Origin of the sequence: Acidovorax sp. 22279, from assembly GCF_052045435.1 — a bacterium.
Taxonomy (GTDB): Bacteria; Pseudomonadota; Gammaproteobacteria; order Burkholderiales; family Burkholderiaceae_C; genus Acidovorax; species Acidovorax delafieldii.
The window spans coordinates 221,962-262,500 of record NZ_JBQEOV010000006.1; the positions used below are offsets into that span (position 1 = coordinate 221,962).

General features: G+C 66.0%; 39 protein-coding genes (1 of these 39 only partly in view). 26 read left to right on the forward strand and 13 right to left on the reverse strand.

The annotated features are described in order from the left end of the window. Positions 1–8 precede the first annotated feature (8 nt). From corA to ACTJKQ_RS10425, 5 genes are all read right to left on the reverse strand, one after another. On the reverse strand, positions 9–995 hold the full coding sequence (gene corA / locus ACTJKQ_RS10405) for a magnesium/cobalt transporter CorA (RefSeq protein ID WP_015016148.1): 987 nt from the start codon (positions 993–995) through the stop codon (positions 9–11). Between the two features lie 222 nt (positions 996–1,217). Next, positions 1,218–2,000, reverse strand: coding sequence for a uracil-DNA glycosylase family protein (locus tag ACTJKQ_RS10410; protein ID WP_440596777.1), 783 nt, complete (start codon positions 1,998–2,000; stop codon positions 1,218–1,220). 54 nt (positions 2,001–2,054) lie between these two features. After that, the gene (rimI, locus tag ACTJKQ_RS10415) at positions 2,055–2,555 is read right to left on the reverse strand and encodes a ribosomal protein S18-alanine N-acetyltransferase (protein WP_056068154.1); all 501 of its coding nucleotides are present in this window, start codon (positions 2,553–2,555) and stop codon (positions 2,055–2,057) included. 22 nt (positions 2,556–2,577) lie between these two features. Continuing rightward, entirely contained in the window at positions 2,578–3,291 is a 714-nt protein-coding gene (tsaB, locus tag ACTJKQ_RS10420) for a tRNA (adenosine(37)-N6)-threonylcarbamoyltransferase complex dimerization subunit type 1 TsaB (RefSeq protein WP_440596778.1), read from the reverse strand. A gap of 46 nt (positions 3,292–3,337) precedes the next feature. Continuing rightward, positions 3,338–4,318, reverse strand: coding sequence for a DMT family transporter (locus ACTJKQ_RS10425; protein ID WP_440596779.1), 981 nt, complete (start codon positions 4,316–4,318; stop codon positions 3,338–3,340). 78 nt (positions 4,319–4,396) lie between these two features. On the opposite strand from ACTJKQ_RS10425, the gene dacB reads away from it, so the two are divergent. The 5 genes from dacB (at position 4,397) to ACTJKQ_RS10450 (ending at position 9,625) form a co-directional block, all read left to right on the forward strand. Beyond that, a complete protein-coding gene (gene dacB / locus ACTJKQ_RS10430; protein WP_440596780.1) occupies positions 4,397–5,872 on the forward strand; it encodes a D-alanyl-D-alanine carboxypeptidase/D-alanyl-D-alanine endopeptidase in 1,476 nt (491 codons plus the stop codon). Positions 5,873–5,903: 31 nt separating this feature from the next. After that, the gene (locus ACTJKQ_RS10435; RefSeq protein WP_015016142.1) at positions 5,904–6,173 is read left to right on the forward strand and encodes a SemiSWEET transporter; all 270 of its coding nucleotides are present in this window, start codon (positions 5,904–5,906) and stop codon (positions 6,171–6,173) included. A 133-nt stretch (positions 6,174–6,306) separates the two neighbouring features. Then, positions 6,307–7,605: a lipase family protein gene (locus ACTJKQ_RS10440; RefSeq protein WP_440596781.1), complete on the forward strand. Its 1,299-nt coding sequence runs from the start codon at positions 6,307–6,309 to the stop codon at positions 7,603–7,605. A gap of 165 nt (positions 7,606–7,770) precedes the next feature. Next, positions 7,771–8,913, forward strand: coding sequence for an SGNH/GDSL hydrolase family protein (locus ACTJKQ_RS10445; protein WP_440596782.1), 1,143 nt, complete (start codon positions 7,771–7,773; stop codon positions 8,911–8,913). 25 nt (positions 8,914–8,938) lie between these two features. Further along, positions 8,939–9,625, forward strand: a complete 687-nt coding sequence (locus ACTJKQ_RS10450) for an OmpW/AlkL family protein (RefSeq protein ID WP_056068053.1) — start codon at positions 8,939–8,941, stop codon at positions 9,623–9,625. Positions 9,626–9,713: 88 nt separating this feature from the next. On the opposite strand, the gene ACTJKQ_RS10455 is transcribed toward ACTJKQ_RS10450, so the two are convergent. The 4 genes from ACTJKQ_RS10455 to purE form a co-directional block, all read right to left on the reverse strand. After that, positions 9,714–10,667: an SGNH/GDSL hydrolase family protein gene (locus ACTJKQ_RS10455; RefSeq protein ID WP_192419010.1), complete on the reverse strand. Its 954-nt coding sequence runs from the start codon at positions 10,665–10,667 to the stop codon at positions 9,714–9,716. Between the two features lie 75 nt (positions 10,668–10,742). After that, positions 10,743–11,759: an L-threonylcarbamoyladenylate synthase gene (locus tag ACTJKQ_RS10460; protein WP_440596783.1), complete on the reverse strand. Its 1,017-nt coding sequence runs from the start codon at positions 11,757–11,759 to the stop codon at positions 10,743–10,745. 14 nt (positions 11,760–11,773) lie between these two features. Further along, positions 11,774–12,943, reverse strand: a complete 1,170-nt coding sequence (locus ACTJKQ_RS10465) for a 5-(carboxyamino)imidazole ribonucleotide synthase (protein ID WP_440596784.1) — start codon at positions 12,941–12,943, stop codon at positions 11,774–11,776. Continuing rightward, a complete protein-coding gene (purE, locus tag ACTJKQ_RS10470; RefSeq protein ID WP_440596785.1) occupies positions 12,940–13,434 on the reverse strand; it encodes a 5-(carboxyamino)imidazole ribonucleotide mutase in 495 nt (164 codons plus the stop codon). Before purE ends, ACTJKQ_RS10465 begins: the two co-directional genes overlap by 4 nt. Before the next feature lie 156 nt (positions 13,435–13,590). Between purE and trxA the strand changes: the two genes are divergently transcribed. Together trxA and ACTJKQ_RS10480 are read left to right on the forward strand one after the other, a co-directional pair. Continuing rightward, entirely contained in the window at positions 13,591–14,499 is a 909-nt protein-coding gene (gene trxA / locus ACTJKQ_RS10475) for a thioredoxin (RefSeq protein ID WP_440596786.1), read from the forward strand. 173 nt (positions 14,500–14,672) lie between these two features. Then, positions 14,673–15,383 (forward strand): META domain-containing protein, encoded by a 711-nt coding sequence (locus tag ACTJKQ_RS10480; RefSeq protein ID WP_440596806.1) that lies wholly within the window; start codon positions 14,673–14,675, stop codon positions 15,381–15,383. Between the two features lie 42 nt (positions 15,384–15,425). On the opposite strand, the gene ACTJKQ_RS10485 is transcribed toward ACTJKQ_RS10480, so the two are convergent. Next, positions 15,426–16,349: a phosphoribosylaminoimidazolesuccinocarboxamide synthase gene (locus ACTJKQ_RS10485; protein WP_440596787.1), complete on the reverse strand. Its 924-nt coding sequence runs from the start codon at positions 16,347–16,349 to the stop codon at positions 15,426–15,428. A gap of 220 nt (positions 16,350–16,569) precedes the next feature. Between ACTJKQ_RS10485 and ACTJKQ_RS10490 the strand changes: the two genes are divergently transcribed. The 4 genes from ACTJKQ_RS10490 (at position 16,570) to hprK (ending at position 19,960) form a co-directional block, all read left to right on the forward strand. Beyond that, positions 16,570–17,799, forward strand: coding sequence for an MFS transporter (locus ACTJKQ_RS10490; RefSeq protein ID WP_440596788.1), 1,230 nt, complete (start codon positions 16,570–16,572; stop codon positions 17,797–17,799). A 243-nt stretch (positions 17,800–18,042) separates the two neighbouring features. Continuing rightward, complete coding sequence (gene hpf / locus ACTJKQ_RS10495) at positions 18,043–18,378, forward strand: ribosome hibernation-promoting factor, HPF/YfiA family (protein WP_015016131.1); 336 nt, start codon at positions 18,043–18,045, stop codon at positions 18,376–18,378. Positions 18,379–18,491: 113 nt separating this feature from the next. Continuing rightward, positions 18,492–18,959, forward strand: a complete 468-nt coding sequence (locus ACTJKQ_RS10500) for a PTS sugar transporter subunit IIA (protein WP_056068066.1) — start codon at positions 18,492–18,494, stop codon at positions 18,957–18,959. Between the two features lie 44 nt (positions 18,960–19,003). Beyond that, complete coding sequence (hprK, locus tag ACTJKQ_RS10505; RefSeq protein WP_056068067.1) at positions 19,004–19,960, forward strand: HPr(Ser) kinase/phosphatase; 957 nt, start codon at positions 19,004–19,006, stop codon at positions 19,958–19,960. A gap of 114 nt (positions 19,961–20,074) precedes the next feature. Here hprK and fur read toward each other — a convergent pair whose 3' ends face one another. Continuing rightward, positions 20,075–20,491, reverse strand: coding sequence for a ferric iron uptake transcriptional regulator (gene fur, locus ACTJKQ_RS10510; protein WP_056068069.1), 417 nt, complete (start codon positions 20,489–20,491; stop codon positions 20,075–20,077). 89 nt (positions 20,492–20,580) lie between these two features. On the opposite strand from fur, the gene ACTJKQ_RS10515 reads away from it, so the two are divergent. The 6 genes from ACTJKQ_RS10515 to ACTJKQ_RS10540 all read left to right on the forward strand — a co-directional run bounded on the left by ACTJKQ_RS10515 (position 20,581) and on the right by ACTJKQ_RS10540 (position 26,679). Beyond that, a complete protein-coding gene (locus ACTJKQ_RS10515) occupies positions 20,581–21,144 on the forward strand; it encodes an outer membrane protein assembly factor BamE (RefSeq protein ID WP_260668820.1) in 564 nt (187 codons plus the stop codon). A 63-nt stretch (positions 21,145–21,207) separates the two neighbouring features. Continuing rightward, entirely contained in the window at positions 21,208–22,047 is an 840-nt protein-coding gene (dapB, locus tag ACTJKQ_RS10520) for a 4-hydroxy-tetrahydrodipicolinate reductase (protein ID WP_440596789.1), read from the forward strand. Between the two features lie 13 nt (positions 22,048–22,060). Next, the gene (locus ACTJKQ_RS10525; protein ID WP_440596790.1) at positions 22,061–22,849 is read left to right on the forward strand and encodes a MotA/TolQ/ExbB proton channel family protein; all 789 of its coding nucleotides are present in this window, start codon (positions 22,061–22,063) and stop codon (positions 22,847–22,849) included. 82 nt (positions 22,850–22,931) lie between these two features. Further along, positions 22,932–23,384, forward strand: coding sequence for an ExbD/TolR family protein (locus ACTJKQ_RS10530; RefSeq protein ID WP_440596791.1), 453 nt, complete (start codon positions 22,932–22,934; stop codon positions 23,382–23,384). A gap of 99 nt (positions 23,385–23,483) precedes the next feature. Beyond that, on the forward strand, positions 23,484–26,177 hold the full coding sequence (gene leuS / locus ACTJKQ_RS10535; RefSeq protein ID WP_440596792.1) for a leucine--tRNA ligase: 2,694 nt from the start codon (positions 23,484–23,486) through the stop codon (positions 26,175–26,177). A gap of 4 nt (positions 26,178–26,181) precedes the next feature. Further along, entirely contained in the window at positions 26,182–26,679 is a 498-nt protein-coding gene (locus ACTJKQ_RS10540; RefSeq protein ID WP_056068079.1) for an LPS-assembly lipoprotein LptE, read from the forward strand. A gap of 135 nt (positions 26,680–26,814) precedes the next feature. Here the strand turns inward: ACTJKQ_RS10540 and rocF are convergent, their stop codons facing one another. Further along, the gene (gene rocF, locus ACTJKQ_RS10545) at positions 26,815–27,792 is read right to left on the reverse strand and encodes an arginase (RefSeq protein WP_440596793.1); all 978 of its coding nucleotides are present in this window, start codon (positions 27,790–27,792) and stop codon (positions 26,815–26,817) included. Between the two features lie 188 nt (positions 27,793–27,980). Between rocF and holA the strand changes: the two genes are divergently transcribed. Further along, entirely contained in the window at positions 27,981–29,036 is a 1,056-nt protein-coding gene (gene holA, locus ACTJKQ_RS10550; RefSeq protein WP_440596794.1) for a DNA polymerase III subunit delta, read from the forward strand. Next, complete coding sequence (locus tag ACTJKQ_RS10555) at positions 29,009–30,403, forward strand: NAD(P)/FAD-dependent oxidoreductase (protein ID WP_440596795.1); 1,395 nt, start codon at positions 29,009–29,011, stop codon at positions 30,401–30,403. Before holA ends, ACTJKQ_RS10555 begins: the two co-directional genes overlap by 28 nt. Positions 30,404–30,741: 338 nt before the next feature. Here the strand turns inward: ACTJKQ_RS10555 and ACTJKQ_RS10560 are convergent, their stop codons facing one another. Next, positions 30,742–31,080 (reverse strand): hypothetical protein, encoded by a 339-nt coding sequence (locus ACTJKQ_RS10560; RefSeq protein WP_440596796.1) that lies wholly within the window; start codon positions 31,078–31,080, stop codon positions 30,742–30,744. Between the two features lie 46 nt (positions 31,081–31,126). On the opposite strand from ACTJKQ_RS10560, the gene ACTJKQ_RS10565 reads away from it, so the two are divergent. From ACTJKQ_RS10565 to gshB, 7 genes are all read left to right on the forward strand, one after another. Continuing rightward, positions 31,127–32,407 carry a glutamate-5-semialdehyde dehydrogenase gene (locus ACTJKQ_RS10565; protein WP_440596797.1) on the forward strand — a complete coding sequence of 427 codons (1,281 nt, stop codon included), beginning with the start codon at positions 31,127–31,129 and terminating at the stop codon, positions 32,405–32,407. A gap of 60 nt (positions 32,408–32,467) precedes the next feature. Further along, entirely contained in the window at positions 32,468–33,931 is a 1,464-nt protein-coding gene (gene trkA, locus ACTJKQ_RS10570) for a Trk system potassium transporter TrkA (RefSeq protein WP_056068090.1), read from the forward strand. A 27-nt stretch (positions 33,932–33,958) separates the two neighbouring features. Beyond that, positions 33,959–35,425 carry a TrkH family potassium uptake protein gene (locus tag ACTJKQ_RS10575; protein WP_099731896.1) on the forward strand — a complete coding sequence of 489 codons (1,467 nt, stop codon included), beginning with the start codon at positions 33,959–33,961 and terminating at the stop codon, positions 35,423–35,425. Between the two features lie 96 nt (positions 35,426–35,521). Beyond that, the gene (gshA, locus tag ACTJKQ_RS10580; protein WP_015016114.1) at positions 35,522–36,817 is read left to right on the forward strand and encodes a glutamate--cysteine ligase; all 1,296 of its coding nucleotides are present in this window, start codon (positions 35,522–35,524) and stop codon (positions 36,815–36,817) included. A 258-nt stretch (positions 36,818–37,075) separates the two neighbouring features. Beyond that, positions 37,076–38,944 (forward strand): potassium transporter Kup, encoded by a 1,869-nt coding sequence (locus ACTJKQ_RS10585; protein ID WP_056068096.1) that lies wholly within the window; start codon positions 37,076–37,078, stop codon positions 38,942–38,944. Between the two features lie 172 nt (positions 38,945–39,116). Next, entirely contained in the window at positions 39,117–40,304 is a 1,188-nt protein-coding gene (locus tag ACTJKQ_RS10590) for a benzoate/H(+) symporter BenE family transporter (protein WP_440596798.1), read from the forward strand. A gap of 52 nt (positions 40,305–40,356) precedes the next feature. Next, positions 40,357–40,539, forward strand: partial view of a glutathione synthase gene (gshB, locus tag ACTJKQ_RS10595; protein WP_440596799.1) — the start only. The gene runs 774 nt beyond the window's last position; 183 of the gene's 957 nt are visible here — the first part of the coding sequence; the start codon lies at positions 40,357–40,359; its stop codon lies off the right edge, out of view.

The window sequence follows — 40,539 nt, forward strand, 5'->3', positions numbered from 1 at the left end:
CAGGGGGGCTACTTCAGCCAGCCCCGTTTGCGGAAGTACCACATGGGCCCGAGCGCGCTCGCCAGCATCAGTCCCAGCGCATACGGGTAGCCCAGCGACCAGTCCAGTTCGGGCATGAACTTGAAGTTCATGCCGTACACGCTGGCGATCAGCGTGGGCGGCAGCAAGGCAACGCTGGCCACCGAGAAGATCTTGATGATCTTGTTCTGGTTGATGTTGATGAAACCGACCGTGGCGTCCATCAAGAAGTTGATCTTGTCGAACAGGAACGCCGTGTGGTTGTCCAGCGACTCGATGTCGCGCAGGATCTGGCGGGCTTCCTCGAACTGCTCGGAGTTGAGCATCTTGGAGCGCATCATGAAGCTCACGGCGCGGCGGGTGTCCATCACGTTGCGGCGGATGCGGCCGTTCAAGTCTTCCTGGCGCGCGATGGCGGCCAGCACCTCGCCGGCGCGGGTGTCGGTCACGTCGCCCGCCAGCACCTGTTTGCTCACGGCCTCCAGCTCGTCGTAGATGTTCTCCAGCGTGTCGGCCGAATATTCGGCGTCGGCGTCGAACAGCTTGAGCAGCACTTCCTTGGCATCTTCGATGAGGCCGGGCGCGCGGCGTGCGCGCATGCGCAGCAGGCGGAACACGGGCACGTCTTCATCGTGGATGGAGAACAGCACGCCCCGGCTTTTCAGGTTGGTGTTGTGCTGGTTCAGGATGAAGGCCACGCGCACCGAACGGGGGTCTTCGTCGTCATCGATCAAGAAGTCGCTGCGGATGTGCAGCTCGCCGTTGTCTTCCTCGTAGAAGCGGGCGGATTCCTCGATGTCCTCGTCCATCGCATCCTCGGGGATGGACAGGCCGTAGTGCTGCTTGATCCAACGCTTCTCTTCGAGCGTGGGGGCTTCCAGGTCCACCCAGATCGGCTGGAACTTGGTCAGCTCTTCCAGGGACTCGATTTCTTCCTGGAACAGCCGGCCATTGGCGAGCGTAAAGATGTTGAGCATGGGCTCACTCCCTTGTTTTTTGGCGTCTGCGGTGTGGGGGTAGGGGTGCTTTCAACCCCACAGCAGTCAAATGCGCCGGGAGCTGAAAGCTACCAACTCGGGTAGGTTTCCAAGGAGCTGTCTCCGTAAAAATTAGGCAAGCGGCGGATTATGGCACCGGGCGATGATCTCGCCGGTCCGGCGGGGGGCATGGAAGGGGGCTGGGGCCCTGCCAACAGGCTCTCAGCCCTCGGCCTCGGCACTGCGCACCATGGCCAGCGCCCGGCACAGGTCGGCCCAGGCGGCGGCCTTGTTGTCCTGCGAGCGCAGCAAAAAGGCGGGGTCGTAGGTCACCACCGCCGGGCACCCGGCCAGCACATGCGGACCTGCGCGCAGGCGGCCCAGGGGCTCGGTGCGGCCCAGCGCCGCGCGTGCCGCCACATGGCCCAGCACCAGCACCATGGCGGGCTGCAGGTGGGCCACGGTGTCGGCAAGGGTGGCCGGGATATCGGCGCTGGCTTCCGTGCCGGGCGCAGACCGTTCCAGCACGGCCAGGAACACGCGCGGGTGCCGGTGCAATTGCATGGCCCGCAGCATGTTGTCGAGCAGGCGGCCCGCATCGCCACCCAGGGGCTCGGCGGGCGTCATGCTCTCGGCCACGATGAGCCAGCCCCGGCCCAGCCCGGCGGGCGTGTGTGCCGGGTCGGCGGTGGGGTAGAGCGCCTGTGCCGGGTGCAGGCGCAGGGCGGGCGTGGCCGTGCCTGTGGTGGCCGGTGCAGGAGCGGGCGGTGCGCTGCGGCTGGTGGTGTGGGCTGGGGGCGCTGGGGGGCGCTCGGCGAGCGCAGGGGACGGTGTCTGTGTTTGTGCGCGCGGCGGCGCCATGGCAGGTGCTGCCACGGCCGCAGGAGCCGCAGAGGCGGTTGCCGGGGGCTGGGCGATGGCCTCCTGGGCGGGGGATGGGCCCCACACGGTGACGCCCATTTCTTGCAGCATGGCGCGCTGGCGCGCATCGAGGTGGAGGCTCATACGGAAAGAAAACAGGCCATCGGTGTTTCAGCAGGTACGGGGTGCGGTGCGGGGTCAGAGCGCCAGGCTCATGACCACGGCATCTTCGCGCTGTCCGTGTGCTGCGGGGTAGTAACGCTTGCGGTCGCCCACGCGGCGGAATCCGTGGGTCTGGTAGATCTGCTGGGCGCGTAGGTTGCTCGCCCGCACCTCCAACCACAGCCATTGTGCACCGCGCCCGCGTGACCACAAGGCCAGGGCGTCCAGCAGCACGCGGGCCCAGCCCTGGCGCTGGTATTCGGGGGTGACGGTGATGTTGAGCAGGTGCACCTCATCCACCCCCATCATGGCCACAAAGTAGCCCAGCAGATGGTCGTCTGCCATCAGGAGCTGCGTCTCGTAGCCAGACGCCATGGCGTCCGTGAAGTTGCCACGTGTCCAGGGGTGCGAATAGGCGCGCTGCTCCACGGCCAGCACGGCATCGAGCCGGGCCAGGGTCAGGGCCTCAAAGCGCGCCTCGGGGCGGTTTTGGCTGGCATCGGACGGCGATGTGGAGGAGGTAGGCAGTGCGCTCATGCTGGATTCGTTCACCCTTTTTTCAGGGCGCCACAGCCGCCTGGGCGGCGCGCAGTGCGGCGCGTTCAGCGGTGGTTTGCGCCACTTTATCGCGGATATAGCGCGGCAGGGCGTCACCAGCGGCCACGGCATGGCCCGCGGCAATCAGCGCGGGCGCCAGGCGCAGCAGGGCCGTGGCGGTGGGTAAAGCAGTGATGTGCGTGGCGGTCGGTGCCAGCCGGTCGCCATAGGCTGCGCGGGCATTGCCGGCTACCGTCCAGCCATCGGGCGGCTGCACCGACTCGGGCGCCCCCAGGCCAAAGTCTTCGTCTGCCTGCCAGCGGGCTTCGGCGGGCAACCATTCGCAACGCGCGTGGTAGACCTCGTCCATGCGGGCATCCAGCACCGCCACCACGTGGGTACAGCCGTGTTGCTGGCGTGCTTCCTCCGCCACGGCCAGCAGGGTGTCCACGGGCAATACCGGCACGCCCTGACCGCCCTTGGCGCCAAAGGCCAGCCCCTGGGCCACGGCGCAGGCGGTGCGCAGTCCGGTGAAAGAGCCGGGGCCGCGCCCGAACACCACCGCATCCAGCATGTCGAAAGTCAGGCCCGCCTGCGCCATCAGCGCACGCACGGCGGGGATCAGCGCCGCCGAGGCCTGTGCGCCCCCCGGCCCCTGGTGCTGCCAGACCCCATCGCCATGCTGCACGGCGATGGAGAGGGTGTCGGTGCTGGTGTCAAAGGCGAGCAGATTCATGGGCAGGGTCGGAAGATCTTGGGTGGCGCGGTCGGCGAGCAGGCGCTCAGGAGGTGGCTGTGGCTGGGGTGGACGGGGCCTGGCTTTTGCGCAGCACGCCCAGGAGGATACCGGCGGTGACCAGCAGCAGGCCGGCCACCAGATTCCAGTGCATCGGCTCGTCCAGGAAAATCACCGCCCCCATGGCGGACAGACCGGGCACCAGCGCCGTGATCATGGTCGAGCGCACGGGGCCGTAGTGCTGGATCATGCGCGTGAAGCCAATGCCGGAGACCACCACGGAGCCACCACCCTGGAACAGCATCTGGAACGCAATCTCGCTCCATGGCGCCTGGGCCAGGTGGCTGGTGACCGCGCCCAGCCAGACCAGCAGCGCATAGCTGGGCAGGTACACCACGCAGGCAAACGCGGTGATGGCGATGGTGGCCTGCACCGCATCGACCGCGTGGCGCCGCGCCAGCACGCTGTAGGTGGCCCAGGACGACGCTGCCAGCATGAACAGCAGGTCGCCCTTCCAGACGTCCCCGCCCGAAAACGCCGCCAGCAGGCTGCGCCCACCCACCAGCAGGTCGCCCGCCACGATCAGCGCCAGGCCTGCAGCGCGCAGCGGCGTGATGTGGTCGCGCAGCAACCAGGCGGCCAGCAGCGCCGTCCACAGCGGCAAGCTGCCCGGCATGAGCACCGCCGCATGGGTGGCCGGTGCATGGAAGAACCCTGAATAGGCCAGCAGTGCGTACAGCAGCCCGCCAAAGCTGCCCAGCAGCGCCGTGGTGCGCAAGGGCAAGGGGGAGATACCCGCCAGGCTGCACGGCGGTGCCGAGGCCCCCAATGCCGTCTGGCGCCGTCGCACCATCCACCAGCCCCAGGGCAGCAGCACCAGGCTGGCGCCCACGATGCGCAGCAGTGCGATGTCGAACGGGGTGAGCGTGCGCTGGGCCGAGGCGCGGGCGATGATGATGAAGCCCGTCCAGATGGTGACGGTGACCACGGCCGCCAGCAGGCCGATGGTGCGGGGAGAAAAACGCATCGCGCGATTATCGGCGCCCGCCGCATGCCTTGCTGGCGCGGGGCCTGGTGCGGGTGCGCGGGCGATAGACTCCCCGCCATGTTGTCTGTTTCTGCTCTTTGGCGCCGCCGTGTGCTGCGTGGTGTGGTGGGTTGTGCGGCTGCGTGGCTAGTGGCTGCAGGCGGGGCGGGCCTGGCGGGGGCGCAGACGGGCGGGCCGCCTGCTGGCTCGCTGCCGCCCGAGGTGGAGGCCGCCCTGGCGCGCGCCAAGCTGCCGCGCGAGTCCTTGTCGGTGGTGGTGGTGGACGCGCAAGCTGCCGGCAAGGCCAGCCCGCGCCTTGCACACCGTGCCCAGGTGCCTGTGAACCCCGCGTCGGTGATGAAGCTGGTGACCACCTATGCAGCGCTGGAGCAGCTGGGCCCTGCCTATGTATGGAACACGCCGGTGTATGTGCAAGGCACGGTGCAGGACGGCAGCCTGCGGGGCAATGTCTACATCCAGGGCCAGGGCGACCCCAAGCTGGTCATGGAGCGGTTGTGGCTGCTGATGCGGCGGCTGCAGGGCCAGGGCATCCAGGTCATCGTGGGCGATATCGTGCTGGACCGCACGGCGTTCGACGTGCCGGACCAGGACCCGGCACGGTTTGATGGCGAGCCGCTGCGGCCCTACAACGCCTCACCGGACGCCCTGCTGCTCAACTACAAATCGTCGGTGATGACCTTTGTGCCCGATGCGGCCGCCGGCCTGGCGCGCGTCCAGTACGACCCGCCCCTGGCCGGGATGCAGCGCCAGCCCACCGTGGCGCTGGCGGCGCCGGGCGCCGACTGTGGCGACTGGCGCACTGCGTTGCGGGCGGAGCTGTCGGACCCCTCCAAGGTGTCTTTTCAGGGCGTGTACCCCGCTGCGTGTGGCGAGCGCGTGTGGCCGGTGGCTGCGGCCGACCCGCGCGGCTTTGCGGCGCGGGCGGTGGAGGGCATGTGGCGCGAACTGGGCGGCAAGCTCACGGGCAGCGTGCGCGACGGCAAGGTGCCCCCGGGCCTCAAGCCCGCGTTTGTGGTCCCGTCCCCTGCACTGGCCGAGGTAGTGCGCGACGTGAACAAGTACAGCAACAACGTGATGGCGCAGCAGGTCTTTCTGACCCTGGCGCTGCAAAAAAATGGCGTGGCCACATTCGACGGCGCCCGCGAGGTGCTGCGCCAGTGGTGGCAGGCCCGCATGGGCGATGCCGACCTGCCGCAGGTGGACAACGGCGCCGGGCTCAGCCGCGACGCACGCCTGACCGCACAGGCCCTGGCCCGCATGCTGCAGGTGGCCTGGGTATCGCCCATGATGCCCGAGCTGGTGGCGTCGCTGCCGATCACGGGCGTGGACGGCACGCTGCGCCGCAGCCAGAGCCGTGCTGGCACCGCCCACCTCAAGACGGGCAGCCTGCGCGACGTGATGGCCGTTGCAGGCTATGTGCATGCCGCCAGCGGGCGCCGCTATGTGCTGGTGGCGGTGGTCAACCACGCCAATGCAGGGGCAGCGCGGCCCGTGCTCGACAGCCTCATCGACTGGACGGCGCGCGAGCAGTGAATAATCGCTGCTGCCCTGCGTTTTCCCCACCATGCAACTCCATGAACTGATCGGCTACCTGGCCGCCTGCCTGACCACCTGCAGCTTTGTGCCGCAGGCCCTGCACACCTTTCGCACGCGGGACGTGAGCGGTATCTCGCTGGGCATGTACAGCGTCTTTACCGTGGGGGTCGCGCTGTGGCTGGCCTACGGCCTGGCGCTGGCGGCCTGGCCCATCGTGGTGGCCAATGCCATCACCCTAGCCCTCGCGGGCACCATCCTGGGCATGAAGGTTTTGTACGGCGTACGCCGTCCTGACTGACTGGTCTAACAGGCCTGCTCGCGCTGTCGCCTAGGTGTCTGGCGGCGCCCGTCCTCCCGCGTTATCCCCTATGGATGCTGCAGCGCAGGTGCGCGCACGATGCGTCGTTCTTCACTGACCGAGGTATCCATCCATGACCTATTTCCGCCTTACCTGTGTGGCCGCTGCAACGGTCCTGCTTGTCGCCTGCGGTGGCTCTGACGACCCGGCGCGCGGCGCACTGATTGACCCCCCCGCCACGCTCACGACGCTCACCGTGGCGCAGATCGACGCGGCCACGGCCAGCAGCGGCCTGCAGGCGATCAGCGGCAAGGCCAAGTGCGATGTGAAGGTGGTGTCGCTGAACTATGCGACCGTGGGTGCCAAGAGCGGCGAAAACACCAACGCCTCGGGCGTGATGCTGGTGCCGGCCGGCGCCTGCACCACCGCAGCGCCGCTGGTGGCCTATGCCAAGGGCACCGATGTGCAAAAGCCCCGCACCCTGGCCAACCCGCAGGACAGCGAAACCTTCCTGCTGGCCGCCATGTACGCTGCGCAGGGCTATGCCGTGGTAGCCACCGACTACCTGGGCTTTGCCAAGTCGGGCTACAGCTATCACCCCTACCTGCATGCGGATTCAGAAGCCACCTCGGTCATCGACTCGGTGCGTGCTGCACGCAATGCGGCAGGCACGGTGGGTGCCACGCTGTCGGGCAAGGTGATGTTCACCGGGTACTCGCAGGGCGGCCACTCGTCCATGGCGGCGCAGCGCGCAGCCGAGCGGGACTACGGCAACGAATTCAATGTGGTCGCAGGCGCGCACCTGGCAGGCCCCTACAACCTGTCGGGCTCGCTGCGCATTCCGGACGCGATCGCGGGCGTGCAGTTCTTTGTGCCCTACCTTGTCACGGCCTGGCAGAAGGTCTATGGCAACGTCTATACCGACGTGAAGGATGTGTTCAAGGCGCCGTACTCCGGCTACATCGAGAACCTGCTGCCCAACCCCACGCTCAACTACACCACCCTGGTGACCACGGGCACGCTGCCCTCGGGCACGCCCAACCAGGCGCGTGACGCGCTGTTCCAGTCGGCGTTCATCACCGGCTCCCAGACCAGCACCACCCACCCGCTGTACCTGGCCGCCAAAAAGAACGACCTGCTGGGCTGGACCCCCAAGGCGCGTGTGATGCTGTGTGGCGGTGCTGGCGACCCCACGGTACCCCCAGCCGTCCACATGGCCGTCATGAAAGCCGACTTTGACAGCCGGGGTGTGACGAACGTCAACACAGTCGATGTGGACGCTGCCATCCAGGCCACCTACGGCCCTGGCGGCAAGGCGCCCACCGACCCTAACTCGGCAGCCTTTGCCACCTACTACGGCAGCTACCACGGCACCTACGAGCCGCCGTTCTGCCATGCGCAGGCCAAGGCCGTGTTCGACACCGTCAAATGACAGCCGTGATGCCTATGTGAAGCGCTGAACGGGCCCCACAGACTTTTAGAACCCGCCACCTAAGCCCCACCGGTGTTTACCCGGTGGGGCTTTTTTTTGTTGGCGAATATGATTTGCGAGGAATAGCACGGTCGTTCTATTTTTACGATAACAGGAGTGATACCGATGGTTTTTCAGCGCAAGGCTTTGTGGGTTTCTCTGGCGGCAGCATCGCTGCTGGTGGCGTGTGGGGGCGGCGGTGCCGACACCTCGCCAGTGGCGCCCATCAAGACGGTCAAGGTCATGGGTGACAGCATTGCCGACAGCGGCACGTTTGGCTTCAAGTTCACGGTGCAGGGCAGTGCGCCCACAGGCCCAGCGTCCACACCCATCTGGCCCGAACTGGTGGCCAGCAGCTACGCAAACACGCTCTGTCCCCGCTATGTATCCACCGGCAGCGCTTTCAACAGCGCGGCGGGTTGTACTAACTACGCCATTGGCGGCGGGCGCATCAACAACTTCACGGCGCCTGCGTCGCCTGTCTCCATCGTCAAGCAACTGACCGATGCAGGGGCTGACGGCTTCAGCGCGGGGGACCTGTTGCTGATCGACGGTGGCGGCAACGACGCTGCGGACCTCATCGGTGCCTACCTGTCGGCCTCCAAGGATGGCGGCAAGGCCTTCGGTGCCCTCCTATCCACCTTGCTGCCTGCGGCCACGGTGAACGCCGGCCTGGCGGGCGGTGCCACGGGCCAGGCCCAGGTGGGCGGCGCCTACATGGTGGCGCTGGCCGACAAGTTCCACGACGCGATCGAAGCCAATGCCTTGAGCAAGGGCGCGCAGCGTGTGGCGGTGCTCAACATGCCCGCCATCGACAAGACGCCGCGTCTGCAACAGGTGCTCGGCGGCATCACGGCGTCGGCCGGCGCCGCCGCCAGCGCGCAAGTGCAGGGGCTGCTCAAGGCCTGGCTTGAAGCCTTCAACGCCCAACTGGCCAAACGTTTTGCGGGCAACAGCAAGGTGGTGGTGGTGGACTTCTACACCTCGTTCAACGACCAGGTGGCCAACCCCGCGCAGTTCGGGCTGACCAATGCCAAGAACACCGCGTGCCCCATCACCGGCCAAGGTGCTGACGGCCTGCCCACCTATACCTTCCCCACGTGCACAGCGGCAGCTTTGTCGGCACAGACGCCGCCCGCAGGCGCCACGGGCGGCGCGGACTGGTGGAAGACCTATGCGTTCTCCGACAGCTTCCACCCCACGCCGTATGGCCACCAGCTGGTCAGCCAGTTGGTCTCGCGTTCGCTGGCCCGTGCGGGTTGGCTGTAATCGGCTGTTGAAGGGTTCAAACACCATGCAAAACAAAACCATCACCCCTTCCCTGGCTGGCGTTGTGGCCGCACTGGCGCTCACCCTGTCCGGCGGTGCCCAGGCGCAAACCGCAGGCAGCTGGCTGGTGCGCGCGGGCGCCACGCAAATCGCGCCCCAGGTCACCAGTGGCGACCTGTCGGCGCCCAGCTTCACGGGCACCAAGGTGGACGTGCATGCCGACACGCAGTTGGCTGGCGGTATCACCTACATGCTCACCGACCACTGGGCGGTGGACGTGCCCCTGGCACTGCCTTTCAAGCACAACATCATGGGCGCCGGAGCCATCGGCGGCGTGGGCAAGATTGGCGAGGTCAAGGTGCTGCCCATGACCGTGTTCGCGCAGTACCGCTTTCTGGAGGCCAATGCGCGGGTGCGCCCCTACGTGGGCCTGGGCGTGACCTACGCCAAGTTCTTCAAGGAGCGGGGGACCGCCGCGCTGACCGGTCTGACCGGTGGCAGTCCCTCCCGTCCCACTACGCTGAGCGCTGAATCGCGGTTTGGCCTCACGCCTCAGGTGGGGGTGAGCATTGCGCTCAACGACCAGTGGTCGCTGGACGTGGCGTACTACAAGACTTTTGTGAAGACCCGCAACACCCTGTCCACAGGACAGACCATTGACGTCAAGCTCAACCCCAACGTGGTGGCATTGGGCGTGGTGTATCGGTTCTGATCCGCACAAGGTGGCAGACCAGCCGCCCACAAAAAAAGGCCGCCCTTGGGGCGGCCTTCTTGTTTCGGGGCGCCTGCAGCGCTCCGTCTTACCAGCGCGCGCGCAGGCGGTCGTAGGCGTAGGTGCCAAACTGGCGCTGGGCCGACGGCGTGAGGTACACGGTGTCAGCAAACACGAACGAGGTGGCATTGGCACCCGACAGCAGCGTGGACGACGTGCACAGGGCCGAGTTGACCTGGCCTGCGCCAATGCCAATGCCGTTGGTCGCGTCCACCGACGTACACACTGCCGCCGTGGAGTTGTTGAAACCATAGTTGCCAGGCACGCTGGTGTACAGGTTCACGTAATAGGCAGAGTCCACGTACAGCACGTTGGCGCCCAGGTCCACGATGCCCACCAGCAGGCCTTCGTTGAAGCGGCTGCTGGCGTTGCTCAGCAGGGCTTCGCGGCCAATGGTCTTGGCCCAGGGGGTCTTGCTCAGGTCGTAGGTGCCGGTCACCACCACATACTTGGCGCCCGCCGTCACCAGGCGGCGCACCTGTGCAGCCAGGTCCTCCCCAGCCTTGCGGGCGGCGGCCACCATGGCGTCCTGGGTCTGGGTGCCTGCGTTCACAGCGGCCATGCCGGCGATCACGTCGCTGATACCGCCGCTCACGATCACCACGTCGGTGGCCGCAAAGCTGCCGCTGGCCAGAAAGGTATCGATTTGTTCGGTGACGGTCCGGGTGCTGGCATTGCCTGCGGCGTCGGGCTTGGCGCTGACGCGGGCGTTGCCAGTGGCGTAGCTCAGGCCGCCTGCGGAGACCGGGGCGAGCGACTTGCCGTAGTTGGCCACCAGTTGCAGGGTCCAGTTGTTGACGCTGCCGTCATTGACGGTGTAACGCGAGCCGTTTTGCCCCACATCGTTCATGGCGTCGCCGAACGCAATAAAGCGCTGGGGCGAGATGGCCGATTCGGTGGTGCTGGAACCGCAGGCCGCGAGCAACGCGGCCGACGCACATGCGGCGACCATGATGGTGCGGCGCATCCAATTTGCTGCCATGTATTTCTCCAGAAAAGTGGGGGGTAGTTTAACGACGCAAAGTCAACGGATGTAAAGCGGCGCCATCGTGCCGGGTCAGGCGGCGGAGGCGCGCTGCAGGCGGTCGCGCACGCCCTCCCAGTCGGGGCTCGCCGGCGGGGTCTCGATCCAGATCAGCTTCACGCCCTCGTCGTCAAAACCGCGCAGCACGGCGAACAGCTGCTGCGCCGTGGCAGCCGCGTCATCGGGCATGCGCCGCATGACCAGCTTGGAGGACCGACTGCGCAACGCAGCGCGGGCATAGATCGCAATGTGGGCGGCATCGGTACCCAGCAGGTCCAGGCTGGTCTGCAGCGCCTTCGCGTCCATCAGCCGCACCTTGGCGCTGGGGGCATAGTGGGCCTCCAGCGTGCCCGAGGCGCGGGGTGTGGCCGTGGGGAGGTCTTCCTTGGACAGCGGGGCCATGCCGCAAGCGGCCGCAATCTGCGCCCGGGTGATGGCGCCGGGCCGCAGCAGCACAGGCACACCGCGCGTGCAGTCCACGATGGTGCTTTCAATGCCCACATCGCAGGGCCCGCCGTCCAGCACCAGCAGGTCGGCGCCCAGCTCGTCCTGCACATGCTGGGCGGTGGTGGGGCTCACGCGGCCAAAACGGTTGGCACTGGGGGCTGCAACGCCCCACACGGGTGAGCCGCCGGCCCCATTGCTGTCGCCAGCGGCTGCGCAGGCCACCAGCAGGGCGTGGGCCACGGGGTGCGCGGGGCAGCGCAATCCCACGCTGTCCTGCCCGCCGGTGGCGGCGGTGGCTACGCCGGGCAGGCGCGGCAGGATGAGCGTGAGCGGGCCGGGCCAGAAGGCATCCACGAGCTTTTGTGCAAAGCCGGGCACTTCACTGGCGAAATGCGCAATGCCCTCGGCATTGGCCACGTGCACGATCAGCGGGTGGTCGCTGGGCCGCCCCTTGGCCGCGAAGATCTGCGCCACGGCGGTATCGCTGCTGGCATCGGCCGCGAGGCCATACACCGTTTCGGTGGGGAGACCCAGCAGGGCGCCGCTGCGCACTGCGCGTGCAGCGGTGGCGATGGCCTGGGGGTCGTTGCCGTCGAGAATCATGGAAACAGCCTGGCTCAGAAGGGCTCGATGCCCAGCAGCGCTGCGGCCTGCAGGGCCGTGGCGCGCGCAGCCTCGGGGGTGGCGGCGGTGATGTTCAGGTGCCCCATCTTGCGGCCGCGCTTGGCGTCGCGCTTGCCATACAGGTGCAGGTGGGTGCCGGGCAGGGCCAGTACCTGGGCCCAGGGCGGGGTCTGCGCCGCGTCGCCGTGGGCAAACCACAGGTCGCCGAGCAGGTTCAGCATGACGGCAGCGCTGTGCTGGCGCGGCTGCGTCAGCGGCAGGCGGGCCATGGTGCGCACCTGCAGCTCGAACTGCGACACATCGCAGGCGTTCTGGCTGTAGTGACCGCTGTTGTGTGGGCGCGGTGCGATCTCGTTGACCACCAGGCTGCCGTCCTGCAGCACGAAGAACTCCACGCAAAGCACGCCCACATACTGCAGGCCTTTTGCTACAGATTTTGCAGCGGCTACCGCTTGATCCACTAGCGCTTGCGGCAGATTTCCTTCATAAACCTCGGTCACGGCCAGGATGCCGTCGCGGTGCAGGTTGCGCTGCACCGGCAGGTGCACCATCGTCCCATCGGCACCACGCGCCACGATGACGGAGCATTCCAGCTGCAGCGGCAGCATCTTCTCCAGCACGCAGGCCACTTGGCCGACCGAATCCCAGGCGGTGGCCAGATCGGCGGGCGTCTTCACGCGCACCTGGCCCTTGCCGTCGTAGCCCATGCGGGCCGTCTTGAGGATGCCGGGCAAAAGGTGGGGGGATACGGCGGCCAGTTGCTCTGCGGTTTCGATCACGGCATAGGGCGCGCAGGGCACACCGCAGGCCACAAAGTGCGCCTTCTCGCGTGCACGGTCCTGCGCCACCGACACAGCGCTGGCGGCGGGCGACACGGGGCGTTGCGTGGCCAGGGTGGCCAGTGCAGCAGCAGGTATGTTCTCGAACTCGGTGGTCACCGCATCCGACAGGCGGGCCAGCTCCGCGAGGCCCTGCGGGTCTTCGTAACCTGTCTGGATGTGGTGGTGGCTCACCAGCCCGGCAGGGCTGGTGGGGTCGGCATCGAGCACAGCCGTGAAGTAGCCCATGGCCTGGGCCTGGTGGACGAACATGCGGCCCAGCTGGCCGCCACCCAGAACACCCAACGTCGATCCGGGGAGCAAGGGTTGCATGGCGGCGCTCATGCAGCGGGCGGCAGGGTCATGTTGCGGGCCACTTCCGTCTGCTCGACGCGGAAGGCTTCCAGGCGCTGGCGCAGCTCGGGGCTCTCATTGGCCAGCAGGGCCACGGCAAACAGGGCGGCGTTGGCCGCACCGGCGGTGCCGATGGCAAACGTCGCCACGGGGATGCCTTTGGGCATTTGTACGATGGAGTGCAGCGAATCCACGCCTTGCAGGTGGCGGCTGGCCACGGGCACACCCAGCACGGGCACGGTGGTCTTGGCGGCGATCATGCCGGGCAGGTGGGCAGCACCGCCGGCCCCGGCGATGATGGCCTTCAGCCCCCGGCCGGCGGCGGCCTCGGCGTAGGCAAACATGTCGTCGGGCATGCGGTGGGCAGACACCACGCGGGCCTCGTGCGCGATGCCGAACTGTTCAAGGATTTGCACTGCATGCTGCATGGTGTCCCAGTCGCTGCTGGAACCCATGACCACGCCGATCTGGATGGGTTTCATGGTGTGGAAGGTGCTGGCCGGCAGGCCTTGCCTGCCCAGCCGCTGTAGGTAGAACCCGCGATTTTACTTTTTGCGCCTCCCTGGCGGGTGTGGGGCTGTTTCGATGGGCCAAAATAGCGCGCAAACCGCTCCATAGGCCTCGGGCCCCACACCATCATGATTGACGTCACCGTAGAGAACTTTGAAGCCGAGGTGGTTGCCGCCTCGATGAACGTGCCCGTGCTGGTGGACTTCTGGGCGCCCTGGTGTGGCCCCTGCAAGTCCCTGGGGCCGGTGCTGGAGAAGCTGGAGACGGAATACGCGGGCCGCTTCAAGCTCGCCAAGATCGACTCCGACCAGGAACAGCAGCTGGCGGGCATGTTCGGAATCCGCAGCATTCCTACCTGCGTGCTGCTGATGAACGGTCAGCCTGTCGATGGTTTCATGGGCGCCTTGCCCGAAGGCCAGGTGCGCGCCTTCCTCGACAAGCACGTCCCCACCGCTGAAGAGATGGTGGCCGAGGCCGAGGAAGAAGAGGCGCAGGAAGCTCTCGCCGGAGGCGATACCGGCACCGCATTGGAGAAGCTGCAGCATGCCGTCGTGACCGACCCCGCCAACGATGACGCGCGCTTTGACTACGTCAAGCTGCTGCTGCAGCTGGGGCGCGAGGACGATGCCAAGGTGGCTTTTGCTCCCGTGATTGCCAAGGCCGCCATGTCGCGCAAGCTGGGGGCCCTCAAGACCTGGATGGATGCTCTTGATTTTGTAGCGTCTGGCGCATATGACGCTAGCGCTGAGGCCGAATTTGAGGCAAAAATCGCCGCGAACAAGCGGGATTTCGACACCCGCTATGCCCGCGCCCGCTGGCTCATCTCCCAGCAGCGCTGGACCGACGCCATGGACGAGCTGCTCGAAATCCTCATGCGCGACAAGGCGTGGAGCGAAGAGATCGCCCGAAAGACCTACGTCGCCATCCTCGAACTGATCGAGGCGCCCAAGCCCAAGGTCGCCGAGGGCCAGATCCCCCCCGAAGACCCGGTGGTGGCCACCTACCGCCGGCGGTTGTCGAGTGTGGTGCTGAGCTGAGGGCTCAAGAGGTTGCAGTGGTGAACGGCGCGACGCAGGCGCTCTCCATCCAATTGCCACCCTGGCGCAATGGGTTACGTCTAGGCTGCCTACGCCGCGGGCTCTATGGCGGCGTTTTGGTGTGGATACTGGGGGTGACTGGTTGCGTGACGCGTCCCCCTGCTCCAGACGCCGTGGTTACGGGGGTGGCGCTTTCGCGAGAGCGTGTCATGCTGCCGCCCGAGGCTGTTTTTGAGGCCACTTTGCTGGATGTGACCCAGCCAGACCAGCCGCCCGTCGTTTTGGGGCGGCAGCGCCGCCAACCTGCAGGTCAGCCCCCTTACGCGCTGTGGATTCCCTACCCCTCTGCGCGGTTTGTGCCCAAGGGGCGTTATGAGGTGCGAACCGCCGTCACCTTGGAGGGGCGGTTGCTTCTGGCCAGCGACGGGCGCTACCCAGTGCCGCAGGACGCGGCCTACCGCCATGTTGATGTTCAAATGCAGCGGCTGCTGCCGCTGGCTGCCACTGTGGAGGCGTCTGTGCCCCTGCTGCTGACCCATTGGCGGCTCGTCGAAATGGCTGGGGAGGCCCTATCCCGCCCTGCCGATGGTGTGTCGGTGCCCCATCTGGTTTTCCAGGCAGATGAGCCGCGGGTGGCAGGCTCGGGCGGCTGCAACCGCTTTCTCGCCGACTATGAGTTGCAACCTCAGAGCGGACACCTACGCATGGGGCAGCTCGTGTCCAACATCAGCTTGTGCCTGCAAAGCAGTGGGCTAGAGACCCAGTATTTTGAGGCGCTGCTGGCGGTGCGGGGCTTTCGCCAGGTCGGCTCGCAGCTATTGCTACGGGGGGCTGAAGGCGAGCAATTGCTGCGTTTTGAAGCCGTCGAAACGCCGCCGGGCTAGGCTTCAAAGGGGCTTTTGGCGGGTGCCACTCCCACAGCAGATCTATGCCGATGTCAGCCGCTCCAGGGCCTCACGGTACTTCGCCGCCGTCTTTTCAATCACCGCCTGGGGCAGGCGGGGCGATGGGGGGGTCTTGTCCCAGGGCTTGCCGTTGACCTGGGCCTGCTCCAGCCAGTCGCGCACAAACTGTTTGTCGTAGCTGGGCGGGTTCTCCCCCTTGGCCAGGGCTTCAGCGTAGCCCTCCACTGGCCAGTAGCGGGAGCTGTCGGGGGTCAGCACCTCGTCCATCAGCACCAGCGTGCCGTCAGGGGCCAGGCCAAACTCGAATTTCGTGTCGGCAATGATCATGCCCTTGGTGAGCGCGATGTCGGCCGCGGCTTTATAGATGGCAATGCTCAGATCGCGGATGCGGGTGGCCAGGTCCAGGCCAATCATCTCCACCGTGCGCTCGAAGGTGATGTTCTCATCGTGCTCGCCCATGGCGGCCTTGGCGGCGGGCGTGTAGATGGGTTCGGGCAGCTTGGCGGCGTTGGTCAGGCCGTCGGGCAGGGGCACGCCACAGACCGAGCGCGATTCCTGGTATTCCTTCCAGCCGCTGCCAGCCAGGTAGCCGCGCACCACGGCTTCGACCGGGATGGGTTGGAGGCGCTTCACCAGCATCGAGCGGCCACGGATTTGAGGGGCTTCCTCGGGGCTGACCACGCTCTCGGGTGCGTCGCCTGTGAGGTGATTGGGGCAGATGTGGCCGAGCTTGTCGAACCAGAACAGGGCCATTTGGGTGAGCAGCTCGCCCTTGCCGGGGATAGGCTCGCCCATGATGACGTCGAAGGCCGACAGGCGGTCGCTGGCCACCATCAGGATGCGGTCATCGCCCACGGCGTAGTTGTCACGCACCTTGCCGCGTGCCAGCAGGGGCAGCGAAGTCAGGGCCGAAGTGTGCAGGGCGGTGGAGCTGGGCTGGGTCATGGTGTCGGTGTGGGCGGTGGGTGTCCGCTGCGGGCAGTCCGAAGAACGTAGGGGAAAGGGGCGCGCGGCAGGGGAGGCCTGGACGCAACCGGTGGATTTTACGCGCCGCTCTGAAGGGCGGCGGTTTCCGCGGGGAATGCGCCGAGAAGGGTGTGTCCCGGGCGGGCATGCGGCACACTGGGCGGCCCTGAACCTGCCTGGGCCCCTGCGGCCGTCTGCTGTGTCTTCTTCTACGCCTGAGCTTTCTCCCCGCCGCGAACTGTGGCTGCTGCTGACGCTGGCAGGCATCCAGTTCACCCACATCCTGGATTTCATGATCATGATGCCGCTGGGCCCGCAGCTCACGCAGCTGTTTGAGATCACCGACGCGCAGTTTGGTTTGCTGGTGTCTGCCTACACGCTGTCGGCGGGGGCGTCAGGCCTGCTGGCTTCGACTTACATCGATCGCTTCGGTCGCAAGCGGCTTCTGCTGGTGCTCTATGGCCTGTTTGGGCTGGCGACGCTGGCCTGTGGCCTCGCGCCCACGTACGGCACGCTGATGGTGGCACGCATTCTCGCGGGGACTTTTGGCGGCGTGCTGTCGGCCTTGTCGCAGACCATCGTGGCGGACGTGGTGCCCTTTGAGCGGCGAGGGCGTGCCATGGGCATCGTGATGACGTCGTTTTCTGTGTCCACGGTGGCTGGCGTGCCCCTGGGGCTGATCCTCGCGCAGTACGGGGGCTGGAACCTGCCGTTCATTGGCATTGCCGCCATGGTGGGAGTGCTGGCCGTGCAGGCGGCCCGCACGCTACCGACCATGGCGGGCCATGTGCAGGCTGCCAACGGGCGGTCTGTGTTGAGCGGTATCACCCAGGTGCTGGCGGATGGCAACCACCGGTGGGCATTTCTTTTCTCGGCGTTGCTGATGTTTACAGGTTTTACGGTGATTCCCTACATCACCATTTACATGCAGACCAATGCGGGTGTGCGCGCCGATCAGGTGCCGCTGGTGTACCTGTGTGGCGGGGTGGTGACCTTGTTCACGGCACGGCTGTTCGGGCGCATGACAGACCGGCATGGCAAGGTGCCCACCTTCCGGTGGCTGGCCCTCGCAGGCCTTCCCTGCATCCTGGGTATCACGCTGGTGCAGGGGTTGCCGCTGTGGGGCGTGTTGATGGTGTCCACGCTGATGTTCACTTTTGTCAGTGGCCGCATGATTCCCGGCATGGCCATCATTGCCTCTGCGGCGCACGCGCCTTTGCGGGGGACCTTCATGACGCTGAACGCCTCCGTGCAATCGGCGGCGATGGGTGTTGCGTCTTTTGTGGGAGGGGTGCTGATCAGCCGCGATGCGCAGGGGCTGGTACAGAACTACTGGGTGGCTGCGCTGGTGGGCATCGGCGCCAGCCTGCTGTCTATGCTGGTGGTGGGGCGCCTCACGCTGCATGGCGCGGCGCCGTCGGCACGGTGACAAGGGAAGGGTTTGCGCTGCACTTTGGCCAGCCCCTTCAATCCGCCCATTGTGCGCGCTTTTCGGGTGCTTGGCACCTTGCCGGGCATAACCCAGCGGCCTGCGGCGGTATGGGATTGCATTTCAGGGAGGGCAGGGGCATAGTGAACCCACGACGTCAACAACAGATGCATCCAAGTTCGCCGAGCCGCTCCTCTGATCCAGGACGGCGTTTTTCCACCGAGAGCCACAGGAGACTTATTTATGAACTTGACGATCAGCGGTCACCACCTCGAAGTTACTCCCGCCTTGCGCAACTACGTCACCACCAAGCTGGACCGGATCACCCGCCATTTTGACCAAGTTGTCGATGTCAAGGTACTGCTGACGGTAGAGAAGCAAAAGGAAAAGGAAAAGAGACAGCGAGCGGAATGCAACATCCACGTCAAGGGCAGCGACCTGTTTGCCGAAAGCTCCCACGCCGACCTGTATGCTGCTGTGGACGAACTTGTCGATAAGATGGACCGCCAAGTGGTCCGCCACAAGGACCGTTTGCAAGATCACCACCACGAAGCCGCCAAGCGCGAACTGCACGCTTGATGCGCCAGCCCTGAGCCTGGCACAGCAGCCGCCCCTCTCGGGCGGTTTTTTTGTTGCCTGATGCGCCGCGCTCAGGGTTTTCGCCAATATGTGCATAATTGTTACCCTTGACCATGAACCGACTCGCCTCCATCCTGCCCTCCGCTCAAGTGCTTGTGAGCGTGGACGCCACCAGCAAGAAGCGTGCTTTTGAAGAAGCGGGTCTGCTGTTCGAGAGCCAGCACGGCCTCTCTCGGGCGCTGATCACCGACAGTCTGTTTGCCCGCGAACGCCTGGGCTCCACCGGGCTCGGTCATGGCGTGGCCATTCCCCATGGGCGCATCAAAGGCCTCAAGGCCCCGATGGCGGCCGTGTTTCAGTTGCTCAATCCCATTGGGTTCGATGCGCCGGACGAGTTGCCGGTGGGTCTGCTGATCTTTTTGCTGGTGCCCGAGGCGGCCACGCAAAAGCACCTGGAAATCCTCTCCGAGATTGCCGAGTTGCTCAGCGACTCTGCCTTGCGCGAAAAGCTCAAGGCCTGCGCTGATGCTGCCGAACTGCACGGCATGATCGCGGGCTGGCAATCCACCCAAACGGCCTGAGTGCTTTCCCCGCCGCCTGCGCTGATCACCCTGACTGACCTGCCGTGAAGCCCAATGTTGTCAGCGCCGATGTTCTTTTCGAGGAATTTCGCGGCCCCCTGAAGTGGGAGTGGGTGGCAGGTCTCGGAGCGTCCGAGCGCCGTTTTGACGAAGTGGCCGTGCGCTCCGCGCGTTCCGGCGCCGACCTGGTCGGCTATCTCAACTACATCCATCCGTACCGGGTCCAGATCCTCGGCGAGCGCGAGATTGCGTACCTGAGCAACGCCTCCCCTGACGATTGCAAGCGCCGCATCGCCCGTATCGTGACGCTGGAACCCCCCGTGCTGGTGCTGGCCGACAACCAGACTGCACCCGACGCGCTGGTGTCGATGTGCGAGCGCGCGCAGATTCCGATGTTTTCCACGCACGAGTCGTCGGCGTTTGTCATCGACGTGCTGCGCGCCTACCTGTCCAAGCACTTCGCTGACCGCACCACCATGCACGGTGTGTTCATGGATATTCTGGGCCTGGGCGTGATGATCACCGGCGAGTCGGGCCTGGGAAAGAGCGAGCTGGGCCTGGAGCTGATCTCGCGTGGCAACGGTCTGGTGGCCGACGATGCCGTGGATTTGTTCCGCATCAACCAGACGACCATCGAGGGCAAGTGCCCCGAGCTGCTGCAAAACCTGCTGGAAGTGCGCGGCATCGGCCTGCTCGATATCCGCGCCATCTTTGGCGAGACGGCGGTGCGCCGCAAGATGCGCCTCAAGCTCATCGTGCACCTGGTGCGCAAGGAGACGCTGGAGCGTGACTACGAGCGTCTGCCCTACGAGCCGCTCACGCAGGACGTGTTGGGCGTGCCGGTGCTCAAGGTCGTGATCCAGGTGGTCGCCGGCCGCAACATCGCCGTGCTGGTCGAGGCCGCCGTGCGCAACACCATCCTGCAACTGCGCGGCATCGACACCTACCAAGAGTTTGTCGAACGCCATCGCCGCGCCATGGAGCGCGATACGGGCGGCTAGCGGCGCTCAGGCCACCGAAACTGGCGCGGCCCATACCAGGGCTCCCGCGCAAGGGCCGCCGCGCCGGGAGCGTCTCCCTTGGGGGGAAGACGCCGAAGGTGGCTCAGGGGGGAGTCATTTCTTAGCGCAGTCGGCGCACTGCCCGTACAGCGCCATGGTGTGGTCCTGCACCAGCCAGCCCTTGGCCTTGGCCACCGCATGCTGCCGTTTTTCGATCTCGGGGTCGTAAAACTCTTCCACCTTGCCACACGAAGTGCAGATGAAGTGGTCGTGGTGTTGCCCTTCGTTGAGCTCGTACACCGCCTTGCCGCTCTCGAAATTGCTGCGGATCAGGATGCCAGCCTGCTCGAACTGTGTGAGCACCCGGTACACGGTGGCCAGGCCGATGTCCGAGCGCTCTTCCAGCAGCACGCGGAACACGTCTTCGGCCGTCATGTGGCGCTGCGCGCCCTTCTGGAAAATCTCCAGAATCTTCAGTCGGGGCAGTGTGGCCTTGAGTCCCGTGCTTTTGAGTTCGTCGATATTGGTCATGGCTGGCTCTTTCGGGGGCGGGCAACCGGCTCAGGGTCTGGAGGGGCTGCCGCTACAATGGGACGATCATATCCTTTGGCCTTTTACCCATGCCCGTCCAAGCCCGTTACAGCGCCCGTCTGGGCCTGGTTGTGTTGATCGGTGCCAGCATGGCCGCCCTGACCGGTTGCGGCAGTCTGGATGGCGCCAGCAGCCGCATCGCCAACATCGTCAAGCCCTACCGGGTGGACGTGGTGCAGGGCAATTTCGTGTCCCGCGAGCAGGTTGAAGCCCTGCAGCCCGGCATGAGCCGCCAGCAAGTGCGCGAGATTCTCGGGACGCCGCTGGTCACCAGCCTGTTCCATGCGGACCGCTGGGAGTACGTGTTCACGCTCAAACGCCCTGGCGAAGAGATTCAGACCCGCAAGCTGACCGTGTTCTTCAAGGGCGATGCCCTGGAGCGCTCCGAAGGCGATGAAATGCCGACCGAGACCGAGTTCGTCGCCACGCTGGGTGCGCGCGACGGTGCCAAGGGCAAGGTGCCGGTGCTGGAGGCCACGCCGGAGCAACTGGCCAAGTACCCGGTCAAGGAGCGCCCCGCGCCAGCAGCGGCCACACCGCCGACATTGCCTGCCGCCACCAGTTACCCGCCGCTTGAAGCGCCCGCGCGCTGAACCTTGCGGCTCTGGCAGTGAGCCCGGTGCGCTGGCTGCCCTATCAATGAACAGGATCTTTTCATGACCGCGACTTCTTCGCCTGCGGCTCCCGCGGCATCCCCCCTCCGTGTAGCCGTCGCCGGGGCTTCGGGCCGCATGGGCCGCATGCTGATCGAGGCCATCCGCGCCAGCGACGACTGCGTGCTGGCCGGTGCACTGGATGTGGCCGCCAGCCCGGCCATCGGCTCGGACGCCACTGCCTTTCTGGGCTATGCCAGCGGTGTGGCCATCACGGCCGACGTGGCGGCTGGCCTGGAGAACGCCGAGGTGCTCATTGACTTCACCCGCCCCGAGGGCACGCTGGCCCACCTGGCCGTGTGCAGCCAGCTGGGCGTGAAGGCCGTCATCGGCACCACCGGTTTCACCGATGCACAAAAGGCCGAACTCGACGCCTACGCACAGCGCACCGCCATCATGTTCTCGCCCAACATGAGCGTGGGTGTGAACGTCACGCTCAAGCTGCTGCAAATGGCCGCCAAGGCCATGGCCACGGGGTACGACATCGAAATCATCGAAGCCCACCACCGCCACAAGGTCGATGCACCCTCGGGCACCGCGCTCAAGATGGGCGAGGTGATTGCCGAGGCCCTGGGCCGCGACCTCAAGGACTGCGCCGTATACGCCCGCGAAGGCGTGACGGGCGAGCGCGACCCCTCCAGCATCGGGTTTGCTGCTATCCGTGGTGGCGACATCGTGGGCGACCACACCGTGCTGTTTGCGGGCATCGGCGAGCGCATCGAGGTCACGCACAAGTCCTCCAGCCGCGCCACGTACGCGCAGGGCGCCTTGCGCGCTGTGCGCTTTCTGGCGGCCCACAAGACTGGCATGTTCGACATGTTCGACGTGCTGGGCTTGCACTGATCCGCCGACTCCCATGGACGCGCTCCACTGGTGGCGCCAGGGCGATGCCGTGACGCAAAGCGCGGCACTGGTCTTGCTGGCCATGTCGGTGGCAAGCTGGGTGGTCATTGTGTGGAAGCTGCGGCTCATGCGCCGCGCCAGTGCCGACGTGGCCCGCTGCACGGCCGCGTTCTGGCAGGCGCCCTCGCTGGCCCTCGCGCAGCAACGTTTGCAGTCTTTTGACCGGGATGCGCTAGTGCTTCCTTTGGTGGTTGCTGCAAATTTGATAGCGAATCACGACAGCATGGCCCAGTCCACGCTGGCCACGGCTGGCAGCCTGTCGCAGCGGCTCACGCGGGTGCTGCGCGATGCCCTGCACGATGTGCTGGGACGCCTGCAGTTTGGCCAGGTGCTGCTGGCCACGGTGGGCTCCACGGCGCCCTTTGTGGGGCTGCTGGGCACCGTGTGGGGCATCTACCACGCGCTCACCGCCATGGCAGGCGCGGGGCAGATCACCATTGATCGCGTTTCCGGCCCGGTGGGCGAGGCCCTGGTCATGACGGCGGCCGGACTGGCTGTGGCCATCCCTGCCGTGCTGGCCTACAACGTGTTTGGCCGCCTGATCGGCCGCATCGAGGCCGACCTGGAAGGATTTGCGCGCGATCTGCGAGAGCTGCTCATCGACACGGCCCCCGTCCACAGTTTGGCTGGCACCACAGAAGGCCTGAGCAATGCGAGCCAACCCGCCGCCGGGCCGCTCCAAGGCGGGGCCGCCCCCTTGGGGAGCAGCGAACCACGCGCAGCGGGGAGTGTGGGGGCATGAGCCGACCCGCCGCCGGGCCGCCCCAAGGCAGGTCAGCCCCCTTGGGGGGCAGCGAACCACGCGCAGCGGGGAGCGTGGGGGCATGAGTTTCGGACGACTCGAACGCACCACCGGGCCGCAGCCCATGAGTGACATCAACATGACGCCGCTGGTGGACGTAATGCTGGTGCTGGTGGTCATCTTCATCCTCACGGCACCGCTGCTGGTCAGCTCCATCCGGCTGGACCTGCCGCGCACCGAAGGCGCCACGGCCGGCACGGCCCCGCAATTCGTCACGCTGGTGGTCGATGCCTCGGGGCAGGCCTTTCTGGATGACCAGCCTTTGTCACAAACCGCGCTGGCAGAGCGCCTGCGCCGCATTGGCGCCGAGCGCCCGGACACCGAGGTGCAATTGCGCGCCGACGCTGCCGTGCCCTATGGCCGCGTGGTCGAAGTCATGGGCGCGGCCCACCTGGCTGGGCTGCAGCACATCGGATTTGTGGCCGAACCTGCGGCGAATCCTGTGTCGCCTGCGTCTCCAGCCCCGTCCCGCTGACCCACCCCGGCTGCTGGCACGCCGGTGCCAGTCCCTGACCGCCTAAAATCCCTGCAGCGCGGCCCTGCGGCTGCACTCTTCTCTCACCCCCGAGCTCCCATGCAAGACAAATACTCTCCCCAAGACGTCGAACGCGCGGCGCACGACCACTGGACCGCCACCGACGCCTACCGCGTGACGGAAGACACGAGCAAGAAGAAGTTCTACGCCTGCTCCATGCTGCCCTACCCCAGCGGCAAGCTGCACATGGGCCACGTGCGCAACTACACCATCAACGACATGCTCACGCGCTACCTGCGCATGAACGGCCACAACGTCTTGATGCCCATGGGCTGGGACGCCTTCGGCCTGCCCGCCGAAAACGCGGCGCTAAAGAACGGCGTGCCCCCGGCCAAGTGGACGTACGAAAACATCGCGTACATGAAAAAGCAGATGCAGGCCATGGGCTTGGCCATCGACTGGAGCCGCGAGGTGGCCACCTGCGACCCCGAGTACTACAAGTGGAACCAGTGGCTGTTTTTGAAGATGCTGGACAAGGGCATTGCCTACCGCAAGACCCAGGTCGTGAACTGGGACCCCGTGGACCAGACCGTGCTGGCCAACGAGCAGGTGATTGACGGCAAGGGCTGGCGCACCGGCGCCACCGTGGAAAAGCGCGAAATCCCTGGCTACTACCTCAAGATCACCGACTACGCCGAAGAGCTGCTGGGCTTTGTGACCGGCGACAAGCTGCCCGGCTGGCCCGAGCGTGTGAAGCTGATGCAGGAAAACTGGATCGGCAAGAGCGAAGGCGTGCGTTTTGCGTTCACGCACGACATTGCCGGCGACGACGGCGCGCTGATCGGCGACGGCAAGATGTACGTGTTCACCACGCGCGCCGACACCATCATGGGCGTGACCTTCTGCGCCGTGGCGCCCGAGCATCCGCTGGCCGCCCATGCCGCCAAGACCAATCCTACGCTCAAGGCCTTCATCGAAGAATGCAAGAGCGGCGGCACCACCGAAGCCGAGCTGGCCACGCAAGAGAAAAAGGGCGTGCCCACGGGCCTGTTCGTCACGCACCCGCTCACCGACGAAAAGGTCGAGGTCTGGGTCGGCAACTACGTGCTGATGGGCTATGGCGACGGCGCCGTGATGGGCGTGCCCGCCCACGACGAGCGCGACTTCGCGTTCGCCCTGAAGTACGGCATCGAGATCAAGCAGGTTGTGCTGGTCGATGGCGAGCACTTTGACTACCACCAGTGGAACGACTGGTACGGCGACAAGCAGCGCGGCGTCACCATCAACTCCGACAGCTTCAGCGGCCTGTCGTACAAGGAAGCCGTGAACGCCGTGGCCCATGCACTGGAGCAAAAGGGCCTGGGCGAGAAGAAGACCACCTGGCGCCTGCGCGACTGGGGCGTGAGCCGCCAGCGCTACTGGGGCACGCCGATCCCGATCATTCACTGCGACGAGCACGGCGCCGTGCCTGTGCCCGAAAAAGACCTGCCCGTGGTGCTGCCGCAAGACTGCATCCCCGACGGCTCGGGCAACCCGCTGCACAAGCACGAAGGCTTCCACGCGGGCGTGACCTGCCCCGTGTGTGGCAAGGCTGCCCGCCGCGAGACGGACACCATGGACACGTTCGTGGACAGCTCGTGGTACTTCATGCGGTACTGCGACCCCAAGAATGCGGACGTCATGGTGGCCGGTGGTGCCGACTACTGGATGCCGATGGACCAGTACATCGGTGGTATCGAACACGCCATCCTGCACCTGCTGTACGCCCGCTTCTGGACCAAGGTCATGCGCGACCTGGGCCTGGTCAAGGTCGATGAGCCCTTTACCAAGCTGCTCACGCAGGGCATGGTGCTCAACCACATTTACAGCCGCCGCACTGCCAAGGGCGGCAAGGACTACTTCTGGCCGCACGACGTGGAGCATGTGCTCGATGAAGGCGGCAAGATCATCGGTGCCAAGCTCAAGAACGAAGCCACCAGCGGCGACGGCCTGCTGCCCGTGGGCACACCCATCGACTACGAGGGCGTGGGCACCATGTCCAAGTCCAAGAACAACGGCGTGGACCCGCAGGACCTGATCGAGAAGTACGGCGCCGACACGGCCCGCCTGTACACCATGTTCACCGCCCCGCCCGAAGCCACGCTGGAGTGGAACGACGCTGCGGTGGAAGGCAGCTACCGCTTCCTGCGCCGCGTGTGGAACTTCGGCCTCAAGCTCTCGGCCATCGACCGCGACGCTGCCATGGCCAGCGTGGCCGGTGCCAGCAGCCTGCAGGACGTGCAGTTTGGCAAGGAGGCCAAGGCCCTGCGCCTGGAGATTCACAACGTGCTCAAGCAGGTGGACTACGACTACCAGCGCATGCAGTACAACACCGTGGTCTCCGGCGCGATGAAGATGATCAACGCGCTCGAGGATTTCAAGGCCATGGACTCGGCCGGTGCCCAGGTGGCGCTGATCGAAGGCTTTGGCATCCTGCTGCGCTGCCTGTACCCCGCCACGCCCCACATCGCCCACAGCCTGTGGACGGGCCTGGGCTACGCGGGTGCGCTGGGCGACCTGCTCGATGCGCCCTGGCCGCAGGTGGATGCCGGCGCGCTGGTGCAGGACGAGATCGAACTCATGCTGCAGGTCAACGGCAAGCTGCGCGGCTCCATCCATGTGCCCGCCCAGGCCGACAAGGCCGAGATCGAGCGCATTGCGCTGGCCAGCGAGGCCTTTGTGGCCCAGGCCGCAGGCGCTCATCCGAAACGCGTGATTGTGGTGCCAGGTCGTCTGGTGAACGTGGTGGTCTGACCCCATGAACAAACGCACACTGCTCAGTTTGGCCCCGGTGGCCCTGTTGTCTGCCTGCGGATTCCGGCTGCGTGGCGTGCCGGAGTTCGGGTTTGGCTCGCTCTACATCGCGGCCCCTGCCAGCTCGCCGCTGGCGCGTGAGCTGCAGCGCACGCTCGACGGATCGGGCAGCCAGCTCAAGCTGCTGCGCGACCCGGCCAGCATGCCGACGGCAGAGGCCATCTTCGACCTGCTTCAGGAGCAGCAGGAGCGTGTGGTGGTGGGCCTCAACGCGTCGGGACAGGTGCGCGAACTGCAGCTGCGCCTGCGCATCAAGTTCCGCCTGCGCACGCCCACCGGCGTGGAGCTGATCCCGGACACCGAGCTGCTGCAGCAGCGCGACATCAGCTACAACGAAACCATTGCGCTGGCCAAGGAGGCCGAAGAGGCGCTGCTCTACCGCGACATGCGGACCGACCTGGTGCAGCAGCTCATGCGCCGGCTCGCAGCAGCCAAGCGCTAAGAACAGCTCACAGAACTCCCCTGGCGTCGTTGTCTCGCCTTGTCGTACTGGTCGTGCTGCCTGCGGCGAAACGCCTGGCCATGGCCGCTTCGCTGAGTTTTGTGAGCTGCTCTAAGAATATGCGCGCTCAGGCGCTCAGGCGCTCAGCGTCGGCCCCTGGCCGTGCGAGGGCACGCGCATGAGCGTGCTCTTGCCAAACAGCGACTCCACCAGGTCCACCGCCAGCACGGCCGTGCGGTTGCGCACATCCAGCGCGGGGTTCAGTTCCACAATGTCCAGAGATGCCAGGCGCCCGCTGTCGGCAATCATCTCCATGCACAACTGCGCCTCGCGGTAAGTGGGGCCACCGGGCACCGTGGTGCCCACCCCGGGGGCAATGTCGGGGTCCAGAAAGTCCACATCAAAGCTCACATGCAGGTGGGTGTGTGCATCCAGACCGGCCAGCGCTTGCTGCATGGTCTGGCGCATGCCCACCTCGTCGATGTAGCGCATGTCGAACACCTCCAGGCCCTGCTCGTGCACAAAGCGCTTTTCGCCCGCGTCCACGCTGCGGATGCCGATCTGACGGAGCTGCGAGGGGTGCAGAGCCGGGCCACCGCCCGGCATGCGGGTCAGCCCGGTCAGCGCCTCGGGGCCGAAACCGCACAGGCAGGCCACGGGCATGCCATGCACATTGCCGCTGGGGGTCAGTGCACTGGTGTTGAAGTCGGCATGGGCATCGAGCCACAGCACCCGCAGTTTTTTGCCCACCTCCGCGCAATGGCGGGCCACGGCGCTGATGCTGCCCAGGCCCAGGCAGTGGTCGCCACCCAGCAGGATGGGCAGGTGGCCCAGCTGCAGTTCTGCATACACCGCGTCGAACACGCGCTGGTTCCATTCCACCACCTCGGGCAGGTGGCGGTAGCCGTCTACGGGTGGCTGCCACGGGTTGGAGGGGCCACTCAGGTTGCCCCGGTCAAACACCTGCAGCCCGTGGGACTCCAACGCCGCCTGCAGGCCGGCCACACGCAAGGCCTCGGGCCCCATGGAGGCGCCGCGCGCGCCGGCGCCGATGTCGGTGGGGGCGCCGATCAGGCTGGTGGGCTGGGCGCTGCGCAGGGCGGTGGGGGGCATGGCGGTCTGACTTTCTGGGGTATGACAGTGAGCGGGAAGGGCGCGGGCGCCCGGGGGAATTCTCAGGGCTTTGGGCGCCAATGAACAGCGCCGCAGCTGATCGGTTCGTGACCTCTCTTGTGCACTGTGAGGGCATACGCTAGCAATTTGCGCAATGCCGGGCCTGCCCAGGCGATAAACTTTGCCGCATGCAAGTCGCCCTGGCCCAACTCTCTCAGTATCTTCAACGGGGCCTGTCGCCGCTTTATGTCCTGCATGGCGATGAGCCCTTGCTCCAGCAAGAGGCGGCCGACGCCATCCGCGCCACCGCCCGCACCCAGGGCTACACCGAGCGCAGCAGCTACACCGTGGCCGGTGCCCATTTCGACTGGAGTGCGGTGCTGGCGGCAGGCGGGTCACTCAGCCTGTTTGCCGACAAGCAGATCGTCGAGATCCGCATTCCCTCGGGCAAGCCCGGCAAGGACGGCAGCGTGGCGCTGCAGCAGATCGCCGAATCGGCCCGGGGTAACGACAGCACCCTCACCATGGTCGTGCTGCCGCGCCTTGATAAAGCCACCAAGACCGGCGCCTGGTTTGCCGCGCTGGAGGGTAGCGGCACGTCGATTCAGATCGACCCCATCGAGCGCGGCCAACTGCCGCAGTGGATCGCAGCGCGCCTGGCCGCGCAGGGCCAGCGTGTGGTCGCGGGGGAGGAAGGCCAGCGCACCCTGCAGTTTTTTGCCGATCGTGTGGAAGGCAACCTGCTGGCCGCGCACCAGGAAATCCAGAAGCTGGCCCTGCTGCACCCGGCAGGCGAGCTGACGCAGGCGCAGGTCGAAGCCGCCGTGCTCAACGTGGCGCGCTATGACGTGTTCAAGCTGTCCGAATCGGTGCTGGCCGGGCAGACGGCCCGCGTGCAGCGCATGCTCGACGGCCTGCAGGCCGAGGGTGAGGCCGAGGTGCTGGTGCACTGGGCGCTGGCCGAAGACATCCGCGCCCTCAAGCGCGTGAAAGACGCGATGAACGCCGGGCGCCCCTTGCCCATGGCGCTGCGCGAGAACCGCATCTGGGGCCCCAAGGAGCGGCTGTTTGAACGCATCCTGCCCAAGGCCAGCGACGCCGCTTTGGCTCGCCTGCTGCAGTCGGCCCACACGGTGGATGGCATCGTCAAAGGCCTCAAGCAGCCCGACTGGCCGCAAGACGGCTGGCAGGCCCTGCAGCGCCTGGCCTTGCAGCTGTGCCGCCTGACCAGCGCGGCGCGGTGATGGCGCATGTGGATGCCACCCTGCGGCCCTCGCAGGGTTCTCGGCCCCTGCGCCTCCCCAACGACGACTCCTCCAACGGCTGGTCCGCCATCCTGCCCCCGCGCACGCCGCGCCCTGCGTTGCAGGGCGATGTGCTGGCCGACTGGCTGGTGCTGGGCGCGGGCTTTGCGGGCCTGGCCGCCGCGCGCCGCCTGGCCGAGCTGCGCCCCCACGCCCACATCGTGGTGGTGGACGCCGGCACCGTGGGCAACAACGCCTCGGGCCGCAACTCGGGCTTTGCTATTGATGTGCCGCACAACATCGGCAGCTCGCTCGAAGAACTGCGCCAGGCCGCGCACTACCAGGCGTTGCTCACGGCGGGCATGAACGACCTGGAGCTGCTGGTGGCGCAGCACCGCATCGACTGCCAATGGCGCCGCGCAGGCAAGTACCACTGCGCCGTCTCGCCCGCCGCCGAGTGCACGCTGCAGCACCATGTGGATGAGCTGCGCGCCCTGGGGGCTGCGCACGAGCTGCTGGACCGCAACGCCCTGGCCGCGCGCCTGGGCACCCGCTACTTTGCCGCCGGGCTCTACACGCCAGGCACCGTGCTGCTCAACCCCGCCGCGCTGTGCCGGGGCCTGGCCGATGTGCTGCCTGCCAACGTCTCCCTGCACGAGCAAACGCCGGTGCAGCGGCTGGACCTGTCAGGCAGCAAGGTGGTGGCGCACACCCCGCAGGGCCGTGTGCGTGCCCCGCAACTGTTGCTAGCGGCCAATGGGTTTGCGCAGCAGCTGGGGCTGTTGGGCAGCGCCTGGGGAGCGGAGACGTTTCCGCTGGTCACCTTTGGCTCGCTCACGGCGCCACTCACGCCCGAGCAGCGCAGCCGCCTGGGCGCGCCCGAGGGCTGGGGCGTGACGCCCGCCAGCGCCGTCACGGGGGCCACGCTGCGCTACACGGACGACCACCGCATTCTGGTGCGCCAGGGCTTTGAATATGCGCCGCAGTTCCGCGTCAGCCCTGCGATGCGCGAGCGGGTGCGGCGTGAGCACGCTGCCGTGTTTGCGGCGCGTTTTCCGCGGTTGGCCGATGTGGCGTTAGAGCATTTTTGGGAAGGCTCGATCGCCATCACCCGCAATGGCGCACCGCGCTGGGGGCGGCTGGCCCCGCAGGTGCATGGCGTGGCGGGTTGCAATGGGGCGGGGGTGGTGAAGTTCACGGCCCTGGGGGCTCTGGCAGCGGATTTGGCACTGGGGCAGGACCACCCGTTGCTGGCGCATGCCTTGGCCTTGGGTGGGCCGACGCGCATGCCGCCGCAGCCGTTCATGGGGCTGGGGGTGCGGGCGTATATTGCGCGGGAGAAGTGGTTGGGGCGGGCGGAGGTTTGATTATTTTTGGCTTCTAGTGCCTGTGAGATAAGCACTGGAAGCTATTAAATTAGGAGTGGTTGTCGGGGCTTGCTCGCTGATTTGGTGGCATGCCTGTGCGCACGGCGGGAGCCGGGTTGTCGCCCCGGCGGGCGAGGTACTTTTCTTTGCTTCGCCAAAGAAAAGTACCCAAAAGAAAGGCGGCCCCACTGTCTGCGTCCCTGCGCTTCGCTTCGGGCAACCTGCGGTGCTCGCGTCCAGCGGGGTCTCGCTCAAACTCGCTGCGCTCCTCGGCGCATACAGAGGGGATGGGAAACGAACAGCCACTCGGGCCGTCGCGTTGCTCGGCCCCGGAGTGGTCAGCCAGCGTTCAATGTGCCCTGTGCTTTTTCAGCCCACATCGTCAAGTTCGCCACCAGATCCTTTTGGCTGAACGAGCAGCTTTCTTCCGAAAACAGCGCGCTCGATTCCAGTCGGTCCAGCAGGTTCAGCAGCACTTCGCTGTAGCGCGGGGGCAGGGCGGCCAGCAGGGTGGTTTGCTGGCGGGCCAGGGTGCTGAGGGTGGCGGCGGTGTGGTCGCCGCGTTCAAAGGCTTGCAGGGCCTGGATGAAGGTGGTGAGCTGGGTGTGGGCGGTGTCGGTCATGGCGTAGCCGGGCGGGGCCAGGATGGGTGATACGCCCGAGGGTAAAGCAGCCATGGGCCCGCGCCCACCGGGCCGATACCAAGTGCGGCAAAATCGCCGGATGAACGCCCTCAACGTCGCTGAATACACGCACTCTCTCGGTCTCCAGGCAAAAACGGCCTCTGCGCTGATGGCCAAAGCGCCCGCAGCTATCAAAAACAAAGCGCTCAAGGCGCTGGCCCGGTTGTTGCGCGAGAACATGGCCCAGCTCCAGATCGACAACGCCAAAGACCTGGAGCGCGCCGTGGCCAATGGGCTGGCGGGCCCGATGGTGGACCGGCTCAAGCTCACCCCCAAGGTGCTGGAGACTTGTGCCGAGGGCTGCGAGCAGCTGGCCGCCATGCCCGACATCATTGGCGAGATCCTCGGCATGAAGCAGCAGCCCAGCGGCATTCGGGTGGGGCAGATGCGCGTGCCGATTGGCGTGTTCGGCATGATTTACGAGAGCCGTCCCAACGTGACCATCGAAGCCGCGTCGTTGTCGATCAAGAGCGGCAACGCCTGCATCTTGCGTGGCGGCTCCGAGGCGATTGATTCAAACAAGGCACTGGCCAAGATCGTGCAGCAGGCGCTGGCCGAGGCCGGCCTACCGCAAGACGCGGTGCAATTGGTGCAGACCACCGACCGTGAGGCCGTGGGCCAGCTCATCACGATGCCGCAGTTTGTGGACGTGATCATCCCGCGCGGCGGCAAGGGCCTGATCGAACGCATCAGCCGCGATGCCAAGGTGCCCGTGATCAAACACCTGGACGGTAACTGCCACACCTATGTGGACGACCCCTGCGACATCGCCATGGCGGTGAAGGTGGCCGACAACGCCAAGACCAACAAGTACAGCCCCTGCAACGCGAGCGAAGGCCTGCTGGTGGCGCGTGGCGTGGCGGCGGAGTTTTTGCCGAAGATTGGCGCGGTGTATGCCGCCAAGGGCGTGGAGATGCGCGGTTGCCCCGAGTCGCTGGCGATCCTGAACAGCGTGGCGGGTGCCAAGCTGGTAGCGGCGACCGAGCAGGACTGGAGCGAGGAATACCTGGCTCCGATCATCAGCGTGAAGATTGTGGCGGGGGTGGATGAGGCCATTGCGCACATCAACCGCTACAGCAGCCACCACACCGATGCCATCCTGACGCGCGACCACATGCATGCCCAGCAGTTCCTGCGCGAGGTGGATTCGGCCAGCGTGATGGTGAACGCCAGCACGCGGTTTGCCGACGGTTTCGAGTACGGCCTGGGCGCCGAAATCGGCATCAGCACCGACAAGTTCCATGCGCGGGGCCCGGTGGGCATCGAAGGCCTCACTTCGCTCAAGTACGTGGTGCTGGGCGAAGGTGAGGTGCGGGCCTGATGCGCTCCTGAAACGATAGCTGCTGGTGCATGTTCGACTAGCGCTTGCGGCTTATTTCATATGAAAATCATCATCCTCGGCGCCGGCCGCGTGGGCCAGAGCGTGGCAGACAGCCTGGTGTCCGAGCGCAACGACATCACCGTCATCGACACCGACGCCGCGCGCCTGCGCGACCTGGAGTCGCGGTTTGATCTGCGCGGGGTGGTGGGCAACGGCATCGAGCCTGCCGTGCTGGCCGAGGCGGGGGCCGAGGACACCGACCTGCTGATTGCCTGCGCCGCGCAGGACGAGACCAACCTGGTGTGCTGCAAGATCGCGCAGCTGCTGTTCAACATCCCCAAGCGCATTGCGCGGGTGCGGACCACAGGCTTCGAGGCCCATGAGCGGCTGGTGGGCCCCGAGGGGTTTGCGGTGGACCGCATCATCTGCCCCGAAGAATCGCTGACCCGCTACATCGGCAAGCTCATCGAGTACCCCGAGGCCATGCAGGTGCGCGAATTTGCCGGAGGCCGCGCATGCCTGGTGTCGGTGCGGGCGCGTGCGGGGGCTCCGATGGTGGGGCACTCCATCGGCGCGCTGCGCGAGAGTGCGCCGGAGCTGGCGATGCGCATGGTGGCCATCTACCGGCGCTTCCCCGACGAGCCTGACCGATTCATCGCCTGCGACGGCCGCACGCGCGTCGAGCCGGGGGACGAGGTGTTCGTGCTGGCCGCGCACGAGCACATCGCCAACGTGCTGGCCGCTCTGCACCGTCCGGCATCCCAGCAGCTCCAGCCTGTGCGCCGCATCATGATTGCGGGCGGCGGCCGGCTGGGTCTGCGGCTGGCGCGGCAGCTCAGCCAGGCGGGCGGGCGTTTTCACATCAAGATCATCGAGGACCATGCGGACCGCTGCGTGGAGCTGGCATCTGCCCTGCCGCCTGAGGTGCTGGTGCTGCAGGGCGACACCACCGACGAAGACCTGCTGGGTGATGAAGGCATCGAGGAGGTGGACCTGTTCCTCGCGCTCACCGACGACGACGAGGACAACATCATGTCGTGCCTGCTGGCCAAGCGCATGGGCGCAAGCCGGGTGCTGGCCCTCATCAACCGGCGCAGTTATGCCGACCTGATGCACGGCACGCAGATCGACATCGCGCTGTCGCCCGCGCAGGCCATGCTGGGCGAGTTGCTGGCCTATGTGCGCCAGGGTGACGTGCAGGCTGTGCACAGCCTGCGCCGTGGGGTGGCCGAGGCGCTGGAGATCGTGGCGCGCGGCGACCGCAAGAGCTCGCGCGTGGTCGGCCGCAAGGTCAGCGATCTGCAACTGCCGCGCGATGTGCACATCGGCCTGATCGTGCGCGGTCTGCCTGACGCGTCGGAAACCACGGGTGCATCCGCTGCCGATCTGCGCGAGCCCGAGGTCATCATCCCGCGCAGCGCCACGGTGATCGAGAGCAATGACCACGTGGTGTTCTTCCTGCCCAACAAGCGGCTGGTGCGCGATGTGGAAAAGCTCTTCCGCGTGAGCGCGACTTTTTTCTGACCTGGCACCGAGCTGCGCGAGACCCCCATGACGGACATGTTTCCCGTTCTGCGCGTGCTGGGCATTCTGGTGATGATCTTCTCGCTGTCCATGGGCCTGCCTCTGGCAGTCTCGCTGTGGACGCGCGACGGCGTCTGGTTTGTGTACCCGCTGTCCATGGGCGCCACGATGCTGGCGGGCGCGTGGCTGTGGTGGCGGTTGCGGCTGTTTCGGCAGGAGCTGCAGCCGCGCCACGGCGTGATGCTGGTCTCTCTGGTGTGGATGTTGCTGCCCCTGTCGGCCGCGCTGCCGCTGATGCTGGCCGGGCACTACACCGGGCACCCGCTATCGTTCACGCACGCCTACTTCGAGGCGGTGTCGGGGCTGACGACCACGGGCTCCACCGTGCTGGCGGGCCTGGATGCGTTGCCGGTGTCGGTGAATGTGTGGCGCACCTTTTTGCAGTGGATGGGGGGCATGGGCATCCTGATTTTGGCCGTGGCCGTGCTGCCGCTGCTGGGCGTCGGGGGCAGCCAGCTGTTCAAGGCCGAGGCGGCGGGGCCGCTGAAGGACACCAAGCTCACGCCACGCATGACCGGCACGGCCAAGGGGCTCTGGGGGGTGTATGCGCTGTTCTCCGTGCTGTGTGGCCTGGCCTACTGGGCCGGGGGCATGGGGCCGCTGGATGCGTTAATGCACATGTTCACCACCGTGAGCCTGGGCGGGCTGTCGTCTCACGACCTGAGCTTTGGGTACTTCCAGTCGCCGCTGCTGGAGGCGATCTGCATCTTCTTCATGCTGGTGGCCAGCTGCAATTTTGCGCTGTACTTCGTCGCCATTCGCAAGGGCCAGTGGGGCGGCTTCTGGCGCGACCCTGAGCTGCGGGCCACGCTGGTGACGCTGATTGGCGGCGGTCTGCTGGTGGCTCTGCTGTTGTGGGCCAAGGGCGTGTATGGGCCGCTGGACGCGCTGCGCCATGGCATGTTCAATCTGGTGTCGCTGGCCACCACCACCGGCTACGCCACGGTGGACTACCTGGCATGGCCCGTGTTTGCGCCGGTGTTCATGCTGCTGCTGTCGGGTGTGGCCACCAGTGCGGGCTCGACGGGCGGGGGCATCAAGATGGTCCGCATGCTTATCCTCGTCAAGCAGGCGCGCCGCGAGATGAACCGCCTGGTGCACCCGCGCGCCGTGCAGCCGGTGCAACTGGGCGGCGCTGCAGTGGACAACCGGGTGATCTTCTCGGTGCTGGCCTTCATGCTGGTCTATGGCGGCACGGTCTTTGGGCTGAGCATGGTCATGCTGCTGACGGACCTGGACCCAGTGACCGCGTTCTCGGTGGTGCTGGCCAGCGTCAATTGCGCGGGGCCGGGCCTGGGCAGCGTGGGGCCGGCGTCCAACTACGCGGTGCTGACCGATTTTCAGATCTGGGTGTGCACGCTGGCCATGCTGCTGGGCCGGCTGGAGATACTGAGCTTCATGGCCTTGCTGACCCCGGCGTTCTGGCGCCGGTAGAGGGCAGGGCCGTGGTACCACCAAGGGGTGGCTTGCGAAAACCCGGCCTGACCCCACATCCTACAATTCACTGCAATCGCTTCCCGAGGGCTTTCCATGGTTCCGCATCTCATCACGGCCCTCACCGGGCCGATCAACGAACTCGAACAGCGCATTCTCGACTCGATGCCCGCCATCGAACGCTGGTTCCGGCTGGAGTGGATGGAGCACACCCCACCGTTCTACACGTCGGTAGACATCCGCAATGCGGGTTTCAAGCTGGCCCCGGTCGACACCAACCTGTTCCCGGGCGGCTGGAACAACCTGACCAAGGAGATGCTGCCTCTGGCCGTGCAGGCTGCGATGGCCGCCATCGAGAAGATCTGCCCCGAAGCGCGCAACTTGCTGATCATTCCGGAGAACCACACGCGCAACACGTTCTACCTGTCCAACGTGGTGCAGCTGCAGCGCATCTTCAACATGGCGGGCCTGAACGTGCGGGTCGGCTCCATCAGCCCCGAGATCAAGAAGTCCACGCTGATCGAGCTGCCCAACGGCGACACCGTGACCCTGGAACCCGTGGTGCGCACCAAGCGCCGCCTGGGGCTCAAGGACTTTGACCCCTGCACCATCCTGCTGAACAACGACCTCACCGCAGGCGCCCCCGGCATTCTGGAAGACATCCACGAGCAGTACCTGCTGCCCCCGCTGCACGCCGGCTGGAGCGTGCGCAAGAAGAGCACCCACTTCAAGAACTACGAAGAGGTGGCCAAGCGCTTTGGCAAGATGCTGGGCATCGACCCCTGGCTGGTCAACCCCATGTACAGCCAGTGCGGCGAAGTGGACTTTGCCGAGGGCACGGGCATGGACCAGCTGCAGACCAGCGTGGACGCACTCCTGACCAAGGTGCGCCGCAAGTACAAGGAATACGGCATCAACGAAAAGCCCTTCGTGATCGTCAAGGCCAACAACGGCACCTACGGCATGGGCATCATGACCGTGCGCGACGCCAAGGAGCTGGACGCGGTCAACCGCAAGACGCGCAACAAGATGGCCGTGATCAAGGACGGCCAGCCGGTGAGCGAAGTCATCATCCAGGAAGGGGTGCTGACGCAAGAGCGCGTGAACGACGCCGTGGCCGAGCCCGTGGTCTACATGATGGACCGCTACGTGGTGGGGGGCTTCTACCGCATGCACGCCGAGCGCGGTGTGGATGAAAACCTCAACGCCCCCGGCGCGAGCTTTGTGCCCCTGGCCTTTGAACACAGCACCCACATGCCCCAGCCTGGCGTGCGCCCGGGTGTGAGCGCGCCCAACCGCTTCTATATGTACGGCGTGGTGGCCCGGCTGGCGATGCTGGCGGCCAGCTACGAGCTGGAGGCCACCAACCCCGACGCCGAGGTGTACGACTGAAAACCAGGGTCTCTGGGGCCCCTTGCGGGTCTTGGGGGCACCGGGTTTCAGCGCCTTTGCCGCCTGGGCGGAGTCTGTACAGCGGGCGCGTGGGGGAGGGTGGCCGCCCCGCATGCCATGCCCGCGCCCGGTTGCCAAGGGCGAGTTGCTGCGTTGCAACATGGGGTTTCGCCTCCAATCGCTTGATCTGGCTCAGGCGCACAATAGCGTTCCCAAAAGTAACGGAACCCCGTCAGGCCCAGTGCGCGGGGGTGGTCAGTGCAAAGCTCCAAGTCATCGCTCGCAGCGCTCACGCTGGGCGCCATCGGTGTTGTGTATGGCGATATCGGCACCAGCGTGCTGTATGCCGTCAAGGAGGTGTTCGGGTCCGGCCATGTGCCGTTCACGCCCGCAAACATCTACGGCATCCTCTCCATCTTTTTCTGGACCCTCACGGTCATCGTCTCCCTGAAGTACGTGGTGCTGGTGCTGCGCGCCGACAACCACGGTGAGGGGGGGCTCATCGCCATGCTGGCCCTGGCCTCCCAGGCGGTCAAAGACAAGCCCCAGCTGCGCAGCGTGTTGCTGGCCGTGGGCATTTTTGGCACCTCACTGTTTTACGGCGATGGCGTCATCACCCCGGCCATCTCGGTGCTGTCGGCGGTGGAGGGGCTGGAAGTGGTGTCGGATCACTTCAAGCACTACGTGATACCGATCACGCTGGTGGTGCTGTTTTGCCTGTTTGCCGTGCAAAAGCGCGGCACGGGCGGCATCGGCAAGTTTTTTGGTCCCATCACGCTGGTATGGTTCGTCACCATCGCGCTGCTGGGCGTGTCGCACATCGTGGGGCACCCGGAGATCTTGTGGGCGCTGAGTCCGCACCACGCGTTGGGCTTCATGTGGGCCAACCCGGGCACCAGTTTCATCATTCTGGGCGCGGTGGTGCTGTGCGTGACGGGCGCCGAGGCCTTGTATGCCGACCTGGGCCACTTCGGCAAGCGCCCGATCCGCATGGCCTGGTTTGGTGTGGCCATGCCGGCGCTCACCCTCAATTATTTTGGCCAGGGCGCGCTGCTGCTGGCCGAGCCCGAGGCCGTCAAGAACCCGTTCTATCTAATGGCCCCCGACTGGGCGCTGGTGCCTTTGGTGATCCTGGCCACCATGGCCACCGTGATTGCCTCGCAGGCGTTGATCACCGGCGCATTCAGCGTGACCAAGCAGGTCATCCAGCTGGGCTACCTGCCGCGCCTGAACATCCAGCACACCAGCGTGCGCGACACGGGCCAGATCTACATGCCGCTGGTCAACTGGGGGCTGTTCGTGGCCATCGTGCTGGCGGTGGTGATGTTCCGCTCGTCGAGCAATCTGGCAGCCGCCTACGGCATCGCGGTGACGCTGGACATGCTGATCACCACCACGCTGACCTTCTTCGTGATCCGCTACGGCTGGCGGTATCCGCTGGCGCTGTGCGTTGCGGCCACGGGCTGCTTCTTTGTGGTGGACCTGGCGTTCTTCGCCTCCAACCTGCTCAAGCTGTTCCAGGGTGGCTGGTTCCCGCTGATGATCGGCGGCATCGTGTTCTCGCTCATGATGACCTGGAAGGAAGGGCGCCGCCTGCTCAATGACAAGCTGCGTGCCGACGCCATCGACCTCAAGGACTTTCTGGAGTCGATCTTCATCAGTCCGCCCACGCGGGTGGATGGCACAGCCGTCTTCCTGACGGCCGAAACGGGCGCGGTGCCCAATGCCTTGCTGCACAACCTCAAGCACAACAAGGTGCTGCACCAGCAAAACCTGTTTGTCACCGTGCACAACCACGAGACGCCCTGGATTGGTCTGGACAAGCGGCTGCAAGTCGAATCGCTGGGGCACGACTGCTGGCAGGTGGTGGTGCATTACGGCTTCAAGAACGACCCCGACCTGCCCCGCGCGCTGGAGCTGCTGCGAGGGCGAGGCTGTGAGCTGGAGTCGATGACCACCAGCTATTTCCTGTCGCGGGACACCGTCATTCCCACCATCGGCAGCGGCATGGCGCCTTGGCGCGAAAAGCTGTTTGCCCAAATGCACCACAACGCCAGTGGCGCGGCCGACTTCCTGCACCTGCCCAATAACGCGGTGGTCGAGCTGGGCTCCAAGATCGAGATCTGACGGGCTGAGGGGGCTCCCCCTGGCCTGGGACGGGTGCCTTGGGCTGGTTTTGCACTGTTTTTGCCTTGTAGTGCTAGTGCTTATTGTCTGAGATGCTATCAATACTGTAGCTTTTGGAGTGGCCTGACGGCCTGCCTGAGCGCCAGGCGCGCGCGGTGCCAGAATCGCGCCCATGCAATTTTTCAAAGACCTGAGCCTTTCCACGGCGGTGGCGGGTTTCGTGGCGGTGCTGGTGGGCTTTACCAGCTCGGTGGCCATCGTCTTCCAGGCCGCCCTGGCCTTTGGGGCCACACCCGCGCAGATCACGTCCTGGATGTGGGCGCTGGGTCTGGGCATGGGCCTGTGTTCGCTGGTGCCCTCGCTGATCTTGCGCCAGCCCGTCATGGTGGCTTGGTCCACACCGGGCGCCGCCGTGCTGGCCACTGCGGGGTTGGCGGGCGGTTTCAGCATGGGCGAGGCCATCGGCGCCTTCATGATCAGCGCGTTGCTCATCACCCTGGCGGGCGTCACCGGCTGGTTCGAGCGCGTGATGAACCGCATCCCCATGGAAATCGCCGCTGCCCTGCTGGCCGGCGTGCTGGCCCGCTTTGGCCTGCAGGCGTTTGCGGCAGCCCAGACCGCATTGCCCTTGGTGCTGCTGATGTTGATGGTGTATCTGGTCAGCCGCCGTTTGGCTGCCCGGTATGCGGTGGTCATCACCCTCGCCGTAGCGGTGGTGTTCGTGGCCACCCAGGGGCAGATGGCCTGGTCGGCGGTGCAGCTGGAGCTGGCCCTGCCAGTTTTCACGGCGCCCCAGTTCAGCGTAGCGGCTGCCGTCAGCCTGGCGATTCCTTTGTTTGTGGTCACCATGGCGTCGCAGAACCTGCCCGGGGTGGCGGTGATCCGGGCGTCGGGCTACAACTTGCCCATCTCCCGGCTCATCACGCTCACGGGTCTGGCCACCCTGGTGCTGGCGCCCTTCGGGGCGTTTGCGCTCAACTTCAGCGCCATCACCGCCGCGATGTGCATGGGCCCCGAGGCACACGCCGATCGCCGCCGGCGCTACACGGCCGCGGTGGCATGTGGCGCCATCTATGTGGCGATCGGTCTGTTTGGCGCAGTCATCACCGGGCTGCTTACCGCCTTTCCCAAAGAGCTGGTGGTGGCCATTGCGGGTTTGGCGCTTCTGGGCACCATTGGCAACGGCCTGGCGGCGGCGCTGCAGGACGAGTCGCATCGCGAGGCGGCACTCATTACCTTTCTCGTCACCCTCAGTGGCGTAGTCATCGTTGGGGTGGGCTCGGCCTTCTGGGGCGTGGTGGCCGGCAGCATTGCGCTATTTGTGCAACAGTACAGGCGTTCGCAGGCCAGCGGCGCGTAAGTCGCCTTGGCTGCCTGGGCCCCTGGCCTCCTCCATTTCTTGACCCGACACCATGAAACTGCTCTTCATCGCCGACCCGCTGCAAAGCTTCAAGATCTACAAGGACACCACCTTCGCCATGATGCGCGAGGCACAGCGGCGCGGTCATACCCTCACGGTCTGCGAACCGCAGCACATCACCTGGCAGCGCGGCAGCAAGGTCACCGCACGGGTGCAGGACGTTCGCCTCACGGGG

Excerpts from the sequence above, each read along its gene's own strand:
- corA (WP_015016148.1), bottom strand. The coding sequence starts at position 995 with ATGCTCAACATCTTTACGCTCGCCAATGGCCGGCTGTTCCAGGAAGAA.
- ACTJKQ_RS10410 (WP_440596777.1), bottom strand. The coding sequence starts at position 2,000 with ATGAGCCTCCACCTCGATGCGCGCCAGCGCGCCATGCTGCAAGAAATG.
- rimI (WP_056068154.1), bottom strand. The coding sequence starts at position 2,555 with ATGAGCGCACTGCCTACCTCCTCCACATCGCCGTCCGATGCCAGCCAA.
- tsaB (WP_440596778.1), bottom strand. The coding sequence starts at position 3,291 with ATGAATCTGCTCGCCTTTGACACCAGCACCGACACCCTCTCCATCGCC.
- ACTJKQ_RS10425 (WP_440596779.1), bottom strand. The coding sequence starts at position 4,318 with ATGCGTTTTTCTCCCCGCACCATCGGCCTGCTGGCGGCCGTGGTCACC.
- dacB (WP_440596780.1), top strand. The coding sequence starts at position 4,397 with ATGTTGTCTGTTTCTGCTCTTTGGCGCCGCCGTGTGCTGCGTGGTGTG.
- ACTJKQ_RS10435 (WP_015016142.1), top strand. The coding sequence starts at position 5,904 with ATGCAACTCCATGAACTGATCGGCTACCTGGCCGCCTGCCTGACCACC.
- ACTJKQ_RS10440 (WP_440596781.1), top strand. The coding sequence starts at position 6,307 with ATGACCTATTTCCGCCTTACCTGTGTGGCCGCTGCAACGGTCCTGCTT.
- ACTJKQ_RS10445 (WP_440596782.1), top strand. The coding sequence starts at position 7,771 with ATGGTTTTTCAGCGCAAGGCTTTGTGGGTTTCTCTGGCGGCAGCATCG.
- ACTJKQ_RS10450 (WP_056068053.1), top strand. The coding sequence starts at position 8,939 with ATGCAAAACAAAACCATCACCCCTTCCCTGGCTGGCGTTGTGGCCGCA.
- ACTJKQ_RS10455 (WP_192419010.1), bottom strand. The coding sequence starts at position 10,667 with ATGGCAGCAAATTGGATGCGCCGCACCATCATGGTCGCCGCATGTGCG.
- ACTJKQ_RS10460 (WP_440596783.1), bottom strand. The coding sequence starts at position 11,759 with ATGATTCTCGACGGCAACGACCCCCAGGCCATCGCCACCGCTGCACGC.
- ACTJKQ_RS10465 (WP_440596784.1), bottom strand. The coding sequence starts at position 12,943 with ATGAGCGCCGCCATGCAACCCTTGCTCCCCGGATCGACGTTGGGTGTT.
- purE (WP_440596785.1), bottom strand. The coding sequence starts at position 13,434 with ATGAAACCCATCCAGATCGGCGTGGTCATGGGTTCCAGCAGCGACTGG.
- trxA (WP_440596786.1), top strand. The coding sequence starts at position 13,591 with ATGATTGACGTCACCGTAGAGAACTTTGAAGCCGAGGTGGTTGCCGCC.
- ACTJKQ_RS10485 (WP_440596787.1), bottom strand. The coding sequence starts at position 16,349 with ATGACCCAGCCCAGCTCCACCGCCCTGCACACTTCGGCCCTGACTTCG.
- hpf (WP_015016131.1), top strand. The coding sequence starts at position 18,043 with ATGAACTTGACGATCAGCGGTCACCACCTCGAAGTTACTCCCGCCTTG.
- ACTJKQ_RS10500 (WP_056068066.1), top strand. The coding sequence starts at position 18,492 with ATGAACCGACTCGCCTCCATCCTGCCCTCCGCTCAAGTGCTTGTGAGC.
- fur (WP_056068069.1), bottom strand. The coding sequence starts at position 20,491 with ATGACCAATATCGACGAACTCAAAAGCACGGGACTCAAGGCCACACTG.
- ACTJKQ_RS10515 (WP_260668820.1), top strand. The coding sequence starts at position 20,581 with ATGCCCGTCCAAGCCCGTTACAGCGCCCGTCTGGGCCTGGTTGTGTTG.
- dapB (WP_440596789.1), top strand. The coding sequence starts at position 21,208 with ATGACCGCGACTTCTTCGCCTGCGGCTCCCGCGGCATCCCCCCTCCGT.
- ACTJKQ_RS10525 (WP_440596790.1), top strand. The coding sequence starts at position 22,061 with ATGGACGCGCTCCACTGGTGGCGCCAGGGCGATGCCGTGACGCAAAGC.
- ACTJKQ_RS10530 (WP_440596791.1), top strand. The coding sequence starts at position 22,932 with ATGAGTTTCGGACGACTCGAACGCACCACCGGGCCGCAGCCCATGAGT.
- leuS (WP_440596792.1), top strand. The coding sequence starts at position 23,484 with ATGCAAGACAAATACTCTCCCCAAGACGTCGAACGCGCGGCGCACGAC.
- ACTJKQ_RS10540 (WP_056068079.1), top strand. The coding sequence starts at position 26,182 with ATGAACAAACGCACACTGCTCAGTTTGGCCCCGGTGGCCCTGTTGTCT.
- rocF (WP_440596793.1), bottom strand. The coding sequence starts at position 27,792 with ATGCCCCCCACCGCCCTGCGCAGCGCCCAGCCCACCAGCCTGATCGGC.
- holA (WP_440596794.1), top strand. The coding sequence starts at position 27,981 with ATGCAAGTCGCCCTGGCCCAACTCTCTCAGTATCTTCAACGGGGCCTG.
- ACTJKQ_RS10560 (WP_440596796.1), bottom strand. The coding sequence starts at position 31,080 with ATGGCTGCTTTACCCTCGGGCGTATCACCCATCCTGGCCCCGCCCGGC.
- ACTJKQ_RS10565 (WP_440596797.1), top strand. The coding sequence starts at position 31,127 with ATGAACGCCCTCAACGTCGCTGAATACACGCACTCTCTCGGTCTCCAG.
- trkA (WP_056068090.1), top strand. The coding sequence starts at position 32,468 with ATGAAAATCATCATCCTCGGCGCCGGCCGCGTGGGCCAGAGCGTGGCA.
- ACTJKQ_RS10575 (WP_099731896.1), top strand. The coding sequence starts at position 33,959 with ATGACGGACATGTTTCCCGTTCTGCGCGTGCTGGGCATTCTGGTGATG.
- gshA (WP_015016114.1), top strand. The coding sequence starts at position 35,522 with ATGGTTCCGCATCTCATCACGGCCCTCACCGGGCCGATCAACGAACTC.
- ACTJKQ_RS10590 (WP_440596798.1), top strand. The coding sequence starts at position 39,117 with ATGCAATTTTTCAAAGACCTGAGCCTTTCCACGGCGGTGGCGGGTTTC.